Below are 55,762 nucleotides of genomic sequence, written 5' to 3'. Positions count from 1 at the left end.
CCTTGATCTTGTCGTCGAGTTCGGCGATATGCGTCAGTGCCAGCTGCTTGACCTTGCTGCTGGGGCGCGACTGGTCCAGCCAGAGGCCGATCAGCTCGGCGATCTGCTTCATCGAGAAGCCCAGCAGACGGCCCTGGCGGATAAAGCGCAGCAGGTGCACATCGCGCTCGGCATAGGTGCGGTAGCCGGCGTCGCTGCGGCTGGCGGCCGGGATCAGGCCGATCTCTTCGTAGTGGCGGATCATCTTGGCCGAGACGCCCGAAGCGCTGGCGGCGTCGCCGATATTCATGGCCTTAGTTGTCATGCGATGCCTCCTTGGCAGACAGATTGACAGGCAGATGCGCGGCGGGCCGCCAGCGGCGCAGCAGCAGGGCATTGCTGACCACGCTGACGCTGCTGAAAGCCATGGCGGCGCCGGCCAGCACCGGATTGAGGTAGCCCAGCGCTGCCAGCGGAATGCCGATCAGGTTGTAGATGAAAGCCCAGAACAGGTTCTGGCGAATCTTGCTGTAGGTGCGGCGCGAGATATCGATGGCGTCCACCACCAGGCGCGGATCGCCGCGCATCAGCGTGATGCCCGCTGCCTGCATGGCGACGTCGGTGCCGGTCGCCATGGCGATGCCGACATCGGCCGCCGCCAGCGCCGGCGCATCGTTGATGCCGTCGCCGACCATCGCCACCACGGCGGCGCCGGCCTTCAAGTCAATCACAGCCTTGGCTTTGTCGGCCGGCAGGATCTCGGCATGGATCTCGCTGATGCCCAGCTGGCGTCCGACTGCATTGGCGCTGCCGCGGTTGTCGCCGCTCAGCATGGCGACCCGGATAGCCTGCTGCTGCAGTTGCCGGATAGCGGTCTTGGCAGTGGGCTTGATTTCGTCGCCGAACGCCAGCAAGCCGTTCACCGTACGCTGGCCGTCCTGCTCGCTCGCCAGCCAGGAAATGGTGCGGCCTTCCGCTTCCAATCCGGCGGCTGCGGCGGCCAGCGTTGCGGTATCCATTCCCAGCTCCTGCATCCAGCGGCCGCTGCCCAGGAAGCATTGGATGTCGCCGATGTTGGCTTGCACGCCGCGTCCGGCGACGCTCTGCACCTTGCTGGCGGTCAGCGTCGGCGCGATGCCGGCCTGGCCGGCGGCGGCGATGACGGCGCGCGCCAGCGGATGTTCGCTATTGCGTTGCACTGCTGCTGCCAGCGCCAGCAGATCGCTGGCAGCGTTTGCACCGGTCGCCGCGGGCAAGTAGTTGAGCAGGGTAGGATGGCCGACAGTCAGGGTGCCGGTCTTGTCGAAAGCAACGACGCTGATGCGGTGCGCGATTTCCAGCGCCTCCGCATCCTTGATCAGGATGCCGAAGCGCGCCGCGATGCCGGTGCCGGCCATGATCGCGGTCGGCGTCGCCAGTCCCAGCGCGCAAGGGCAGGCAATCACCAGCACCGCCACCGCATTCAGCAAGGCTTGCTGCCAGTCGCCGCTGCTGAGGCCCCAGCCCAGCAAGGTCAGCAAGGCGATCGCCAGCACCACCGGCACGAACACCGCGCTGACCTGGTCCACCAGGCGCTGGATCGGCGCCTTGGCGGCCTGCGCATGCTCGACCATGCGGATGATGCGCGCCAGCGTGGTTTCGGCGCCGATGGCGGTCGTCGTGACCAGCAGCAGGCCGCTGCCGTTGATGGCGCCGGCGGTAACCCGGTCGCCGGCTTGTTTTTCCACCGGCAGGCTTTCGCCGGTCAGCAGGGATTCGTCGACCTGGCTTTGGCCCTCCAGCACCAGGCCGTCCACCGCGATGCGTTCGCCGGCGCGCACCACCACCACGTCCTTCAGCTGCAGGGCGGCGACGGCGATGTCATGGTCGGCGCCGTTGCGCCGTACTGTCGCGCGTTCCGGGCGCAGCGCATGCAAGGCCCGGATCGCATCGGCGGTTTGGCGCTTGGCGCGGGTTTCCAGCCATTTTCCCAGCAGAACCAGCGTGATCACCGCCGCCGATGCTTCGAAATACAGATGCCCCATGGCGGGCATCGTCAACAACAGATATAGCGACAAGCCATAGGCGGCGCTGGTGCCGAGCGCGACCAGCAAATCCATATTGCCGCTGCCGGCCTTCAGCGCGCGCCAGCCGGCCCGGTAGAAGCGGGCGCCGAGCCAGAACTGCACCGGCGTCGCCAGCGCCAGCTGCCACCAGCCGGGCAGGGCGCCGTCGCCGCCGAACGGCATCAGCAGCATCGGCAGGATCAGGGGCAATGTCAGCACGCCGGCGGCGGCCACCGGCCACCAGCTCGGCAATGCAGGTTTGCCGGCGCCGGGCGCCGGAGCATCTGCCGCGGATGACGGCAGCGCGGCTTCGTAGCCCGCTGCCTGCACCGCTGCAATCAGACTTTCCAGCGGCACGACGCCGGCGGTGCTCAGGGTGGCTTTTTCGCTGGCCAGATTGACCGCCGCGCTTTGCACGCCCGGCACCTTGTACAAGGCTTTCTCGACCCGGCCGACACAGGATGCGCAGCTCATGCCTTCAATGGCGAGCGTGATTTCCTGTTGCTTGACCACATAGCCGGCTTTTTCCACCGCCGCCACCAGCGGACCGATGGCGGTGGCGCTGTCGCCTTGCACGGTGGCCAGTTCGGTCGCCAGGTTGACGCTGACATCCTGCACGCCGGCGACCTTGCGCAAGGCCTTTTCGACATGGGAAACGCAGGAGGCGCAGCTCATGCCTTCTATCGCCAACTGGAATTCGGTCAATGCCTGGGTGCTGCTCATGGTGGACTCGGTTCAGGGAGTGAGGATAGCTTGATGATGGACCTTCCAACGATGGGAAGGTCAAGCACAATTTTAGCAGCCTGCGCTTTTTGCCGTTTTTTGCGCTGGAAAGCTCTACCGGCTATACGCGTTGCGCTATATGGCGGAGGGTGCCGGCAAGTTAGGATTCCTGTCCAAAGCTCCATCCACCAGTTAACTTGTCGGGAACGCATCATGTCCAAGCCAGCCAATTTCGAGAATTATCATATCCGCAAGTGGTACACCCAGATCGACGACACGCTGGCCAATGAAAACGGCATGCTGGCCGACGGCAAGCCTTTGCGCAAGATCGTCATCGCCGCCGCCATCCACAATCCCTATGCCGGCCGCTTCAGCGACAATCTCGACCTGATCCTGGCGAATTCTCCCGCGCTGGGCCGCGAATTCGGCCGCCGCATCGTCGCCGCATTGGCAGGGGAAGAGCTGGAAAGCTACGGCAAGGCTTGCATCGTCGGCATCGCCGGCGAATACGAACACGGCAACGCGTTCCTGACGCCAGCCATGGTGATGCCTATCCGCGAAGCGATCGGCGGCGGCAAGGCGTGGATTCCGTCAGCCGGCAAGCGCGGCGTGCCCGGCGCCGAACTGGATATTCCGCTGGCGCACAAGCATGCCTTGTATGTGCCGTCGCACTACGACACCGTCACCAGCCAGTTCTTCGACGCGCCGAACGCCGATGAAGTGGTGGTGGCGTTTGCCGTGGCTACCCGCGGCCGCCTGCATGCGCGCCTGGGCGGTTTGAAAGCCAATGAAATCGAAGGCAAGAACGGCCTCAACTGATGCTTGAGCTGATCTTGGCAGCGCGAATCCGGGCTTGACCTTGCTACCGTGGGAAGGTTTATAGTGGGTGTAACGATCAACTCGCCCACGGAGCAAAACATGATTCAATTCACTGTGCAGGACATGACTTGCGGCCATTGCGCCGGCCGCATCACCAAGGCCATCAACGGCGTCGATGCAGGCGCCAAGGTGGATATCAAGATCGACAGCCACACCGTGGCCATCCAAAGCCAGGCCAGCGCTGCTGAACTGGCCGAGGCCATCAAGGATGCCGGCTACACGCCGCAGCTGCAGGCCTGAGCCGATGCAGCGACGACGGCAGGATTGCCTGCCGTCGTCGCTGATACTCAGGCGCTGACCTTGACGCCGGCAATGTAGCGATCGATCACCGTCGGCAATACCGTCAGCGGCACGCCGCCGCTTTTCACCAGCGCATCGTTGAAGCCAGCCAGGTCGAAATGGGCGCCCAGCACCTGTTTCGCGCGGTCGCGCTGGCGCAGGATCTCGTTGTGTCCCATCTTGTAGCCGCAAGCCTGCCCCGGCGACACGCAGTAGCGGTCGACTTCGCTGGTCATGGCGGCGACGCCGCGGCCGCAGTTTTCGACCATGAAGCGGATCGCTTGCTGGCGCGTCCAGTTCATCGCGTGCAGGCCGGTATCGACCACCAGGCGGCAGGCGCGGAACTGCTGCGCCTGCAGATAACCGATCTGGCTGAACGGATCGTGCGCATAGATGCCGAACTCGTCCACCAGCTGCTCGGCATACAGAGCCCAGCCCTCGATAAAGGCGTTGAAACCCATCATGGAAGTGATCAGCGGCAGTTCCACATGGCGTTCCGCCAGATACGCGCCCTGCCAGGTATGGCCGGGAATGCCTTCGTGCGCGGTGAGCGTGGCGATTTCCGATTTCGGCCAGAGCGTGGTCGATTTCAGGTTGATGTAATAAATCGCCGGCCGCGAGCCGTCCAGCGCCGCGAAATTCATGTAACCGAGCGCGGCGCCGGCTTCGATATCGGGCGGCACGCGCTTGATGATCAGCGGCGCCTTCAGGTCCAGGTGCGAGATCTTCGGCATCAGCAGGCGCACCGCGGCGACCCGCTCGTTGCAATAGGCGATCAGCTGTTCGCGGCCCTGGTCGTCGTCGGCATAGAAACGCTTGGGATCCTTGGATAGCGCCAGCAGGCGTTCGCCCACCGTGCCCTGGCTGATGCCCTGGGCCTTGAGGATGGTGTCGATGCGCGCCTGCAGCGCCTTGTTCTGCTCCAGGCCGATGGCGTGGATTTCCGCGGCGCTGCGGGTCGTGGTGGTGCCCAGTTTCAGCGCCCATTCGTAATACGCGGCGCCGTCCGGCAAGCGCTGCACGCCGGCCACGTCGCTGGCCTTGGCGGTGGCTTTGGAAAAACTGGCGATCTGCCGTTCCAGCGTCGGATACACCTTGCCGTTCACCAGCGCCGTCGCGCGCGCTTCCCAGTCGCCCTCGATGCCGAGCTCACGGGTGCGGCGGGTGATCGACGTCACCAGCTTTTGCTTTGCTACCGGCGTGTTGCGATAGTTCTGCAGCTGGGTCAGCGCGGTGCGGGCAATGAAATCGGGCGGCATGACGCCTTTGCCGGCCTGTTCCTCGATGCGCGCGCTTTCCTGGTCGAGCAGGCGCGCCATCGCCGTCACCCGTTCGAGATAGGCTTCCGCGTCGGCGGCGTTGGCGATGTGGTGTTGCGAGTCGAGAAATTCAGGCACGGCGATCAGCGCACCATCCTGCTGGGTCACCGGGAAAGGATTGGTGCCGCCGTAGAAGCCGCTGGCGGCGCCGCCATAGGAAAAGCGCAGGCCGTCCACGCCTTCGTTGGCGGCGTAGCGCACGCTGTCGTAGCGGATTTGCGCATCGGCGCTGAGCTTGGCGCGGTCCACCGCATGCATGCGCGCCAGCATCGATTTCACCTGGCTAGCCCATAGCGCGTCGCCGGCCGGGGAGGCATCCTGCAAGCGCGACTTGAGCGCGGCGCGGGCGCCGGAATCGAGTCCCAGCGCAGTCGCCGAAGTCGGCGACAGGCGCAGGATTTCCTCGGCAAAGTCGGCCAGCATGCCGTTGAATTTGTGGTCGGCAGGGCTGGCGTCATTGCCCTGGGCACGGGCGATGCCGGGCAGGGCGGTGACTGCAGCCGCGGAAAGCGCGCCCAGCAGCACATCGCGGCGGCCGCGGGAGAAGGTCGGAAGTGTCTTGTTCATGGAATCCTTTGTATTCTGCGAAAAAGAATGGCTATGAGAGTCTATCTCAAGATTGCTCGGCCATTTTTAAAATGCAATTCTCAAAAAAATACCCCGCCGTTGGGCGGGGTAGTCGTGCGGCCGGCGGTATCAGCTGGCTGCTCTGCTTAAGCCAGCACGCGGCGCAGCCAGTTGCCTATATCGGTGACTTCCTCGGCGCAGACCGAGTGCTGCATCATGTATTCATGCCATTCGACGCTGTAACCCAGTTGCTGCAGCAAGTCGCGCGACATTTCCGCGCGGTTGACCAGCACCACCGGATCGGCGCGGCCATGGGCCATGAAGATCGGCGTGTGCTGGTTGGCGGCGTGGCGTTCGGCGGCGATCTTGTCGTTCAGCGGCAGGTAGCCGGACAGGCACATCAGGCCGGCCAGCTTTTGCGGGTAGCGCAAACCGGTCTGCAGCGTCATCGCGCAGCCTTGCGAAAAGCCGGCGAGGACGATCTTGTCGGCCGCGATGCCGAGCGCGATCTGTTGCGCGATCAAGGCTTCGATGTCGGCTTGCGACTTGCGCAGGCCGCCTTCGTCTTCGCGCCGCACCAGGTCGGTGGTGAGGATGTCGTACCAGGCCGGCATCACGTAGCCGTTGTTGATGGTCACCGGGATCGCCGGCGCGCTCGGGAAGACGAAGCGGATGCCGGGGCAGCCGCCCAGGTCCAGTTCCTTGACGATGGGGACGAAATCGGAGCCGTCGGCGCCGAGGCCGTGCATCCAGATGACGGCGGCAGTTGGCTTTTCGGAAGTGGAAATTTCCAGGGTTTCGAGTGTGCTTGACATGAGTTGGTCCGGATCCTGATTGAAAAATTAAGGGGTAATGAAAACGGTGGCAGCGGCTCAGATCACCATCAAGTCCTTGCCGACGATGATTTCGCCGCTGAATTGCTTGCGCGCTTCAGCCGACCACATTTCATCGGTGATGCTCGGGTCGCCGCCGGGCACGAAGTGGCTTAGCACCAGCGTCTTGACGCCGGCGCGCGCCGCCACCAGGCCGACTTGCGCGGTGCTGGTGTGGCTCTTCACCAGGTGGTCGAGCAGGGCCGGCGCATTGTCGACGGTGCGCATCAGTTTTTCCAGCGCCGGCAGGTACATCACTTCGTGCACCAGCACGTCGGCGCCCTTGGCCAGCTGGATCAGGTTGTCGTTGTAGGCGGTATCGCCGGAGAACACGACCGAGCGGTCCTTGCTGTCGAAGCGGTAGGCGAAGGCCGGCTTGAGCGTGTAATGGTCGACCAGGGCGGCGGTCACCTTGACCTGGTCGTTTTCCAGCACCACGCGCGGCGCGCTGAATTCATGGGTCTTGATGAGGGGCCGCAGCGGCGGCCGGCCTTCTTCCTTGATGCGGACGGCGATATCGATGGCGTTCATGCGGACGAAGTCGTCCATCATGCGGCGCATGCCCGGCGGGCCATACATCTGCACCGGCGTCGCCAGGCCGGTGGCCCAGGCCAGCAGCATCAGGTTGCCGAGATCGGCATTGTGGTCGGAGTGCTGGTGGGTCAGGAAAATGTCGCGGATCTGCGGCAGCTTGACGCCGGCCTTGACCAGCTGCAGGGCGACGCCGTTGCCGCAATCCACCACATACGGCTGACCGTCGATCAGCAAGGCATTGGCCGGCGCCGCGCGCAGGGCGGACGGCGTCGGGCCGCCCTTGGTGCCGAGCAGGATCAGGCGCGTGCCCTTGTCGCCGGCGGCCGCCAGCGGCGCGCTAGTCTGCGCCCGTGCTTGCGCCAGCCATGGCAGCGCCGCAGCGCTTCCTGCGCCAAGCGCCAGTTGCATGAATTTCCTGCGCGTGCCTTGCTGTTGCGGCTTGTCGATCATCGGTTTCTCCAGTGCCGGCCAGGCGGCGTTTATTGCGCAACGCCCTTGAGGCACTGTGCGACGATGCCGGCGGCGCCGGCTTTTTGCTGCCAGGCCGCGACCTGGCTGGCTGCCGCCCTGCGTAAGCTGTCTTGCAGCTCTTGCGCCGGCGCCAGGTTGAGCGTCATCTTGTGTTCGCGCATGCGGCTGTAATTTGCCTCGATGCGGTCCTTGACCTTGCTCCAGGAAGCGTCCGCGGTGCGTTTGGCCGCCTCGCTCAGCAGGGCTTGCTGCTCCGGCTTCAGCTGCTGCCAGACATCCTGGTTGATCACGGTGTAGCTGAGCGGGATGGCGTAGCTGATGGCGCTGAAGTTGCCCAGCTGATCCCACAGGCGGTTGCCGGCGCCGCCGTCGCCGGAGGACAGCACGGCATTCAGTTCGCCGGCAGCCAGCTTGGCAGGGACCGCCGAAAAAGGCAGGTTCTCGCTGTGGGCGCCGACTTGCTCGAACACGGCGCGGCTGTTGTCGTCATAGGTGCGGATGCGCAGCGCCTGCAGCGCCGCCAGGTCGGTCACGGGCTTGGCAGACCAGATGCCGGACGGCGGCCATGGCGTGACATACAGCAGGTGGGCGTTCAGTTTGCGCAGATGCTGTTCAACCGCCGGCTGGGCGCAGTTGGCGAGCGCCCTGGCGTCGTCAAAACCGCCGACCGTGAACGGCAGCGAAGACAACAGGAAGAGCGGATCGCTGGCGCCGGCGATGCCGGCAAACAGCGTCGCCATTTCAACCTTGCCGTCGCTCAGCGCGCCGACCTGGGCGCTGCCTTTAAAGGAATTTTGTGCTTCCTGCTCGGTGACGATTTCCAGCGTCTCTGCCGGCAGCGCCGCGGCCAGCTGCCTGACAGTGTCGGCAAACTGCAGGTCGGCGGCTGCGGTGACCGAGGTCGCCGGATACTCGTTGATCAGATGCAGGGTTTGCGCCCGCAGTGGCGTGTTCAGGCTTATTGCCAGTAGCGGCAGGAGCAGGGTGTGGCTGGAACGGGGTTTGCTGTGCTTGCTGAATTTGCTGAAAACCGCTGGCAACATGGATGCTGTCCGCCGAAAAAAGTTGGGTGAGGAAGTTGCGCCTAGGCAGGCTTGATCGCCGATTTCGGCCGGAACGCCTTGCACACCGCTTCATCGGTTTCGATATACGGGCCGCCGATCAGGTCGATGCAGTAAGGCACGGCGGCGAAGATGCCGGACACCTTCTGCTTGCCGTCGGCATCCTTCAAGCCTTCGAGGGTTTCCTTGATGGCTTTCGGCTGTCCCGGCAGGTTCAGGATCAGAGCGGCGTGGTCGGCTGTCTCGCGTATCACGGCGACTTGCCGCGACAGGATAGCGGTCGGGACGAACTGCAGGCTGATCTGGCGCATCTGTTCGCCAAAGCCCGGCATTTCCTTGGTCGCCACCGCCAGCGTCGCTTCCGGCGTGACGTCGCGCCGCGCCGGGCCGGTGCCGCCGGTGGTCAGCACCAGGTCGCAATGATGCTGGTCTGTCAACTCGATCAGGGTTTGCTCGATCAGCGCGCGCTCGTCGGCAATCAGGCGGGTTTCCACCTGCCACGGACTGACCAGCGCAGCGGCCAGCCAATCCTGCAGGGCAGGGATGCCCTGGTCCTGGTATACCCCGCTGCTGGCGCGGTCGGAAATCGATACCAGGCCGATTTTCAAGCCCGGCGCTGGAGTCTGCTCAGGATTAATTGTGCTCATCTTGCTCGTCGTCGTCTTCGGCCTCGATATCGTCCTGGTTGCCCGAGGATTTTTGCAGCTCTTTGAGCAGCTGGAAAATTTCGCGATACGCTTTCGGCGGCTTGTTCTCGGCCTGCTCCTTGCGGGCATTGCGGATCATGGTGCGCACATGCTGCACGTCCAGTTCCGGATGGTGCGCCAGCAGCTCGGTGAGCGCGCCGTCGTCTTTCAGCAGGCGGTCGCGGTGGCGCTCCAGCGCATGCATGGCGGCGGTGTCGGCTTTCGACAGGCCGCGCCAGCTATCCAGGGTTTTCTGGATTTCGGCGATTTCGTACGGCTCCAGAGTGCGCATTTTCTTGCCGACGTACTGGGTCTGGCGGCGGCGTCCTTCGTGGTCCTTGATCTGCTGGCACTCGAGGATGGCGTCGCGCACATCTTCCGGCATCGGCACGCGCTTGACGCGGTCGCGCGATTCGGCGATCAGTTCTTCGCCGAGCTTCTGCAGGGCAGTCATCTCGCGCTTGAGCTGGGACTTGGAGGGACGGTCGTATTCTTGTTCGAACTCGCTGGACTGAAAGCCGCAGGAGCCCCGATTGGGATTTGGCATGATGTAAAGGGTGCTTCCATACTGTAAACGACTGCTATGATAACCGTTTTATACCTAATTCGAAGAAAACCGACCCATGAGCGACTCCGTATTTATCCATAGTCAAGACCAATTACAACAGCTGGCGCAGGATGTTTTGCGTTATGCAAGGGAAAAAGGCGCTTCCGGCGCCGCCGTTGAAATCAGCGAAGGCAGTGGTTTGTCGGTGGGCGTACGCAAGGGCAGCGTCGAAACGATCGAGCAAAACAAGGACAAGGGCATGGGCGTCACCGTCTACCTGGGCGAGGAAGGCCATACCCGGCGCGGCAATGCCAGCACCTCGGACTTTTCCGCCAAAGCCTTGCAGGACACGGTCGAAGCGGCCTATAACATCGCCCGTTTCACCGCCGAAGACGACTGCGCCGGCTTGCCGGATGTTGATACTTTGGAAATGAATCCCCGGGATTTGCAACTTTGCTCGCCGTGGCTGATTTCGGCCGAAGAGGCGGTGGAGCTGGCAAAGCGTTGCGAGGCAGCGGCATTTGCCGTCGACAAGCGCATCACCAACAGCGAAGGCGCCGGCGTCTATGCCCAGCAATCGCACTTCGTCAGCGCCAATTCGCGCGGCTTCATGGGCGGCTACCCGTTCTCGCGCCACACCATTTCGGTGGCGCCCATCGCCGGCAAGGGCGGCAACATGCAGCGCGACGACTGGTATTCCTCGATGCGCGACCCCAGGCAGCTGGCCAAGCCGGAAGCCATCGGCCGCTATGCCGCCGAGCGCGCCCTGGCGCGCCTGAATGCGCGCCAGCTGGATACGCGCAAGTGCGCGGTGCTGTTCGAGGCGCCGCTGGCGGCCGGTTTGCTGGGCGCTTTCGTGCAGGCGGTGTCGGGCGGCGCGCTGTACCGCAAGTCCTCGTTCCTGCTGGACAGCCTGGGCCAGCAGGCATTTGCGCCGCATATCCAGATCGTCGAAGATCCGCACGTGATCGGCGCGGTCGGTTCCGCGCCTTTCGACGAGGAGGGCGTCAAGACCCAGCGCCGCGATGTGGTCAAGGATGGCGTGGTGCAGGGCTACTTCCTGTCGACCTATTCGGCGCGCAAGCTGGGGATGAAAACCACCGGCAATTCGGGTGGCTCGCATAACCTCAGCATGACCTCCTCGCTGACCAAGGCCGGCGACGATTTCAAGGCGATGCTGAAGAAGCTCGATACCGGCCTGCTGGTCACTGAGCTGATGGGGCAGGGCACCAATTACGTCACCGGCGATTACTCGCGCGGCGCTTCGGGTTACTGGGTGGAGAAGGGCGTCATCCAGTATCCGGTCGAGGAAATCACGATCGCCGGCAACATGAAGGACATGCTGGCGCAGATCGTCGCCATCGGCGCCGATACCCTGATCCGCGGCACCAAGCAGACTGGTTCGGTGCTGATTGAGAGCATGACGGTCGCCGGCAATTAAGCGGCACAACGCAGGGCAGTCCGGAGCAAGGGTCGTAGGGTGGGCACCTGTGCCCACGCTGAATGCATGCTCCGATTGAGCGACGTCCGCGTGGGCACAGGTGCCCACCCTACGATCTGGGCTGCCTGGGCAGGGCTGCCAATGAGGTCGCGGGATGCGTTATTCGCCGCGCTAACGCACCGAGCGATACAGCCCCTTGCGGCCGCGCTTGCTCAGCACCAGCTGCCACAGCTGTCCCTGGCCGGAGCGGAAAAAGCCGGCCGAGGACAGGATGAAGTATTTCCACATGCGGTAGAAGCGCTCGCCGTACTTGTCTTGCAGGGTCGGCCAGGCCTTCTCGAAATTGTCCCACCACGCCATCAGCGTGCGGTCGTAGTCCTGGCCGAAATTGTGCCAGTCCTGTATCAGGAATTTCCCTTCCAGCGCATACGTGATTTCCTTGGCCGAGGGCAGGTGGCCGTTCGGGAAAATGTACTTGTCGAGCCAGACGTCGCGCTTTTTTTCAGTCTCATAATTGCCGATGGTATGCAGCAGGAACAGGCCGTCCGGCTTCAGCAGCCGGGCGACGACATCGAAGTACTCGTCGTAATTTTTTGCGCCCACTGCCTCGAACATGCCGACTGAAACGATCTTGTCGAATTGCCCTGTGAGCTCGCGGTAATCGATCAGTTCGATGCTGACCGGCAGCCCGGCGCAGCGCTCCTGGGCCAGTTTCTGCTGCTCCTTTGAAACCGTGATGCCGACCACTTCCGCCTGATAGTGTTGCGCCGCATGGCGCGCCAGGCCGCCCCAGCCGCAGCCGATATCCAGCAGGCGCTCGCCCGGCTTCAGTTCCAGCTTGCGGAAGATCAGGTCGAGCTTGTGCAGCTGCGCCTGCTCCAGGTTCTCGGCCTTAGGCCAGTAGCCGCAGGTATAGGTCATGCTGGAATCCAGCATCTTTTCAAACAGATCGTTGCCAATGTCGTAGTGCTGTTCGCCGACCTGGAAGGCGCGCTTGCGGCTTTGCACGTTGAAGAGTTTCTGCCGCAGGATTTCCAGGAAGAAGCCGATTTTTGCCGGGCCGACCACCGTTTGCTCCAGGTCGTGGCTGGTGACCCTGAAGAAGAATTCATCCAGCCGCTCGCAATCCCAGTCGCCATCCATATACGATTCGCCGATGCCAAGCTCCCAGGTCGCAAACATCTTTTGAAAGAACGCCGGATCATGGATCTGCATGTCCCAGGGCTGGTCGCCGTTGAGGCGGATGCCGGCGTGTTCAAACAATTGGCTGATGATTTTCGCGCTTTTCGTATCCGGGATCCTTGGCGTTGGCTGGCCGGCTTTCACATTATTCATGCAGTGTCCCTTTTTTAATTGGAGTTATTCGTACATGGATGGAATCTTTGCGCAGAGCAGCTTTCATGAGTGGAATTCTTGTCATGGAAGCTTGGGGGTAAAGGGTAGCACCGCTTTGCCAGGTTTAGGTTAAGAAAGCGTTAAGTTCGATTGGGATGGCTTTGACGGCAAAAAAGCAAGCGCTTGCGCAAGCGCTTGCTTTGCACTAATATTGGTCTCAAATCAGGCCGCCGGCTGCATTTTCCGGTCGCGGCGGCCTAGGTAAAAAAACATGAGCGTCAGGAGATAAATGAAAATCCCGCACCGCTACGAGGTGATTCGACCTCGTTGTCCCTTGTCAAAAAATACCAATATTGAGCATTCGCTCACGTCAGAGCTTTGCCGTCCATTGGCGATTGCTTGAGAGCATGCCGATGCCGTATCCAGCTATCCGTGTTTTTATTTGAAACTGAGCATTCAGTCCGATTGAGGGGCAGCCTATGAAACCAGCAACCACACCCATCCTGGAAATGCGCGGCATCTCCAAGACCTTCAGCGGTTTGCGGGTATTGAAAGAAGTCGACCTCACGGTCTACGCCGGCGAGGTGCATGCCCTGATGGGCGAGAACGGCGCCGGCAAGTCGACCTTGATGAAAGTCCTGTCCGGCGCCCATGCCGCGGATGCCGGCGGCGAAATCCGCATCGACGGCAAGGCGGTCGCCAATTACGGCCCGCGCGCGGCCAAGGAACTGGGCGTGGCGGTGATCTACCAGGAGCTGAGCCTGTGTCCGAACCTGAGCGTGGCGGAAAACATCTATCTTGGCCGCGAGCTGAAGCGCGGCTGGACGGTCGACCGCAAGGCGATGGAAGCTGGCTGCGTCGATGTGCTGACGCGCCTGGGCGCCGACTTCGGGCCGCAGACCAAGGTCAGCAGCCTGTCGATCGCCGAGCGTCAGCTGGTGGAGATTGCGCGCGCCATCCACGCCCATGCGCGCATCCTGGTGATGGATGAGCCTACCACGCCCTTGTCTTCGCGCGAGACCGACCGCTTGTTCGCCTTGATCCGCCAGCTGCGCCAGGAGGGGCTGGCGATCGTGTACATCAGCCATCGCATGGCCGAGATCTATGAACTGTCGGACCGCGTCTCGGTGCTGCGCGACGGCAAGCATGTCGGCATGCTGGAGCGCGCTGATCTTTCGGCCGAGGCGCTGGTGAAGATGATGGTCGGTCGCGATCTTTCCGGTTTCTACAAGAAGGAACATGCACCCTACGATCCTGGCAATGTGGTGATGCGGGTGCGCGACATGGCCGACGGCCGCCGCGTGCGCGGCTGCAGCTTTGATCTGCACGCAGGCGAGGTGCTGGGCATCGCCGGCCTGGTCGGCGCCGGCCGCACCGAGCTGGCGCGCCTGATCTTTGGCGCCGACCCGCGCATCTCCGGCACGCTGGAAGTGGCGGGCCAGGCGCTTGCCAGCCTGCGCAGCCCGACCGACGCCATCCGCGCCGGCGTGGTCTACCTGACTGAAGACCGCAAGGCGCAAGGCTTGTTCCTCGACATGAGCGTGCGCGACAACATCAATGTCTGCGCCTGCGTGCCGGATTCCCGCTACGGCGGCGTGCTGGACCGCGGCCGCGGCGGCCGCCGCTCGGCGGAAGCGATCAAGTCGCTCTCGATCCGGGTGGCGTCCGGCAATGTCAACGTCGGCGCGCTGTCGGGCGGCAACCAGCAGAAGGTGCTGCTGGCGCGCCTGCTGGAAATCAAGCCGCATGTGCTGATCCTGGATGAGCCTACGCGCGGCGTCGACATCGGTTCCAAATCGGAGATCTATCGCATCATCAATGAACTGGCCAAGGCCGGCGTCGGCGTGGTGGTGATTTCCAGCGAACTGCCGGAAATCGTCGGCACCTCGGACCGCGTGCTGGTGATGCGCGAAGGCGAACTGGTGGCGGAACTGGGCGGCCATTCGGGACGCGAAATCAGCCAGGAAAACATTATCGAACTGGCCACCGGCGCGCAGCAGGTAGAGCCGCAGGCGGCGTGATCGGCAGGCGCATAAGCGAAGGACGGCATTCATGAACCAGAACAGCAAGGAGACAAATATGATGCAAGCAAGCAGCAATATCACGGCCGAGACCATCGGCAAACGCGAGCAATTGCGCGGTGTGCTGCGCACGGTCGGCATGCTGCCGGTGCTGCTGTTGCTGGTGCTCGGTTTTGCCCTGATGAGCGAAAACTTCTTTACCATGCAGAACTTGTCGATCATTACCCAGCAAGCCTCGGTGAATATCGTGCTGGCCGCCGGCATGACTTTCGTGATCCTGACTGCCGGCATCGATCTCTCGGTAGGCGCAATCCTGGCGGCCTCGGCGGTGGTGGCGATGCTGGCTTCGCTGTCGCCGCAGTTCGGCATGCTGGGGATCGCCGCCGGCGTCGGCTTCGGCCTGCTGCTGGGCCTGGCCAACGGCGTCCTGATCGCCTTCATGCGGCTGCCGCCGTTCATCGTCACGCTCGGCGCCCTGACCGCCATGCGCGGCTTGGCGCGCCTGCTGGCGGACGACAAGACGGTGTTCAATCCGGACCTGCCGTTTGCCTTCATCGGCAACGATTCAGTGCTGGGCGTGCCCTGGCTGGTGATCATCGCGCTGGTGGTGGTGGCGCTGTCCTGGTTCATCCTGCGCCGCACCGTGATCGGCGTGCAGATCTATGCGGTCGGCGGCAACCATGAAGCGGCGCGGCTGTCCGGCATCAAGGTATGGAAGGTGCTGCTGTTCGTGTATGCGGTGTCCGGCTTGCTGGCCGGCCTCGGCGCCGTCATGACGGCTTCGCGCCTGTCTGCCGCCAACGGCTTGCAGCTGGGACAGTCTTACGAACTGGATGCGATTGCGGCGGTGATCCTCGGCGGCACCAGCTTTACCGGCGGCGTCGGTTCCATCGGCGGCACCCTGATCGGCGCCCTGATCATCGCCGTGCTGACCAACGGCCTGGTGCTGCTGGGCGTGTCCGATATCTGGCAATACATCATCAAGGGCATCGTGATCATCGGCGCGGTGGCGCTGGACCGCTACCGGCAGTCGGGCGCGCGCACTTAACTGATTTGACAGACCACCGGGGGCGGCAAGCTGGTCGCTGCCCCTGGATTTCCCTATGACCGGCAACAGGAGATCAAGCATGATGAAAAAATTCGCTTTAGCCGCAATACTGCCGTTGACGCTGGCGTTGACTGTCTCTGGCGTAGTGCAGGCGCGTGAACTGAAAGCGGTGGGCATCACCGTCGGTTCGCTCGGCAATCCGTATTTTGTGACGCTGGCCAATGGCGCCAAGGCCAAGGCGCAGCAGATCAACCCGAACGTCAAGGTCACCGCAGTGTCGGCCGACTACGACCTGAGCAAGCAGTTTACGCAAATCGACAACTTCATTTCAGCCGGCGTCGACCTGATCCTGCTCAACGCGACCGATCCGGTCGCCATCGAGCCAGCCATCAAGAAAGCACAGAAGGCCGGCATCGTGGTGGTAGCGGTGGACGTCGGCGCCAAGGGCGTCGATGCGACGGTGCAGACCGATAATGAACAGGCCGGCCGGCTGGCTTGCAAGTACCTGGTCGACAAGCTGGGCGGCAAGGGCAACGTGATCATCCAGAACGGGCCGCAGGTGACGGCAGTGACCGACCGCGTCAAAGGCTGCAAAGCCGTATTCGCCGCCGCCCCCGGCATCAAGATATTGTCCGACGACCAGGATGGCAAGGGCTCGCGCGAAGGCGGCCTGAACGCCATGCAGGGCTACCTGACGCGCTTCCCGAAAATCGACGGCCTGTTCACCATCAACGATCCGCAAGCGATCGGCAGCGATCTCGCCGCCAAGCAGCTCAAGCGTAGCGGCATCGTCATCACTTCGGTCGACGGCGCACCGGATATCGAAGCCGCGCTGAAGTCGGGCCCCTCGATCCAGGCCTCCGCCAGCCAGGACCCGTGGGCCCAGGCGCAGGATGCCGTGGCCATCGGCTACGACATCCTGAACGGCAAGCGTCCCGCCAAGCCGGTGGTTTTGCTGGCGCCGGTGCTGATTACTCATGATAATGTTGCTAGCTACAAAGGCTGGTCCAGCCCGCGTTGATGTAAAAAGGCGGTTGCCGCAGCAGGATTGCCGGCAGCCGCCGGTCTGAAGAGGGGGAGAATAATTGGCTACGATGGATGATGTCGCAAGAATCGCGAAGGTGTCGACTTCGACGGTTTCGCACGTCTTGAACGGCACGCGCAAGGTGCGGCCGGCGACGGTGCGCGCGGTGGAAGCGGCGATCCAGGCGCTGGGTTACATACCCAACACGCTGGCGCGCTCGCTGGCGCGCTCCACTTCGAACACCATCGGCGTCGCCATTTCGGCTCTCTCCAATCACTATTTCAGCGAAACCGTGCACGCCATCGAAACCGAATGCGCCAAGCACGGCATCATGATGCTGTATGTCGATACCCGCGACGATCCGGAACAGGAACTGCGCGCGGTCAAGGCGCTGCATCACCGGCGCGTGGACGGCATCCTGCTGGCGCCGTCCGCCGATCCGCAGCACCTGGCGCTGGAGTACCTGCGCGCCAACGATATTCCGGCGGTGCTGGTCGACCGCCTGATGGCGCAGGGATTCGACCAGGTCGGCGTGGAAAACAAGAAATCCTCGCAGCAGCTGGTCAGCCACCTGATCGAGCACGGTCATCGCCGCATCGCCCTGATCGCCGGCCGCGCCGGCCTGACCACCACCGACGAACGGATCGACGGCTACCGCGCCGCGCTGGCTGCCGCCGGCCTGCCGTTTGACGCAGCGTTGCTGGTCAATGGCGAATCCGCCAGCGAACCGGCGCGCAGCGCCACCCGCCATTTGCTGACGCTGGCGGAACCGCCGACCGCCATCATGGCCGCCAACAACCTGATGACCATCGGCGCCATGCACGCGCTGCGCGACGCCAGGGTCGATGTGCCGGAGCAGATCGCGCTGGTCGGTTTCGACGATTTCGACTGGGCCGATTTCTTCGTGCCGCGCCTGACCGTGATGGCGCAGCCGGTCAAGGAGCTGGGCATGCGCGCCGTCAAACTGCTGATGAAGCGCATCGAAGAGCCGGACGGCAAGAAGCAGACGGTGCGGCTGGCGCCGACGCTGCGGGTCCGCAATTCATGCGGCTGTCTTTGAACACTATTTAACCGGAAAGCAACATCTATGGGTAGTTCCATCTCACTCGGGATTGATCTCGGCACGTCGGAACTGAAAGCCGTGCTGCTGGACGAAGGCGGCACGGTGCTGGCGCATGCCGGCGCCAGGCTGAGCGTCTCGCGGCCGCAGGCCGGCTGGTCCGAACAGGATCCGGAAAGCTGGTGGCAAGCCTGCCTCTCGGCCTTGCAGCAATTGCGGCAATCTCAGCCTCAGGCCTATGCCCGGGTCTGCTGCATCGGCCTGTCCGGCCAGATGCATGGCGCGGTATTGCTGGACCAGGCGGACCGGGTGCTGCGCCCGGCCATCCTGTGGGACGATTCGCGCGCCATCGTGCAGGCGCAATGGCTGCAGCAGCGGCATCCTGAGTTTTCCGCGGTCACCGGCAGCCTGCCGATGGCTGGCCTGACAGCGCCCAAGCTGCTGTGGCTGCGGCAGCATGAGCCGCAGATTTTCAGCGAAATTTCCTGCGTCCTCTCCCCCAAGGATTACCTGCGACTGCGCCTCACCGGCGAACGCATCAGCGATGTCTCCGACGCCGCCGGCACGCTCTGGCTGGATGTGGAAAAACGCGACTGGTATGAACCGATGGTGCAGGCTTGCGGCTTGCAGCTGAAGCAGCTGCCGCGGCTGGTGGAAGGTTCCGCGCTCTCGGCCGGCCTCAGCGCCGCCGCGGCAGGGCAGCTTGGACTGCGCGAACAATTGCCGGTGGCCGGCGGTGGCGGCGACAATCCGGTATCCGCCGTCGGCATCGGCGCCATCGCCGCCGGCCATGGTTTCATCACGCTCGGCACCAGCGCCGCCATCGTCGCCATTACCGATCATGCCGCCGGCAACCCGGCCAGCGCGGTCCACAGTTTCTGCCATGCGCTGCCGCAGCGCTGGTACACCATGGGGGCGATGCTGGCCGGCGCCAGCTGTCTGCGCTGGGTTACTCAGCTGCTGGGACAGCCGAACGAACAAGCTTTGCTGCAACTGGTGCAGCACAGCTTGCCGCAAACGCAGCCGGTGGCCGCCGGCTTTCCCTTGTTCCTGCCGTATCTGGCGGGCGAGCGTACGCCGCATAACGATCCCTTGCTGCGCGGCGGCTTCATGAACCTGGGCTACGACAGCTCGCCGGCGATGCTCGGCTATGCGGTGCTGGAGGGCGTCGGCTTCGGCTTGCTGGATGCGCTGCATGCGGTGCAGTCGGCTGGAGCGGCGGTCGGCGCCTGTGCGCTGGTCGGCGGCGGCGCCCGCAGCAACTATTGGGCGCAATTGCTATCGAATATCCTCGACCGCGAAATCCATACCCTGGCGGGCAGCGAGCTGAGCGCTTGCATAGGCGCCGCCAAGCTGGGTTTCCTGGCGTCCGGGCGCGGCGCCGATTTGCTGCAAAACGGCATGCCGGTGAAAGAACGCTTCTTTCCAGCCGCCGCACAACAGCCGATGTTGCAAGGGCGCTATCAGAAATTCCGCGGACTGTTGGCAGCGGCGCAAGCCCTGCACGATTGATTTTTAAATATTTACAAGGAAAAGGCTTAGCCATGAATCAGCTGGAACAATTGAAGCAATACACGACGGTGGTCGCCGACACGGGCAATTTCAAGCAGCTGGCGCAATTCAAGCCGCGCGACGCCACCACCAATCCTTCGCTGATCCTGAAGGCAGTCCAGCAAGCCGACTATGCACCCTTGCTGGCCGAGACCGTCACGGCCCACGCCGACAGCAAGCTGGACCAGATCGTCGACCAGGTGCTGGTGCGCTTCGGCCTGGAAATCCTGAAAGTGGTGCCGGGCCGGGTCTCTACCGAAGTCGATGCCCGCCTCAGTTTCGACACCGTCGCCACGGTGGCGCGCGCGCGCCGCATCATGGCCCTGTATGAAGCGGCCGGCATCGGCCGCGAGCGCGTGCTGATCAAGATCGCCTCGACCTGGGAAGGGATCCAGGCGGCGCGCATCCTGGAGCTGGACGGCATCCGCTGCAACCTGACTCTGCTGTTTTCCTTCTGCCAGGCGGTGGCCTGCGGCGATGCCAAGGTGCGTCTGATTTCGCCGTTCGTCGGCCGCATCTACGACTGGTACAAGAAATCGGCCGGCGCTGCCTGGGACGAGTCGGCCAACACGCTCGCCAACGATCCCGGCGTCAAGTCGGTGGCGCAGATCTACAGCTACTACAAGCGTTTTTGCATAGAGACTGAAGTGATGGGCGCCAGCTTCCGCAACGTCGGCCAGATTGCGGCGCTGGCCGGCTGCGACCTGCTGACCATCAGCCCGGAACTGCTGGCGCAGCTGCAAGCCAGCGAAGCCGCCTTGCCGCGTGCGCTGGACAAGGATGGCGCTGCCGGCGCCGGTCTGCAGGCGGTCAGCTACAACGAAGCGGAATTCCGCTACGCCCTGAATGAGGATGCGATGGCGACGGAAAAACTGGCGGAGGGGATACGCGGCTTTGCGGCCGATGCAATCAAGCTCGATAAGATCATCGAGGGTTTGATCGCATCAGCACACAAGTAAGCACTCAAGTAAGCGCACAAGCAAATGAGGCGGCGGGCGCTCAGGCCGCCGCGTCGTCTTTCAATACCCGCTGGCGCCAGCGCCAGTTGAGCAGCCCGAGGGCCAGCACGGCGTGCAGCAGGGCGACGCCGAGCATGGTCCAGGCGCTGCCGAGATGCAGCGGCATGAAAAATATCGCCAGTCCCTTCAATCCCAGCACGCGCGCCAGGAACGGCAGCAAGCCGTTGATCACCGCCAGGTACAGGATGGTGGTGGCGCCGGCGCGTTTGCCTTTGTTGGAAAAGGCAAAGAACAGATAGACGCAGCTATCGCGCAGCAGCATCAGGGCCAGCGTCACGGCCAGCAAGGGGCTGTAGGCGAAGCTCGGCGGCAGCTCGAACGGCGGCGTCTGGCCGTTGCTGACCAGGAGCAGCAGGGCAAAGCAACAGGTCAACAGCAGCGTGCTGGGCCAGATCGGCAGGCTGCGCAGGAAGCCCTGCCAGTTGCCGGCTTCAATGCGGGCAACGATCCTTTGCCAGAGCGCGATATCGTTTTCTTCCGTGAACAAGGCGGCGTAAGTCATCGCCATGGCCAGCAGCAGGCCTATCCACAGCAGGCCGACGCCGTCGGCAAAGCCGGCCAGATAAGCGGCCAGCAGGCAGCAGCCGAGCGGCCAGGCCCAGGGCATGGTGCTGATCTGCAGCGCGCTGTTCATGCTGCGCCACGCAGCGAAGACGGCCAGGGCGGCCAGGAACACCATGCTGCCCAGTAGGAAGGGGCCGTAGGAAAAGGCCGTGCTCCACCACTGGATGGTGGTGTCGAGACGGGAGCGGAACGGAGGCGCGAACAAGACCGCGATCACTACCACTGCCCAGGCGATGCCGCCGCGCTGCACGGCGCGTATGTCGCTGCGCATCAGGTGCAGGTTGAGGGCGATGGTGGCGGCATGCATCAGGATGCCGAGCGCCACCAGCGTCAGGCCGGCGCTCAAGGTCATGCTGCGTTCGCCGGCAATTGCCGTGACTGCAAACGCGGCCAGGCAGATGATCCCGCCATACCAGTTGAAGGCGGTGGCGCCAAACAATTTACCCCAGGTCATGGTCCATGGATCGAGCGCGCTCATGCGCTGCTGGTCCCAGGTCTTGTCGCGGATCTCATCGATCACGGCATTGCTGGCGCTGCGCGTGCCCCACAGGCAGACGATGCCGGCGAACAGGATCAGCGCCACGCTGTCGAGCGCAAGGCCGCCGGGAAGATTGGCGGCGGCGATGCTGAGCGTGAAGAAAATCAGCCCGAGGATGGCCGGCATGGCGATCAGGCGGTGCAGGGAAAACTGCAGCCACAGGTTGCGTTTGAATTCAGGATTGATCACGATGCGCTCCCGGCTTTGCTTTGGTGATTGGTTTGTCCGTTTTGTTCGTTCTGTCCATTCTCGTAAGTCGCCACCGAGCGCAGATAGGATTGCTGCAGGTTTTCCTTTTGATCGGCCAGGCTGCAGACCGGCAGCCCGGCGCTGATCAGGCGCGCCAGCAGGGCGGCCTGGGCGTGCTCGTCGCCGCTGAAGTTGAACTCGGCGCTGCGTTCGTCGCTGGCGCTGACTTGCAGCGCCGGTTCGGCCGCCAGTTGCGCTTGCAAGCGGGGGTCTGGCTGCGCCAGCGTCAACCGCAGCGAGCGTTGCGGGGATTGTCCCAACCCCGGCTGGCTGCCGTTATGGAGCAGGGCGCGGTACTCCAGCACCCGCCCTTCGCGCAGCGCCAGCATGTGGGTGGAGTATTCGTCCAGCTCGGCCAGGATGTGCGAGGACACCAGCAGCGTCATGCCGTTGGCTTGCAGCTGACGGAACAGGCTGGCCAGGCTGGCGCGCGCTTCCGGGTCGAGGCCGGAGGCCGGCTCGTCCAGCAGCAGGATCTTCGGCCCGTGGATGATGGCCTGGCCGATGGCGACCCGCTGGCGCAGGCCGCGCGACAGTTTGTCGCAGGTCTGCTGCAGGCGGTCGCTCAGGCCCAGCTGGCGCGCAGTGGTCTGGATCGCCTGCGGAATGTCCGGCGCCGGCAAGCCCTGCGCCGCCGCCGCATATTCAAAGCACTGGGCCACGGTGAGCGCCTGGTACAAGCCGTAGAAGTCGGACAGGTAGCCCATGATCCGATGCACTTCGCGCGGCTGTTCCAGCACGTCCATGCCGGCCACGCTGATGGAACCGGCGAGCGGGGTTTCGAGGCCGGCGATGCAGCGCATCAGCGTGGTTTTGCCGGCGCCGTTGGAGCCGACCAGCGCGGTCACGCTGCCGGCTTCCACTTCCAGGCTGACCTGGTGCAGCGCGCGGTGGCCGGGATAGTCGAAGGTAAGACCAGAGATTTTTATCATGGAGTCGATCTTATCGAGATATAGAGACAGTGTGGACATGATAGCAATGTAAGTTGGCAATAATAAAGCAATCCGTGCTTAAAGCTGCAAATTGCGCCCGGCAACACGCTGTATCAATAGGCTGCCAGCTGTTACCAAATGATTCACCTGCCGCATCGGCATGGCAACTCCGGTTAAATACGCGTTTTGATCGAAGGAGACTGCAATGCACGGAAAGCCGCTGGCATCAACCTTGAAGCTTGCTTCACTGGCCGTCATGGCGAGCCTGAGCCTGGGGCTGGCGAGACCTGCGCTGGCGTCGCCGGTGATGGATTTTCGTACTGAGGATCTATTGTCGGTAGCCGACGGCCTGAAGGACGATCTGCACCTGAACCCGAACCAGCAAACCTTGTGGCGCCAGCTGGAAGGCAAGTCGCGCACCATCATCAGCGAACGCCAAAAGCGGCAGCAGCTGATCCAGGCGAACATGGCGAACGGCTTGAATAATCCGGCGCTCGACCTGCGTCAGCTGTCGGCCGCGATCGATGCGGAAGCGGCCTTGTCAGAGCAGGACGGGCGTCAGTTGCGCGAGCTGTGGCTGACCATGAACGATGCGCTCGACGACCAGCAGCGGCAGACCACGAAGGCGTTCCTGGCGGACCGGCTGCAACGTGTCGATGTGGCGTCCTGCGACCGCAGTTCGGTGGCGCCCAAGGATAAGTCGTCCGGCAAGGGACGCGGCAAGGGCATGGGCGGAGGAGGCATGGGCGGCGGTTTGTAATGTCATGTGAAATTATTGAACGTCAATTTTTGTAAGGATTTTTTCAGCCGGCGGCATTTAACAAAAATTTGCAAATCGCTATGCTTTGATGCGTCTCGCATCCGTATTTTTTCCTCTAGAATGTTTGCAGCCGCTCTGGCTGATGTCTATCAATGCATCGTCGATCTGATCGATGGCTTATCTAGTGGATGGTGGAATGCGGTTAAAACGGATTAGTGGTTTGCTGGTGCTGTGCGCGGTAATGGGATTGAGTGCTTGCAGTTCGGTATTGACAGAAGGCAGTTCTGCCGCGGCCGGCGTCGCCGGCACCGCGCTGGCGGGCAAGGTGACCAATAACGCCGCGATGGCGACCGGCATCGGTCTCGGTGTGCAGGCGGCGGCGCGCGCAGGCTTGCAATATGAGCAGCGCAAGATACACGGCGAAGAGCAGGACAGCATCGCCAAGGCCGCCGGCGAACTGGCGGTCGGCGCCGTCGCCAAATGGCAGATCAAGCACTCCCTGCCGATCGAAGACAATCTGCGTGGCCGCGTCACGGTCAGTCGCGTCATCAGTACGGAAGGAATGAGTTGCAAGGAAGTCGTGTTTTCCGTCGACGGCGTGGTGGACCAGATCAACAAGCCGGACAGCGAATTTTATGTGGCAACCATCTGCCGCGCCGGCCAGGGCTGGAAATGGGCTTCGGCCGAACCCGCGACCGAACGCTGGGGAGCGTTGCAGTGATGCCGCTGCTGCGTTCGCCGCGCGGCGCGATGGCCGGCGCGGCAGTGCTGCTGGCAGCGCTGGCGCTCAGCGGCTGCAACAGCATCGGCGGCTTTGCCGGCGCTGCCGCCGGCGTCGCCAGCGGCGCCGTCACTTCCAATCCCGCGGTCGGCTACGCCGTCGGCATCGGCGTCCAGGCAGCCACCGACGCCACCACCAAATACATTTTCCGCAACTGGCAAAAGGGCGAGCAGGACGAGATCGCTGCCGTCGTCGGCAACCTCGATGTCGGCCACGCCAGCCGCTGGGCGATCGTGCACCAGATCCCCTATGCCAACGAGCATGGCGAAGTGCGCGTGGTGCGCCTGATCGATACGCCGCTGGCCTTGTGCAAGGAAGTCATCATGTCGGTCGACAGCGGCGAAGGCGACCAGCTCAAGCGCGCCTGGTACACCGGCAGCGCCTGCCGCAGCAACGATATCTGGCGCTGGGCGGTGGCTGAGCCGGCGGTGGAGCGCTGGGGCAGCTTGCAATAAACTGGCGCGGCGGCGCTGCCTGGAAAGAATGAGCGCCGCCTGCATGACAGCTGGCGAACGGGCGGATCCGAAATCTGGATGCCGGCAAAGCCATGCGCTCATCCGCCCAGATACGCCTCCAGCACCTTCGGATTATCCAGCAGCCTGCTGCCGCTGTCGGCCAGCACGATCTTGCCGTTTTCCAGCACGTAGCCGTGCTGGGCAATCCGCAGCGCCTGGCGGACGTTCTGTTCCACCAGCAGTATCGTCAGTCCGGTGCGGTTGATTTCCTCGACGATGCGGAAGATTTCCTGCACCAGCAGCGGCGCCAGCCCCATCGACGGTTCGTCCAGCAGCAGCACGCGCGGCTTGGCCATCAGGGCGCGGGCGATGGCCAGCATCTGCTGCTCGCCGCCCGACAGGTTGCCGGCCAGGCCGTCCTTGCGCCGCTGCAGCACCGGGAACAGGGAATACACCCACTCCAGGTCCTGGGCGATATTTTCCTTGTCCTTGCGGGTGTAGGCGCCCAGCGCCAGGTTTTCGGCGATGCTGAGCGTGGTGAGCGTGGCGCGGCCTTCGGCGACCTGCACCACGCCGCTCTGGACGATCTTGTGCGGCGACAGCCTGGTCAGGTCTTGCTGCCCGAGCAGCACCTGCCCGCGCTGCGGCTTGAGCAATCCCGAAATGGCCAGCAGGGCGGTGCTCTTGCCGGCGCCGTTGGCGCCCACCAGCGCGGTGATCTCGCCTTCGTTGAGGACCAGGTCTATGCCCTTGACCGCTTCGATATGGCCGTAGGAAACCGCCAGGTCCCGCACTTGCAGGATCGGCGCAGGGTGGTTGTTTGCGGTAGCCGTCATTCGCTGTCTTCCTTGCCCAGGTAGGCTTCGATCACTTCCTGGTTGTTCTTGATTTCGTCGGGGCTGCCTTCGGCGATGATGCGGCCGAAGTTGAGCACGGCGATGCGGTCGCACAGGCCCATCACGAAGCGCATGTCGTGTTCGATCATGAAGATGCTGAAGCCACGCTGCTTGATGTTGAGGATTTCCGTCATCAGCTCGGTTTTTTCGGCGGGATTCATGCCGGCCACCGGTTCGTCCAGCAGCAGCAGTTTCGGCTTGGTCGCCAGCGCCCGGGCGAACTCCAGCTTGCGCTGCTCGCCGTAGGACAGGCTGTCGGCCAGCATCTGCGCCTTGTGGTCCAGGTGCAGCCAGGACAGCAGTTCCAGCGCCCGTTCGCGCGCCTGCGCTTCGATCTTGCGGTAGCCGCCGAGATTCAGCAGCACGCTGCCGAAGCTGTAGTCCATATGGTCGTGCATGCCGACCACGACGTTTTCCAGCAGCGTCATTTCCTTGAACACGCGGATGTTCTGGAAGGTGCGGGCGATGCCGCGCTCGGTGATCTTGTGCGGCGCGACCTTGCCGATATCCTGTCCATCGAATTCGATGGCGCCGCCGGAAGCGCGCAGCAAGCCGGTGATCAGGTTGAAGACGGTGGTCTTGCCGGCGCCGTTGGGGCCGATCAGGCCGAAGATGCCGCCTTGCGGCACGTTGAAATTGACGTCCTGCAGCACTTGCAGGCCGCCGAAGTTCTTGCTGATGTTCTTGAGTTGCAGCATCAATTGGATCCTCCAGCTTGCGGCTTGCGCTGAGAGAAAGTGTTAACCCAATTCCGGATCCGGCGCGGATCCCAGATGCCCTTCGGCAGGTACAGGATCACCAGCACCAGGATCAGGCCGTTGACTACCGAGCGATAGCTGTTGAAGTCGCGCAGCGCTTCCGGCAGCAGGGTCAGCAGCATGCCGCCCAGGGTCGGGCCGACCAGGCTGCCGGTGCCGCCGAACACCGCCATCGTCAGGATCTCGACGGCGTTTTCGAAAGCATAGTTGCCGGGCCCGATGGTGAAGGTATAGTGGGCATTCAGGCCGCCGGCGACGCCGGCGATGGCGGCGCCGATGACGAACGCCAGCAGCTTGTAGCCGGCGACATTGACGCCCATCAGGCGCGCCGCCACTTCGTCTTCCTTGATGGCTTCGAAGGCGCGGCCGATCTTGGAGCGGCGCATGCGCGCCAGGATGTACAGCGTCAGCGCCAGCAGCAGCACGATATGCCACCACTCGGTCTTCAAGGGGATGCCGTTGAGGCCGAGCGGGCCGCCGGTGATATCCATGTTGAGCACCACCACCCGCACCACTTCGCCGAAGCCGAGGGTGGCCATTGCCAGGTAGACGCCGGACAGGCGCAGGGTGGGGATGCCGATGAGCAGCGCCACCAGCGCCGGCAGCGCGCCGCCGACCGCCAGCGCGACCGGAAACGGCAAGCCGGTCTGCATGCTGATCAGCGATGCGGCATAGGCGCCGATGCCCATGAAGGCGGCATTGGCCAGCGACAGCAGGCCGCAGGAGAGAGTGACGTAGATCGACAGCGCCAGCATGGCGTTGACGCCGAGGCTGAAAATCACGGTGTTATAGGTCGACCAGAAGCCGTCCCACCAGTCCATGAAGCCGGCCGCGCCGATCGTTGTAAGCAGTTCGGTCATCTCAGGCCTTCCTTTCCAGCACTTTGCCGAACATGCCGGACGGCTTGACCAGCAAGATCAGGAACAGCAGGCCGAAGCCGACGGCGTCGCGGAAATCGCTGGAGATATAGGCCACGGTCAGCACTTCGGCGAAGCCGAGGAACAGGCCGGCGATCATGGCGCCGCGGATATCGCCCATGCCGCCCAGGATGATCACGGCGATGCCCTTGTGCAGCATCGGCTGCCCCATGAAAGGGGTGATGGCGTTGAACGACAGGCCGACCAGCACGCCGGCGGCGCCGCCCAGGGCGGCCGCGGCGAACGAGGTCAGGTAGAACAGGCCTTCGACATTGATGCCGAGCAGATAGGCCGCCTTCGGCGATTCGGCGATGGCGCGCAGCGCGCGGCCGAGCTGGGTGCGGCGCATCACCGCCAGCAGCACCAGCATCAGGAGGAAGGAAATCACAACGATGCCGATCTGCACCGCGGTGACGTGCAGGTTGCCCCAGTTGTAGCTTTCTTCCGGAATGGTGCCGACCGGGAAGCGCTTGTTTTCGGCGCCGAACAAGCCTTGCGCCAGGCTGGTCAGGATGGTGGCGACGCCGATGGTCGCGATCATCGGCGCCAGGTGCGGCGCGTTGCGCGCGCGCAGCGGCCTCAGCACCAGATAGTCGACTGCCAGGCCGAGCAGTCCGGAGGCCAGCATGGCGGCCAGCATCGCCAGCCATAGCGGCAATGCGAAATGTTCGACCAGCAGCAGGGCGGCGTAGCTGCCCAGCATGAAGATGGCGCCGTGCGAAAGATTGATCACGCCCAGCACGCCGAAGACCAGCGTGAAGCCCAGCGCAAACAGCGCATAGACGCTGCCCAGCGAGAGGGCGTTGATGAGTTGTTGTTCAAGCATGGAAGGTTTTTTCTTTAAATCAGGAGTAGGGTGGGCAGGTCTTTTTGCCCACGCGGTAACGGCCGGCGCGCGGGCTATTACAGCGTGGGCACGCGTGCCCACCCTACCAAATTACTTGAGCAAAATGAACTTGCCCCCCTTGGCAATATTCACAATCGCTTCCTGCTGCGCATCGTAGCCGACTTCCTTGCCGGTGACGGCCGGGGCTTTGCGGAAGGCGAACTTGCCGGTGGCGCCTTCGATCGTCACCGCAGGCAAGGCTTGCTGCAGGGCGATGCGGTCCTTGTCGATGGCGCCGCTCAGCTTGATCTTCTTCAGCGCATCGGCGACCACGTGCAGGGCGTCATAGGCTTGCGCCGCGAACTGATCCGGATCGCTGCCGAACTTGGCCTTGTAGGCGGCCATGAATGCCTTGTTGGCTGGCGTCAGGTTTTCGGACGACCATGGGCTGCCCATGATGGTGTCGTCGCCGGCGCCTTTGGCGATGTCGAACAGCTTCGGCGAATTCAGGCCATTGCCGCCGATGAAGGGCTGCTTCATGCCCAGCGCGCGGGTTTGCAGGATGATGTTGGCGGCTTCTTCGGTCAGGCAGGAGCAGACGATGGCATCCGGATTGGAAGCCTTGATCTTGGTCAGCTGCGCCTTGAAGTCGACGTCGCCCTTGGCGTAGGCTTCGGTGGTGGTGACCGGGATTTTCTGGTCGGCCAGGGTGCCCTTGAAGACGTCGTAGCCGCTCTTGGTGAAAGCGTCGTCGTTGCCGTAGATGATGGCGACTTTCTTGATGCCGAAATGCTTGACCGCGGCGCGCGTGGTGACCGGCAGGACGTCGGCTTCCATGACGGAGTTGCGGAAAGTGAACGGGCCCATGGCGGTGATGCCGTCGGCAGTGTTGCTGGTGCCGAAGGCGACGACCTTGGCGGCATTGGCGATCGGGTCGGCGGCGAAGGCGGAGTTGGACAGGGTCGGGCCGAACACCAGCAGCGCCTTGTCCTTGAAGATCAGTTTCTTGAAGACGTTGATGGCTTCTTCTTTCTTGCCCTGTTCGTCTTCGATGATCAGTTGCAGCTTGTTGCCGTTGACGCCGCCGGCAGCGTTGACTTCGTCGGCGGCCAGCGTAAAGCCGTTCTTGATGGCGACGCCGTATTTGGCGGCCGGGCCGGTCAGGGCCGCGGCCAGGCCGAGCTTGACGTCGGCGGCGTGGGCGGCGCTGCTCAGGCCGGCGGCCAGCATCAGAAACGGCAGCGTTTTCAATATGGTTTTGAATTGCATGTAGGTGTCCTCCAGTAGACCGTTCTTTTTAAGCGATACGTGAGGCACGGCGCAAGGACGCTGTGCAGCGCGTAATCGGCAGCGTTTTTATTTCGGCGCGCGCAAAGGCGCACCGAAGGTGAACAAAGTATAAGGGATTTTCGGTCGGAAATTCCCTGTGGACTGTAATGGCCGAATCGAGAGTGAAGGGCGCGTATCCGGCACGCAGGGCAAGGCGCACAGCGGAGCAATAGCGCGGCTATTGCGAGCATGCGCAACGCCGCCATGCGGGTCGGATACGTGACAGGCGCTCTTGATTCGACCGTTACAGTCCACTAACGCAGCGTGGGGCTTCAGCGTGTGTGAAACACCACGCTTACTACTCACGAGCCAGGTAAAAAATGGGTGTTTTACGCGGGGGATGCAGCGACTTTTGGTCGCTTATGGAGAGATATTGCGTGATTTTGGGCAATTATACCCGGCGTTGAAAATTTGTGTCGGCCAGACTCATGCCAAATCGGCATGACGGGAAGCATTGCGCCTCCCGCCATGCCGGCTTTCGCATCAGCCCAATTGCTGGCGCAAATGCTGGATCGCCAAACGCACCTGGCGCGGCGCGGTGCCGCCGATATGGTCGCGCGCGGCGACCGAGCCTTCCAGCGTCAGCACCTGGAAGATGTCGTCTTCGATCAAAGGCGAGAACGCGCGCAGCTGATCCAGCGACAGGTCGCTCAGGTCGCAGCCCTGGTCGACGCAGCTGCGCACCGCATGCGCCACGGCTTCGTGGGCGTCGCGGAAAGGCAGGCCTTTCTTGACCAGGTAGTCGGCCAGGTCGGTGGCGGTGGCGTAGCCTTGCAGGGCGGCGGCGCGCATCGCTTCCGGCTTGACCGTGATGCCGCGCGCCATGTCGGCGAAGATGCGCAGGGTATCGGTGATCGTGTCGACGGTGTCGAACAGCGGTTCCTTGTCTTCCTGGTTGTCCTTGTTGTAGGCCAGCGGCTGGCCTTTCATCAGGGTCAGCAGGGCAATCAGATGGCCGTTGACGCGGCCGGTCTTGCCGCGCGCCAGTTCCGGCACGTCGGGATTTTTCTTTTGCGGCATGATCGAGGAGCCGGTGCAGAAGCGGTCGGCGATGTCGATGAAGCCGATGCGCGGACTCATCCAGATCACCAATTCTTCCGACATGCGCGAGACGTGGGTCATCACCAGCGCCGCGCTAGCGCAGAATTCGATGGCGAAATCACGGTCCGAGACGGCATCCAGCGAATTGCGGCAGACGTCGTCGAAACCGAGCGTTTTCGCGACGCGCTCGCGATCGATAGGGAAGGTGGTGCCGGCCAGCGCGGCGGCGCCCAGCGGCAGGCGGTTGACGCGTTTGCGGCAGTCCTGCATGCGCTCGGCGTCGCGGCCGAACATTTCGACATAGGCCAATACGTGATGGCCGAACGTGATCGGCTGCGCCACCTGCATGTGGGTAAAGCCGGGCAGGATGGTGTCGGCGTGCTGTTCCGCCAGGTCCAGCAAGGCCAGGCGCAGCTCGCGCAGCAGGCCGCTGATATCGTCGATGGCGCCGCGCAGGTAGAGGCGGATGTCGGTGGCCACCTGGTCGTTGCGCGAACGGCCGGTGTGCAGGCGCTTGCCGGCGTCGCCGACCAGTTCGGTCAGGCGCTTTTCGATGTTGAGGTGGACGTCTTCCAGGTCCAGCAGCCATTCAAACTTGCCGCCGGCGATTTCGCCCTGGATCTGGGCCATGCCCTTCTGGATCGCGGCGTAGTCGTCGGCGCTGATGATTTTTTGATATGCCAGCATCTCGGCATGCGCCAGCGAGCCCTGGATATCGACCTCGGCCAGGCGCTTGTCGAAAAATACCGACGCCGTGTAACGTTTGACCAGGTCAGAGACCGGTTCGGAGAAACGAGCCGACCAAGCTTCGCCTTTTTTGGAGAGTTGTGCTGTCATAATTGAGGTTTGAATCGCGCGTGAGAGTAAGAAGTGAAGTAAGCAATGAGCAGGCAAGGAATTATGCGATTATAAATCACTGCCCCCGAAAACCGGCTGTGCCTGCTTGATGCAGGCATTTTACCCTGCGCGATATGCCTTCGATATGCCTTATAACCAAGTCATGATTGTTTTTATGTCAACCAATGCCAGCGTCCATGCTTTCTGATCAGGCTGTCGATAGTTCGCCGGCGCTGCAACCCGGCGCAGTGGTGATTCCCGACGGCTGCAACCTGGGCGTGGTGTTCCGCGCGCTGATCGCGGTGAACCTGGCCGTCATGGCGGCGATCCTGCTGCGCAGCGACGGGCTGATTGCAGCGATCAACAGTTTTGTCGAATCGGCGATGCTGGTCGAGCCGGCCTGTTTCCTGTCGTTGTCGGTATTGTGCGGCTTGCATCGGATTGCCCGCCACTTTTCTTTTGTGATGCAGCGGATCTTGTGCGCGCTGGCGCCGGCGCTGGTGACGATGGCGGTGATCTGGCTGCTGTCGGGTTTCGACTGGTTCCTGAACGGTTTTTCCCATCTCAACGCCGCCGGCGGCGTCTTGCGCGCGGCGCTGGTGGCGGCCTTGTTCGGCATCGGCCTGCAGCATTATTTCGAATTGCGCGCGCGCGCTTTTTCGCCGGTGCTGGTGGAGGCGCGCCTGCAGGCCTTGCAGGCGCGGATTCGGCCGCATTTCCTGTTCAACAGCCTCAACGCGGTGTTGTCGCTGATCCGCAGCGAGCCGCGCCGGGCCGAGGCGGCGCTGGAAGACCTGGCCGACCTGATCCGCGTGCTGATGCGCGACGGCCGCGCCATGACCACGCTGGAAAAGGAAATCCGCCTGTGCCGCCAATATCTGTCGATAGAAAAAATACGCCTGGGCGATCGTTTGCGGGTGCAATGGGAGCGCGAGGGCATCAGCGATGAGGTGGTGTACCGGGCGCAGATCCCGACCCTGCTGTTGCAGCCGCTGATAGAAAATGCGGTGCACTACGGCGTCGAGCCGAGCACCGAACCGGCCCTGATCCACATCAAGCTCAGCCATTCGCTGGAGCGGATCGAGATCGTCATCACCAATCCCTACAATCCGTATAGCGGCAAGGGCGTCGCCGCGCTGCCGGAGGGCAACCAGATGGCGCTGGAAAATATCCGCGAGCGGCTGGCGTTGCTGTACGACGTCGAAGCGCAGCTGACCACCAGCACCACGCTGGGGCAGTTCCAGGTGCGCGCCAGCTTCCCCTATGTCAAGGCAGCGCTGGCGAAGCCGCCGGCCAGCAAGTAGAATCTGATCCGCCGACCATTCCTTAGCCATTCCGCCGAACCCATCCACATGATTCCTCGCATTTTCATTGTCGACGACGAAGCGCCTGCGCGCGCCAGGCTGAGCACGCTGCTGTCGGATATCGTCGCCGACTGTCCGCATTACCTGGTGGGCGAAGCCGCCCATGCGCAAGCCGCATTGGAAGGGATTGCCGCCACCGCGCCGGATCTGGTGCTGCTGGACGTGCAGATGCCCGGCATGAGCGGCCTGCAGCTGGCCGAGCAGCTGGCGAGCAACGCGGATGCGGCCAAGGCCGAGGCGCCCCTGATCATCTTCGTGACCGCCTATGACGATTACGCCTTGAATGCATTCGAGGTGCAAGCCTTCGACTATCTGGTCAAGCCGGTGCGCGCTGCACGGCTGGCGCAGGCCATCGCGCGCGCCAGTCGCCTGCGCCAGCCGCCGCCAGCCGCAGCGAGCGGCGCAGAAGCAGCAGCGGCATCGCCGCGCCAGCATTTCGCGGTGCAGGAGCGCGGCCGCATGTCGCTGGTGCCGATGGGCGAGGTGCTGTATCTGAAGGCGGAGCTGAAGTACGTCACGCTGCGCACCAAGAGCAAGGAATACCTGATCGAAGATTCGCTGGTGTCGATCGAAGAAGAACTGGCGGCGCACTTTGTGCGGGTGCATCGCAACGCGCTGGTGGCGCGCAACGCCATCATCGGCGTCGAACGCGGCATCTGCATTGCGGAAGGCGAAGGCGATGCCGACAAGCCGCAGGAAGTCTGGCAAGTCATCCTGCGCGGCATCGATCACCGCCTGCCGATTTCGCGGCGGCAGTGGGCGGTGATCAAGGCGCTGGTGCGCTGAATCCGGCGGCCGCTACACCAGCAAATTCAAGGCATGCGGATTGCCCGCGCCATATTGCGGAAACAGTTTCTGCATGGCCGGATCGCCGATACGCATGTGTTTTTCCGCCAGCGTCGCCAGCACGGCGCGGAAGTCGGTGGCGACGGCCAGGTCGCGTCCCTCATTCAAGGACTTGTCATCGATGCCGGGCCAGTGGCCGTGGATGGTGCGGCCGCGCACATTGCCGCCCAGCAGCCACATGGCGTTGCCATGGCCGTGATCGGTGCCGCCATTGCCGTTCTCGCGGAAGGTGCGGCCGAATTCCGACATCACCACAATCACCGTATCGTTGAAAGCCGGTCCCAGCTCGTTCGCCAGCGTCGCCAGGCCGTCGGCCAGCGGCCGCAGCCGTCCGGCCAGCTGGCCGCTGCCGTTGCCCTGGTTGGTGTGGGTATCCCAGCCGCCGACGGCGACGAAGCCGAGGCGGATCTCGGGATTGCCGCGCATCAGGCGGCCCAGGCGCGCGGTGTCGATTGACAGGCCGTTCGGCAGCGGCGCGCCGTTGTTCGCCATCTTCTGTTCCGAGCTGCTGGCGTCGGCCAGCAATTCCTTGCGCGCCGAGATGCCGTCGCGGTAGGACTTGCCAAGCGCCGCATCTTGCGCATACAGGGCGGCGTAAGCCTGGCTCACTTCCGGCTTGTCGATCAGGGTGGGGCGGGTGGCGTCGCGCCCGGTCGGCATGTTGGCCACCACGGCGCGCCCGGTCAGGATGCGCGGCACCGATTCGCCCAGGGTCAGCGCCTGCATCGGCGACGGCGACTGCGGCATAAGGCCAGGTATCAGCGCCAGCATCCGGTTCATCCAGCCGTCGCGGGTATTGTGTTCGCCCGGGGTGCCGGTTTCCATGTAGTCCTGCGCTTCAAAGTGCGAGCGCGACATGTCGGGCGAGCCGGAAGCGTGGATGAAAGCCAGCCGGCCATCTTCCCAGTAGGGCAGCAGCGGCTGCAGCGCCGGATGCAGGCCGAAGTAGCCGGTCAGATCGATGGCGCCGTTTTGCGTGCCCGGGCGCGATACCGCGATGGTCGGCCGCGCCTTGTAGTAATTGTGATCGCCATGCGGCACCACCACGTTCAAGCCGTCCACGGCGCCGCGCAGGAACACCACCACCATGCGCGGCGTGCCGTCGCCAGGCGTGTGCGGCCGCTGCAACGGATTGCCGTACGAAAGCGGGCTGTCAGCTGTTGTCGCAATGCTGACGGGCGGCGTCGGTTTGGCCTTGGCCAGCGGCTTGCTGGGCGGCGCCACCACGCAGCCGGACAGGCCTACCGGGATCAGGATGGCGCCGCTGCCGGCGAGGCCGAGTTGGCGGATGAAATCGCGACGGTTCATGGCTTGCTCCTGACTTTATCTTTTCATGAAATCCGGTCCGCCGAGTATCAGGCCGACCTGCAGATTGGGCGTCGCGGCAGTAATCGCGGCGAGGCTGTGCGGTTCCAGCGCCGGCGCCAGCGTCTGCATCAGCTGTTGCGGGTCAACCGGCATCGCGGCGTAGGTAATCGGCGCTGGAGTCGGTGAAGCCGCTGGCGCGCCAGGCACCGGCGGCGGCGTTTCGGCGCGGGCGATCGGCGATTTGCCGTTGCTCAGGCCGTTGACGAAATTGATCCGGCGCAGCAGGGCATCCGGATTGAGCCAGGCTTCCTCGGAGAATTTATAGCCTTCCGGCGTCAGCCAGCCGTACAGCGGCTGCCCGAGCTGATTCAGCACGCCGTCGATCGGCTTGACGTTCAGCACCGGCGTCGCGGTTGCGCGCAGCGACGACACCACATATTGATACGGCGTCTTGAACTGGGTCTGGTAATTGCTGCGGGCCCAGAATTCCTGACTGTCGAACAGCGTGCGCAGCACGGCCTTGATGTCGCCGTTGGTCGCCAGGAAGCGGCGCGCCAGCTTCTCGGTCAGGGCCGGTTCCGGCTTGTCGGAGACGAAATACTGCACCAGCTTGGCGGCGACGAAATGGGCGGTGGCGGGATGGCGCGCCAGGATATCGAGCGCCTGTTCGCCTTCCTGTTCGCCGCTGCCCTTGATGGTCTGGCCGAGGAAGATCTTGTCGCCGAAATCGTGGCGCTTGGGATTGAAGGCAAATCCGGGCTGGCCGTCCTTCATGGCTTTTTCATCGATGGTCCAGCCGGTCAGGATGCGCGCCAGCGCGATCACGTCGGCCTGGGTGTAGCCGCTGTCGACGCCCATGGTGTGCAGCTCCAGCAACTCGCGGCCGTAGTTTTCGTTGAGCCCCTTGAAGCGGCCCTTGGCTTCCGGCGTGTTGACGCCGCTGCTGAGCCAGTTGTCGAGGTAATACAGCATCGCCGGATGGTGGGCGACGCTGCCCAGCAGCTGACGGAAGTTGCCCAGCGCATTCGGCCGCAGCACGTCTTTCTCATACTCGCCGTTCCAGTAGCGCACCCAGTCCTTGCCTTCGAACACATTGAAATGGTTGAACCAGAATTCGGTCATCACTTCCTGCAGCTGGCGCGGGCTTTCAGTGGCCAGCCACAAGCGCGCAAAATGGGCTTGCGGCGTGATGTCCTTGTTGGCGCGTTGGCGCGCCATGTTCTTTTCTTCGGGAGTGGCGCTGTTGGGCGGGAAGGAGGGCGGGCCGTATTGCTGGTAAAGCTGGGTGGTGCTGAGTTGGTAAGTCGATAAGCCTGCCAGTTTTCCCGATAATTCTTCTGGCAGCGGCAGGCTGTCGGGCCGCAGCTGCTGGTCGATGTAGCGCTTGACGCCCATGTGCTTGACGGCGTCGACGTCGCCTGGGCGTGGTCCGTAGGCTAGCCGGTTCAGCACATGCAGCGCTTTTTCCGAATCGTTCAGCGGCGCCTGCGCGGTTTGCGCCTGCGCTGTGCTGAAGCTGCCCAGCAGCAGCGCCATGGACAGCAATCCGGGTAGTCTTGTGATCGAGGTCATGTCCAGCCTTTTGCAGGTTTGCTTACATCGTTGGTTAACGGCCGCCGGCAGGCAGGCGCTTACAGCGGCGGTGTAACAGATTGTAAGGCGGCAACTTTTGGCGCGGCTGGTTTTAAATGACTTTGCCTGGATTCATCAGGTTGAGGGGATCCAGCGCCTGCTTGATGGTTTTCATCAATGCGATTTCCACCGGCGATTTGTAGCGCAGGATTTCTTCGCGCTTGAGCGCGCCCAGGCCGTGCTCGGCTGAAATCGAACCGCCCATGCGGTGGACGTTGTCGTGCACGAGCAGGTTGATGGCGGCCTGCTGTTCGATGAAGCGCTCGGCCGGGACGCCTTCGGGCGGCGAGACGTTGTAGTGCAGGTTGCCGTCGCCCAGGTGGCCGAAGGTGACGTTGCGGCAACCCGGGAAGTGCTGCTGCAGCAGGGCGTCTGTGGCGGCGATGAACTCGGCGATGCGGGAGATCGGCAGCGAGATGTCGTGCTTGATGTTCTTGCCTTCCTTGGCCTGGGCCGAGGAGATGCTTTCGCGCAGTTGCCACAGGGCGCGCGACTGGGCGCCGGAGCTGGCCAGCACGGCGTCCTGGCAGATGTCCTGTTCCAGCGCTTCGCTCATCAGTGCTTCCAGCAGCACGCTGGCATGGGGGGCGGGTTCGCTATCGGACAGTTCCAGCAATGCGTAATGGGGATGGCGTTCGTTGAACGGGAATTGCAGTTGCGGGAAGTGCTTGGCCACCAGTTGCAGGCACAGGTCGGACATCAGTTCGAAGCCGGTCAGGGTGGCGCCGCAGCGCTCTTGCGCCAGCGTCAGCAGGCGCAGCGCATCGGCGGGGCTTTGCAGCGCGGCGAGGGCGGTCAGCTGGACTTTGGGCTGGGGGAAGAGTTTCAGGACGGCGGCGGTGATGATGCCTAAGGTGCCTTCGGCGCCGATGTAGAGGTCGCGCAGGTCGTAGCCGGTGTTGTCTTTTCTCAGGCTGCGCAGGCCGTGCATTATTTCGCCTTGGGCGGTGACGACTTCTAGTCCGAGGCAGAGTTCTCTGCTGTTTCCGTAGCGCAGGACGGCGGTGCCGCCGGCGTTGGTGGAGAGGTTGCCGCCGATGGTGCAGCTGCCTTCGGCGGCTAGCGAGAGGGGGAGCAGGCGGTTTGCTGTCGCGGCGGCTTCTTGCACCTGTTGCAGGATGCAGCCGGCTTCTGCGGTGATGGTGTGGTTTGCCGGGTCTATGGCGCGGATCTGGTTGAGGCGTTTTAGCGAGAGGACGATCGCTTGGCCGCTTTGGTCGGGGACGCTGCCTAGCACCAGGCCGGTGTTGCCGCCTTGGGGGACGATGGGGATGCGGAACTGGTTGCAGAGCTGGACCAGCTGGGCGACTTCTTCGGTGTTGGCGGGTTTGACGACAGCCAGTGCCTGGCCGGTGTAGCGCTGGCGTTGATCGGTCAGGTAGCCGGCCTTGTCGGCATGGCTGGTGAGCACATGGGAGTCGCCGATGGCATCGCGGCAAGCAGCAAGAAAAGCGTCATTGTTCATATCAAATTTTCGAAAAAGCAGTCAAATGGGGTCAGAGTTTTTTTACGACGGCTTCATCGTCGTAAATTGCTCTGACCCCATTTGACGGGCTACGGAGTGAGTGCGGTGGCATGCTATGAACGGTTAGTGCGTAGTTAAAACGTTTCCTACTCCGTGGATACAAGCCGGGAGCGGCCCGGCAGCCGCTCACTTTCTTTTGCTTCGCCAAAAGAAAGTAAGCAAAGAAAAGGCGACCGCAAAGCCGTTGCCCTCCCTCTGGTCGGGTCCCCAAATCCGGCGCGTATCAGCCGGGTGGGAGGACCAACTCGCCTTCGGCTCAAACATGTCCTCCCACAATTCCCGGCTGACACGCGCCGGATTTGGCAACGTCTCAATGCGGGGCACTTCAAAAGCAACGGCAACGGCAACGGCAACGGCAAAAGCACCCGCAACTTCAAAACCAACCCCAACGTCAAAATCCACAGCCTCTTTATTTCAGGCTGCATGGCTGCTTTATCGTGACGCTTTCTTTATTGCTTCTTGCGCTACTTCCTTGGCTGCCTTTTTATATGGGCGTAGATAAAGGATGGTGCACAGGAAAAATATGGTGCTGAGGGCTACTTCCAGCCAGCCCAGGCGGGTGCTGATCAGGTTGCTGTCGCTGGTGGCGCGGACGATGCCTTCTGTGAAATAGATCAGGATTAGCATCGAGGCCCATTGCATGGTGTAGACGTCGCGCTTGAGGACGCCGCGCAGGGGGAATAGGAGGGGCAGGACTTTCAGGACCATCCAGGAACCGCCGGGACGCAGCGGCGCCAGCACCAGTTCCCAGGCCAGGCCGAGAGCTATCAGGGCCAGCAGGCTGGTTACCGCGCCCAGGTAAAAGAAACGCGGCTGGCGGGCGGCGTGCGGCAGCGGGTGGGTTGCCGTGTCGGGTTTCAGTTTGGTAGTCATCTTGGCCCCGCTGGGTTGAGCTTCAATGCGGTTTCGGCCAGCCGCCGCCCTTGGGCGATGGCCAGGGTGCGGCTTTCGGCGGAGACTGCTTGCGTGCCGTTCATGCCGGACCAGTGGCTGGCGCCGTAGGGGGTGCCGCCGCTGGCGGTGGTCATCAGTTCGGGCAGGGTGTAGGGCAGGCCCATGATCAGCATGCCATGATGCAGCAAGGGCGTCATCATCGACATCAGCGTCGATTCCTGGCCGCCGTGCAGGCTGCCGGTGGAGGTGAACACACAGGCGGGCTTTCCAGCCAGGGTGCCGGCCAGCCATTCGGTGCTGGTGCCATCCCAGAAATACTTCATGGCGGAAGCCATGTTGCCGAAACGGGTGGGCGAGCCGAGCGCCAGGCCGGCGCATTGGTGCAGGTCGGCCAGTTCGACATAGGGCGCGCCTTCGGCCGGGATGTCGGGGGCGCTGGCTTCGGTCACGGTGGAGACCGCCGGCACCGTGCGCAGGCGGGCTTCGCAGCCGGCCACCGAGTCGATTCCCTGGCCGATCAGTTCGGCCAGTTTGCGGGTTGAGCCATGGCGCGAATAGTACAAAACCAGAATCGGTGTAATAACGTTAATGTTGGATGAGTTCATTTTGGTATTATAGGGCGCTTTAGCGCCAACTCATGGTGCAAAACGCCTGCCGCGCCCGGTTTCATGATGTGCCGCGGCGGGCAAAATGAGGTAAGGCATGACGTCAATAAAATTTTCCAGACTGCGCGGCCTGTCCTGGGTGGAATTGCGCGATCTGTTCCGCTTCGCGGCGCGCCGCCTGGACGAGGAACGCCTGCCGCAGGTGGCCGGCAGCCTGACCTTCACCACCATCCTGGCGCTGGTGCCGATGCTGACCATCGCGCTGGCGATCTTTACCGTGTTTCCGCTGTTCAGCACCTTCCGCGCCGCGCTGGAGCAGTATTTCGTGCGCAACCTGATGCCGCGCGGTTTCGCCAGCACGATTCTCGACTACCTGAACCAGTTTGCCACCAAGTCGGCGCGCCTGTCGGCAGTTGGCGGGGTCGCGCTGATCGTGACCTCGGTGCTGACCATGTCGACCGTCGACCACGTGTTCAACCGCATCTGGCGCGTCAAGACGCAGCGGCCATGGATCCACCGGGTGCTGGTGTACTGGGCCATCATCACGCTCGGGCCCTTGCTGATCGGCGTCTCGATCACCGTCACCTCGTATTTGTCGGCGGCGGCCGACGGCCTGGTGGTGAGCTGGATCGGGCGCTGGTTCTATACGCTGCTGTCGGTGGCGCTGACCACCGGCGCTTTTACCCTGCTGTACGTGGCGGTGCCGAACCAGCGCGTCGACTGGCGCGATGCGATCTGGGGCGGCTTGCTGGCCGGTATCGCCTTTGAAATCGCCAAACGCGTGTTTGCCGCCTACATCATCAAGTTTCCGACTTACACCATGGTCTACGGCACGCTGGCGGCCTTGCCGATATTCCTTTTGTGGATCTACATGCTGTGGATGATCACGCTGGTGGGAGCGCTGCTGGCAGCCGCGCTGCCGGTGGTGAAGTACGAGCGCTGGTGGCATGTGCCGTCGCCAGGCAGCGCTTTCGTCGACGCCATGGCGGTGCTGCAGGTCTTGCACCAGGCCCGCATGCGCGGCAGTTCGGCCGCGGTCGATGCGGGACAGATCCGGCGCGCTACGCGGCTAGGCTTCGATGAGTCGGAAAGCTTGCTGCAGCAGATGCTGGAAGCAGGCTGGGTCGGCACTGTGCAGACCGAGATGCCGACGCGCAGCCAGTGGGGCCGCAAGATGCGCATCAATGTCGACGGCTGGATCCTGCTGGCTAATCCGGAGGTGTTGAAGCTGGCCGATATCTACCGCATGTTCGTATGGAATCCGGCCGCCGGCAGAGCCATCGACAGCGGCCTCGACCGATGTGTGGAAAGCGCCATCGAACACGGCCTGGAGCAGACGCTGGCGGCGCATTTCACGCAGTCTGCGGGGCCTGTTGATGATCTAGCCAACCCGAACCTTGATCGTGCCGCCCTGCGGTAGTCTTGAAATCCAGAAATAGCTGATCGTCACCCTGCCGGGATAAGTCGGCTGGCTGTAGTTCATCAAGAACGAGGTCATCGGCCGGCGTGGCGCCACGGCAGCCGGGGCCGGTGTGGCGTCGGTCGCGTCTGGCTTCTTGAGCAGCGCCGGCAATGGATCGCTAGCTGGTGTTCCCATTAAAACTCCTGTCGCTATACGGCGCGCCATGGCATGGATGGCGATGCCAGAAAACAAAGAAACGAATTTTACGGGATAAACGGTTCACATTGCTGTGAAAAAGATTTCACATTGTTGACGAAAACATAGTTAGTAAAAAGATACCCGGCCGGTGAGCATCTGCCAGTACATCACCCAATCGCCCAGGAATGAATACAAGGGCTGCCTGAAGGTTGCCGGGCGGTTCTTTTCAAACGCGAAATGACCGACCCAGGCAAAACCGTAGCCGCACAGCAGCGCCGCCAGCAGCCAGTAAAAATTGCCGGTAAATACCAGCATGGCCACCGAAGCCAGCGCCAGCGTGGAGCCGACGAAATGCAGCTGGCGGCAGGTGCGGTTGCTGTGCTGGCTCAGGTAGCTGGGGTAGAACTCGGCGAAAGTCTCATACTTTTTTTCAAGCACGGTAGGCATTCTGTCTCCTGGCGGTGGCTGGATCTTGCTGCTTGGTCGTCTTTATCCTTGCTGTTCTTTAAGCTTAGTCTTCCGTGGCGGCCGCTGCAACCGTCGCCGCACTGGCAAATTTGAACAGGTGATCCAGCACCGCATCCGGCTGCTCCGCCATCAGCGCATGGCCGCAAGCTTCCACCTGCACAACCTTGGCCTGCTTGATGGCGCCGATCAGGCCGGCGGCCGCCTTGGCCGGCGTCATGACGTCGCGCTGGCCCAGCAGGAACAGGGTAGGGCAAGTGACCGCTTGCGCCGCCTGTTCGCCGTTGGCGTAGGCATTGCAGGCGGCAAAGTCGGTATAGAACACGGTCGGTTTGGCGGCCGACTGGCCGGCGATGCGCTGCATCAGGCGCTGGCTGGCGCCCTGCACGTAGAAACCCGGTCCTGGCGCCGATGGCTTGGGCGACATGGTGGAGTGCGACCAGATGTTCACCATGTCGATCGCGCTCTGCTGCGCATTGTTGGCGGCGTCCAGCAAGGCGTCCGCGACTTTCATCGGATAAGCGCTGCCGACCAGCGCAATACCGGCGATGCGGCCGGATTTCTCGGTGCGGCCGGCGCTTTCCAGCGCAATCAGCGAACCCATGCTGTGGCCGATCAGGACCGCCTTGCTGACGCCGGCGGCATCCAGCAGGCAGGACAGCCAGTCGGACAAATCTTCGATGGTGGCCAGCGCCGGGCCCTGGCTGCGGCCGTGTCCCGGCAAATCCACCGCCAGCACGCCGAAACCGTGATGGGCGAAATAACGGGTCTGCAGGATCCAGACGGAATGGTCGTTCTGGCCGCCGTGGATAAAGACCGCGGTCGGCAGCGCCGGGTCGAAGGCTTTGCCGCCGGTGTAGCAATAGGTTTCGTGTTCGGCGCCGCGGAAATGTGTTTTCAGTAACATCTCATTTATCCTTCCGTTCAGTGCGTTGCGACATCTTCAGGCCGAAGGCCAGGTCTTCGATCAGGTCCTCGACATTTTCCAGTCCGATCGACAGGCGCAAGGTGCCTTCGCTGATGCCGGCGGCGGCCAGCTGCTCGCTCGGCACCCGGAAATGGGTGGTCGAAGCCGGATGGATCACCAGCGATTTGGCGTCGCCGACATTGGCCAGGTGCGAAAATATTTTCAGCGACTCGACCATGCGGCGGCCGGCCGCGCGGTCGCCCTTGAGGTTGAACGAGAACACCGCGCCGCAGCCCTTGGGCAGCAGCGTCTTGCTGAGTTCGTGGCCGGGATGCGAAGGCAGTTCCGGATAGGCCACAGATTCCACCGCCGCATGCGCTGCCAGGAATTCCACCACCTTGCGTGTATTGGCGACGTGCTTTTCCATGCGCAGTCCCAGCGTTTCTATGCCTTGCAGGATGGCGAAGGCGTTGTGCGGACTCATGACCGCGCCGAAGTCGCGCAAGCCTTCGCGCCGCGCGCGCAGGGAAAACGGCGCCACTGTCGATTCTTCCGAAAACACCATGCCGTGGAAGCCTTCGTACGGTTCGCACAGCTCGCTGAAGCGGCCGGTCTTTTCATAGGCTTGCTGCCAGTCGAACGTGCCGCCGTCCACCAGCAGGCCGCCAACCGCGGTGCCGTGGCCGCACAGGAACTTGGTGGCCGAGTGGAATACCAGGTCGGCGCCATGGTCGAACGGCCGCAGCAGGTAAGGGGTGGTAAACGTCGCATCCACCATCAGCGGCAGGTAATGCTCATGCGCCAGCGCAGCGATGCGCGGGATGTCCAGCACATCCAGTCCCGGATTGCCCAGGGTTTCGCCGAACAGCACCTTGGTGTTGGGCCGGATCGCCGCGCGCCAGGCATCGATATCGCTGGGATCGACAAAGGTGGTCTCGATGCCGAAGCGCTTCATGGTGTAGGACAGCAGGTTGTGCGAGCCGCCATACAGCGCGCGCGAGGCCACCACATGCGAACCGGCGCCGGCGATGGTGGCCAGGCCCAGGTGCATGGCGGCCTGGCCGCTGGCCACGGCAATCCCGGCGACGCCGCCTTCCAGCGCCGCGATGCGCTCTTCCAGCACGGCGTTGGTGGGATTGGAAATGCGAGAATAAACGTGGCCGGCGCGTTCCATGTTGAACAGCGAGGCGGCGTGGTCGGAATCCTTGAAAACGAAGGCCGAAGTCAGGTAGATCGGCGTGGCGCGCGCGCCGGTGGCGGGGTCGGGCACGCTGCCGGCATGCAGCGACATGGTGTCGAAGCCGGGATAATGGGGGCTGCTCATGATGTGGGAGGTCTCCTTCTATTTTCGATATATAGGGGCGGATGCTGCGCTGCGCGGTAGATTTTTGCTCTGGCTTACGCTACATTCTGCATACAAGCATAAGGGTAACTCTAAAAACCTACTGCGCGTCGCAATCTCTGGCCTGCGATGCTCACTGTACTAAAGTACGGCTCCGCTTCTCGACCAGACCTTGCATCATGTCGGCGTCGCTGAGGCCACGGTTTTAAGAGCTGCCCACAACCAAAGTAAAGACTGGATGGCACCATGAAAGTATCTGAGATTCTCAAAGTCAAAGGCAATATCCTTTACACCGTGACGCCGGAAACGCCGCTGATCGAGGCAGTCAACACGATGGCGGAAAAGGATATCGGCTCGCTGGTGGTGATGGAGTTCGGCACGCTGATCGGCATGCTGACTTTCCGCGAGGTGCTCAATGCGATTCACCAGAACGGCGGCGCGGTAGGCAGCAACACGGTGCGCAAGCACATGGACGACAGCCCGATCACCGTAACGCCGGATACCGAAGTCAACGAGGTGCGCCGCATCATGCTGGAGCGCCATGCCCGCTATGTGCCGATCATGGATGCCCGCACCTTGCTGGGCGTGATGTCGTTCTATGACGTGGCGAAAGCCGTGCTGGACGCCCAGGGTTTTGAAAACAAGATGCTGAAAGCCTATATCCGCGACTGGCCGGCGGCTAGCGAAGAGTAGGATTTATCCGATGAATGAAGAGCCGTTTGCGGCAGCAAGATGCCGCAAACGGTTTTTTTTGTTGGTTCCTGGTGCAAAATAGCGGGTTGGCGGCCAGGCTGTAGCCGCGGCCGGTCGGCGCAATGCATTTTTATCGATTTGAAAGAGTTTATTCATGAATAATATCCGTCCGGACGGTTCCGTGATCGATACCCATAGCAAAGTGCTGGGCTATCTGCTGTGGATTTTCGGCTTTACCGGCGCTCACCGTTTTTATTACGGCAAGCCGGTCACCGGCACCATCTGGTTCTTTACGCTCGGCCTGCTGGGTATCGGCTGGCTGATCGACGTTTTCCTGATCCCGAGCATGAATCGCCAGGCCGACCTGCGCTTTACCGCCGGCGCCATTGATTACAGCGTGGCCTGGCTGCTGCTGACCTTCCTCGGTTTTTTCGGCGTGCACCGCATGTACCAGGGCAAGTGGCTCACCGGCATCCTCTATTTGTTTACCGGCGGACTGTTCCTGCTGGGCGTGCTGTACGATTTCTGGACTTTGAACGAGCAGATCTCGATGAAGAATGCGCAGCGCGGGTAGCGCCGCGCTTGGATCGTTACCAAGGGATTGACGCGAGGGCGTCAGGGCTGATGCCGCAAGCTGCCGTGGCCGCGGCTTCAGTCCTGTAAAACAATCAATTATTCACCACTGCCATACTGCGCAGCTTTCTCCCTAGCCTACCTATGTCCAAATCCAGTCAATTTTCCTTGTTGCGCCAGCGCCGGTTCGCGCCGTTCTTCTGGACCCAGTTCTTTGGCGCTTTCAACGATAACGTCTTCAAGACCGCCTTGCTGACGATCCTGACCTACGAGGCGATCAGCTGGACCAGCATGGACGTCAATGTGCTGAACAACCTGATTCCGGGTTTGTTCATCCTGCCCTTCGTGGTGTTTTCGGCGACTGCCGGCCAGCTGGCGGACAAGTTCGAAAAATCCGGCCTGGCGCGCTACGTCAAGGTGCTGGAAATCGTCATCATGTCGGTCGCCGCGGTCGGCTGGATGACGCATACCCTGTGGCTGCTGATCCTGGCGGTGGTGGGCATGGGCGTGCATTCCACCATTTTCGGGCCGGTCAAGTATGCTTACCTGCCGCAGCAGCTGCGTCCCAACGAGCTGGTGGGCGGCAATGGCATCATCGAAATGGGCACCTTCGTCGGCATCCTGCTGGGCGAGGTGCTGGGCGCGGTGCTGGTGGTCCACAAGCCTTGGGGCATCGAGCTGGTCGCCGGCGGCACGGTCGCCATCGCGATCCTCGGCTGGCTGTTCAGCCGCCGGATTCCGCTGACCCCGGCCGCCGAGCCGGGGCTGAAGATCAACTGGAACCCGATCACCGAAACCATGCGCAACCTGAGCTTCTCGCGCAAGAACCGTCCGGTGTTCCTGGCCATGCTGGCCAACTCCTGGTTCTGGTTCTACGGCGCCATCATCCTGGCGCAATTTCCCCTATATGCGAAAAACTACCTGCATGGCGACCATAGCGTCTTCGTGCTGCTGCTGACCGTGTTCTCGCTCGGCGTCGGCGCCGGCTCCCTGCTGTGCGAACGCCTGTCCGGCCACAAGGTGGAAATCGGCCTGGTGCCGTTCGGCGCGATCGGCCTGTCGGTGTTCGGCCTCGACCTGTTCCTGGCCAGCCTGAGCTACACCAACACCGCCGCCGTGGACATGGCCAGCTTCGTGCAGCAGCACGGCAGCTGGCGCATCTTGTTTGATTGCGTGATGATCGGCCTGTTCGGCGGCTTGTACATCGTGCCGCTGTTCGCCGTGATCCAGACCCGCTGCGACCGCCAGCACCTGTCGCGCACGATCGCCGGCATGAACATCATGAACGCCTTGTTCATGGTAGTGGCGGCGCTGGTGGCGCTGACCTTGCTGAGCATGGGCTTCACCATTCCGCAGATTTTCCTGGTGACGGCGATCCTCAATGCGCTGGTGGCAGCTTACATTTTCACCGTGGTGCCGGAATACCTGGTGCGCTTCGTCGCCTGGATCCTGATCCACACCATCCACCGCGTCACCACCTTCAACCGCGACCGCATCCCGGAGGAGGGTGCGGCGGTGCTGGTGTGCAACCACGTCAGCTACGTCGATGCGATCGTGATCATGGCGGCCAGCCCGCGGCCGATCCGCTTTGTCATGGACCACCGCATCTTCAAGGTGCCGGTGCTGGCCTGGCTGTTCAAGACCGCCAAGGCGATCCCGATTGCGCCGGCCAAGGAAAATCCGGCATTGATGGAACGCGCTTTCGACCAGATCGCGGCGGCGTTGGCGGATGGCGACCTGGTCTGCATTTTCCCGGAAGGCAAACTGACCAGCACCGGTGAAATGAACGAATTCCGCGGCGGCATCAAGAAAATCGTCGACCGCAGCCCGGTGCCGGTGATCCCGATGGCGCTGCGCGGCCTGTGGGGCAGCATGTGGACCCGCAGCGGCGGCAATCCCTTCCAGCGTTCCTTCAAGCGCGGTCCGCTGTCGGCGCTGCAGCTGGCGGTGGGCGAGGCGGTGGCGGCGGCCCAGGCAACGCCGGAATACCTGCAGCAGCAGGTGCAGGCTTTACGCGGTGAATGGAAATGACCGCGCAGACAAAAAAGGAATGAGAGTAATGGCGAAACTGAAACATACCCTGTTGGACGATGCCGTAGCGGTGCATGCGGCACGCCGTCGTTTCCTGAGCAGCGGCGGCAAGCTGCTGGCCGCAAGCCTTTTACTGAGTACCCTGCCTATGCAAACCACGCTAGCCGCCGGCGCTACAGCCGGCCCGGTGCCCTTGATCATCGACACCGATCCCGGCGCCGACGATGTCATCGCCATACTGCTGGCCTTGTCCGCGCGCGACCGCCTGGATGTCAAGGCGCTCACCACGGTGGCCGGCAATGTCCAGCTGCGCTACACCGCGCGCAATGCACGCATGGTGCGCGAATGGGCCAACCGCCCGGACGTGCCGGTGTATGCCGGCTGCTCGCGGCCGATGCTGCGCGCGCCGATCTATGCCGCCGAGGTGCACGGCGCCGAAGGCGTCACCGGCGTCAAGATCTTTGAACCGAAGCAGCCGCTGGCCAAAGGCTCGGCGGTGCAATACCTGGTCGAGACGCTGCTGGCGGCGGCGCCGGCGAGCCTTACGATCGTGACCCTGGGCCCGCAAACCAACCTGGCCATGGCGCTGATCGAGCATCCCGAGATTCGCCAGGGCATCAAGGAAATCATCATGATGGGCGGCGCCCATTTCAACGGCGGCAATATCACGCCGGCAGCGGAATTCAATGTGTTCGCCGATCCGCATGCAGCCGACGTGGTGTTCAAGAGCGGCTTGCCGCTTACTGTCATTCCGCTCGACGTTACGCACAAGATGCTGACCAGTCCGGAGCGCATAGACCGGCTGCGCAAGATCGGCAACAACGCCGGCAAGATCGCCGCCGACATCCTCGACGCCTATGTCGAACATGACATCAAGCAATACGGCTTGCCGGGCGGCCCGGTGCATGACGCCACCACCATCGGTTACCTGCTCAAGCCCGACATGTTCAAGGGCCGCATGGTGAATGTCGACGTCGATACCCGCGAAGGGCCGACCTTCGGCGCCACCGTGGTCGATTACTACCACGCGACCAAGAAGCCCGAGAATGCGCGCTGGATCACCGAAGGCGATACCCAGGGCTTCTTTGACCTGCTGACGGCGCAGCTGGCGAAATTGCCGTAGGGTGGGCACATCGTGCCCACGCGTGAATTCAATCCACGCACGTGCTAGTTTTCGTGCCACGCACGTGCTAGTTTTCGTGCCACGCACGTGCTAGTTTTCGTGCCGCCCGGTTCCGCACTCCGGCTATCACGGTCACGCGTGGGCACGATGTGCCCACCCTACGATATCGAAAAGGCAATAATTTTGCCGGCCGGGTAGCCCCTGAGGGGTGGCGCTGGTAAAATCATGCTTTTCAGCCCCTTTTTCTCTGGATTATCATGCCCGGCAATACCTTCGGCAGTCTGTTTAGCGTCACCAACTTCGGCGAATCCCACGGACCGGCCATCGGCTGCGTGGTGGACGGCTGTCCGCCGGGCATGGAATTGTCGGAAGCCGATATCCAGCCCGATCTGGACCGCCGCAAGCCGGGCACCTCGCGCCATGTTACCCAGCGCCAGGAGCCGGACACCGTCGAGATCCTGTCCGGCGTCTACGAAGGCAAGACCACCGGCACGCCGATCATGCTGCTGATCCGCAACCAGGACCAGCGCAGCAAGGATTACGGCAATATCATCGATACCTTCCGGCCCGGCCATGCCGACTTCACCTACTGGCAGAAATACGGCATCCGCGATCCGCGCGGCGGCGGCCGTTCCTCGGCGCGCCTGACGGCGCCGGCCGTGGCGGCGGCGGCGATCGCCAAGAAGTGGCTCAAGCAGCAGTACGGCACTACGTTCAAGGGCTGCATGAGCCAGCTGGGCGAGCTGCCGATCGCTTTCGAATCCTGGGAGCATGTGCCGAACAATCCGTTTTTTGCCGCCAACGCCAGCCAGATCGCGCAGCTCGAAGCGTATATGGATGCTCTGCGTAAAGACGGCGATTCCTGCGGCGCCCGTATCGATGTCGTGGCGTCCAATGTGCCGGTCGGCCTGGGCGAGCCGCTGTACGACAAGCTGGACGCCGAGATCGGCTATGCCATGATGGGCATCAACGCTGTCAAAGGGGTGGAAATCGGCGCCGGCTTTGCCTGCGTGGCGCAAAAAGGTTCGCAGCACGGCGATGAAATCACCCGCCACGGCTTCCTCACCAACAACGCCGGCGGCACCCTGGGCGGCATTTCCAGCGGCCAGGACATCACCGTGTCGATCGCCATCAAGCCGACTTCCAGCATCCGCACGCCCAAGCAATCGATCGACAAGCAGGGCAATCCGGCCACGGTCGAGACTTTCGGCCGCCACGATCCTTGCGTCGGCATCCGCGCCACGCCGATTGCCGAAGCCATGCTGGCGCTGGTCTTGATGGACCACGCCTTGCGCCACCGCGCCCAGTGCGGCGATGTGCAGGTCGAGCGGCTGGTCGATCCGCAGTAATTTCCTCAGTAATTGCTTCCTGCGCCACCGTGATCCGGTGGCATTTTTCCTTTCGCTCCCTCTGTTGATAATCGCCTGCCGGCGGCTGCCGAGCGCCGTTTGCCGCAGGCGTCAGTGGCGTCCGGACCTCATCCCGTCATCGATTTTGCAATCCCGCTGGCTAATCTTCGGCGGCTGGCGTAGGTTTACGTTACGCTTGTTTAAATTGTGCTTCGTATAGAATGAAGATGCACGTCAGGCGTGTCTGAAACCGACCCATCCGGAGAGAGAAGGGGACATCATGATCGATACACTTTCCAGTGCCGCCCTTGCTGGCGGCCTGTCCTGGGCCAGCGGCATCCGCCTCTACATGGCGCTCTTCATCGCCGGCTGGTTCGGCCGCGCCGGCTGGATCGACCTGCCGCAGGCGCTGCAGGTGCTGGAATCGCCCTGGGTGATCGGCGTGACCGGCCTGCTGACCGCGATCGAGTTTCTGGTGGACAAAATTCCCGGCCTGGATTCGGTGTGGGACGCCATCCATACCTTCATCCGGATTCCGGCCGGCGCCATCCTGGCGGTAGCCGCCATGGGCCACATGGACCCGGCCTGGACCACGGTGGCGGCGCTGGTCGGCGGTACTTTCGCCCTGGGCGCGCATGCCACCAAGGCCGGCAGCCGCGCCATGATCAATACTTCGCCGGAACCGCTGAGCAACTGGACCGCTTCGTTTTCCGAGGATGCGACGGTGCTGGGCGGCCTGTGGGCAGCGTTTTTCCATCCCTGGCTGCTGTTTGCCTTCCTGTTCCTGTTTTTTCTGTTTGCGATCTGGCTGGTGCCTAAACTTTGGCGCGGTATCCGCTGGGTCTTCCAAAGGCTTGCTACTTGATCCTGGATCCGGCAGTTGACCGCTTCTCGGTGTCTGGGAAAATTTATGTACTATGATGTTCTTTCTTTTAATTGCGCCCTGCGTGTTTGCAAGAGCGCTACGGGTGCGATTGCACGTTTTCCCGGCCCTCTGACGTCGTTGCTCCTGCTAGCGGACTAGCAGTCCGCGTCGTCGTCGCGCCTAGCCAGAGAACCGGAAAAACGCACACTCGCACCCGTTCAACTACCGGATCCAGGATGATCTTTCTGCAGTCTCTACGCATGACCCAGCGCGACTGGCGCGCCGGCGAATTACGCTTCTTGTTGATAGCCCTGATTGTCGCAGTTGCCTCATTGTCCGCGGTCGGCTTCTTTGTCGACCGCATGCGCGCCGGCCTCAGCCGCGATGCGCACCAGCTGCTGGGAGCGGACCTGCTGATTTCCGCCGACCAGCGCATCAATCCCGCCTGGCGCAGCGAAGCCGAGCGCCGTCACCTGACCCTGGCCGATACCGTGGTTTTCCCTAGCATGGCGTTGGCCGGCGAGGGCGACCGCGCGCGCTCGCAGCTGGCTTCGCTCAAGGCTGTCAGCGCCGGCTATCCCTTGCGCGGCAGCCTGGTGGTGGCCGATGCCGGCGCCGCCGCCGGTCAGGCCACGCGCCAGACGCCGGCCGCCGGCACGGTCTGGCTGGACGCCAACATGCTGACGGCCTTGAACCTGAAGGTCGGCGATCCGCTCAAGCTGGGCGAGCGCAGCTTCACCATCGCCAAGGTGCTGGTGGTCGAACCCGACCGCGGCAGCGGCTTCATCAATTTTGCGCCGCGCGTGATGCTGTCCATGGCCGACCTGGCCTCAACCAATCTGGTCCAGGACGGCTCGCGCGTCACCTATCGTTTGCTGCTGGCTGGAACCGGACCGCAGGTGCAGGATTTCCAGAAGTGGGTGGAAAGCGATATCAGCCGCGAGAACGTCAAGGGCGTGCGCATCGAGGGCCTGGAAAACGGCCGCCCGGAAATGCGCGCCACCCTCGACCGCGGCGAACAGTTCCTGTCGCTGGTGGGCTTGCTGTCGGCGCTGCTGGCAGCGGTGGCGGTAGCGATGGCGGCGCGCCGTTTCATGCTGCGCCATCTGGATGCCTGCGCCATGCTGCGTTGTCTCGGCATGACGCAGAACCAGGTGACCCAGCTGTATCTGCTGGAATTCCTGCTGATCGGCCTGGCCGGCAGCGTGATCGGCGTGCTGCTGGGCTTCGGCGCCCATTTCATGCTGCTCGAACTGCTCGGTAAATTCATCTCCAGCGACTTGCCGAACGCCAGCGCGATCCCGGCTGTGCAAGGCCTGGTCACCGGCCTGTTGCTGCTGATCGGCTTTGCCTTGCCGCCGATCCTGCAACTGCGCAATGTGCCGCACAACCGCGTGATCCGGCGCGAGCAGGATGCGCCGCAGGCGCTGGTGCTGGCCACTTATGGGCTCGGGACGCTGACCTTCATCGGGCTGCTGCTATGGCAGGCTGGCGACCTCAAGCTGGGCTTGTTGACCGCGCTTGGCTTCCTTGGCGGCTTCGGCCTGTTCGCCTTGCTCGGCTGGCTGGCGCTCAAGGGCTCGCGCCATATCCGCGGCTTGTCGTCTCATCCCAGCTGGCGCTTTGCTCTGACAGCATTGCAGCGGCGGCCGGCGGCGACCGTGGTGCAGATCGTCGCCTTGTCGCTGGGCTTGATGGCGCTGCTGCTGCTGACCGTGATCCGCGGCGACCTGATCGGCGCCTGGCAGCAGGCCACGCCGGCTGATGCGCCGAACCGCTTTGTGATCAACATCCAGGACGATCAGCGCGCCGAGATCAGCCAGCGCCTGCAGGGAATCGGTATCGCGCGGCCGGAACTGTTTCCGATGATCCGCGGCCGCCTGACCCAGGTCAACGGCAAGCCGATCACCGCCGATACTTATCCTGACGACAAAGCCAAGCGCCTGGTCGACCGCGAATTCAACCTGTCCACCATGCTGCAAGTGCCGCCGCAGAACACGGTCACGGCCGGCCGATGGTTCGACGACGGCCAGCCCGCCGCCTCGGTCGAGGAAGGGTTGGCCAAGACTCTCAAGCTGAAGCTGGGCGACCGGCTGCAGTTCGATATCGCCGGCCAGCTGGTGAGCGCGCCGGTGACCAGCATCCGCAAGCTGGAATGGGGTTCGATGCGAGTCAATTTCTTCGTCATCCTCAATCCCAGGCTGATGCACGACATGCCGCAAACCTGGATCACCGCCTTCAACCTGCCGGACGCGCATGCCGGCTTCGGCAACCAGCTGACGCGCGATTTCCCGAACCTGACGGTGGTCGATATCGGCAGCGTCATCAGGCAGATCCAGGGCGTGATCAACCAGGTGGTGGCGGCGGTCGAATTCCTGTTCCTGTTCACGCTGGCGTCCGGCGCGCTGGTGCTGTACGCGGCGCTGGTCGGCTCGCAGGATGAGCGCACCCGAGAGGCGGGGCTGTTGCGCGCGCTGGGAGCGACCCGTAAACAGTTATCGCAATCGCAATGGATCGAATTCGCGCTGATCGGCAGCCTGGCCGGCTTCCTGGCGGCCAGCGGCGCCGCCGCCATCGGCTGGGCGCTGGCGCAGTATGTATTCAGCTTCACCTGGACTTTCAGCCCGCTGGTATGGCTGGCGGGAATGGCGATCGGCGCCGGCTGCACCTTCGCCGGCGGCTGGGTCGGCTTGCGCCATGTGCTGCGTCAGCCGCCGCTGCAAACGTTGCGTGAGGCCTGAAGCAGTACTGCATCCTGGCATTTCGGGGATAATGGCGGCTTACGCTATCATTATCCGCCATGACTACAGACACCACTGCCACCACCCAAGCGCCTGAGGAGCAATCCCAGGCCAGCATCTACGACCTGATCGGCGGCGCCGGCAAGCTGCGCGAGCTGGTAGACCGCTTTTACGACCTGATGGACCTGGAGCCGCAATTCGCCGTGATCCGGGCCCTGCATCCGAGCACCCTCGACGGCTCGCGCGACAAGTTCTACTGGTTCCTGTCCGGCTGGAGCGGCGGCCCCGATTTGTATATAGAACAATTCGGCCATCCGCGCCTGCGCGCCCGCCACCTGCCTTACGCCATCGCCTCGCCCGAGCGCGACCAGTGGCTGCGCTGCATGGCGCTGGCGATGCAGGATGTCGGCATGGATGAATGGCTGCGGGAACGCCTGCTGACGTCCTTCTTCCAGACCGCTGACTGGATGCGTAATAAACCAGATACTCCCCAATAACTGTTCGTTTCAGATTACATTAATTAGTTAGCCCACATGCCCTCATCAGAATTACTCGTCTTGCTTGCTGTCGCCGCCGTCATCATCGTGCTGCAGATCGTCGCCATCTTGCGCAGCGCGCGCGGCGCCGATCCGGCGCAGCAGCTGGCGCAGCTGCAGAACGATCTGCAACGCCATCAGCAAGATCAGCAAGATCGTGGCGAACGCCAGCAGCGCGAGCTGCGCGGCGAAGTGCAGACCAGCGCGCAAAACATGCGGCAGGAAATCGGCGGCAACTTCGGCCAGCTGCAGCAAACGCTGGCGGCGCAGATGACCAGCGTCGCCACCTTGCAGAATAACCAGATCGACACCTTCGCCCAGCAGCTGGTCAAGCTCACCGAGACCAACGCCCAGCAGCTCGATGGCATGCGGCTGGCGATGAACCAGCAGGCCCAGACCAGCCGCGAGGAGCAGGCGCAGTCGCTCCAGCGTTTCGGCGATACCCTCAACCAGACATTGGCGGCGCTGACTGAATCGAACGCGCAGCGCATGGCCGAAGTGCGCGCCACGCTGGAAGCCAGGATCAAGGACCTGCAAACCGACAACGGCTTGCGGCTGGAAGAAATGCGCAAGACCGTCGATGAGAAATTGCATGCGACGCTGGAACAGCGCCTCGGCGAATCGTTCAAGATCGTCTCCGACCGCCTGGAAAAAGTCCATCAGGGACTGGGTGAAATGCAGCAGCTGGCGATCGGCGTCGGCGATCTCAAGCGTGTGCTGACCAACGTCAAGACGCGCGGCACCTGGGGCGAAGTGCAGCTGGAAATGCTGCTGGAACAGGTGCTGACGCCGGAGCAGTACGCCAAGAACGTGGAAACCGTTCCCGGCAGCGGCGAGCGGGTCGAGTTCGCCATCAAGCTGCCGGGCAATGACGACGGCGGCACGCCGGTATGGATGCCGATCGACGCCAAATTCCCGAAAGAGCAATACGAACGGCTGGCGGATGCGGCCGACCGCGCCGATGCCGAAGGCGTGGCGCTGGCTTCGCGGGAACTGGAGCGCGCCGTGCGCCTTGAGGCCAAGACCATCGCCGAGAAATACCTGTCGCCGCCGCTGACCACCGATTTCGCCATCCTGTTCCTGCCGACCGAAGGCCTGTACGCCGAAGTCATGCGCCGCCCCGGCCTGGCCGATGAATTGCAGCGCCTGCACCGCATCAGCATCGCCGGACCGTCGACCTTGTCGGCGCTGCTGAACAGCCTGCAGATGGGCTTCCGCACGCTGGCGCTGGAAAAGCGCTCGTCCGAAGTGTGGCAGGTGCTGGGCGCAGTCAAGACCGAATTCGGCAAGTTCGGCGACGTGCTGGCCGCCACCAAGCTGACGCTGGAGCGCGCCGCCAAGAACATCGACCAGGCCGAAGTGCGCAGCCGCCAGATGGCGCGCAAGCTGAAATCGGTGGAAGCCTTGCCGAGCGAGGCGGCGCAGCGCTTGCTGGGGAAAGAGCCGGACCTGCTGGCCGACGACGAAAACTAAGATCGACATTTCACGTCGCTGATGTCGTGCAAGCGCTTGATATCGGACAGTGCGCTGCCGGAATGGAGTCATCTGGGGTCAGATACCGTCTTGAATAGCAAGCCCGCTGGTCAAATAATTTGGATCGAAGGGTTTGCCGGTATGGATCACTCCGTAAATTAGGTGAGTCATTTTGTGCATGACAGCCCCGATCACCGCTTTTTTCGCCATACCAGTGGCCGATAACCGCTGAGCAAAGCGACGTAGTATCGGGTTGTGCCGGCATGCCACCAAGCTAGGCATGTAAAGTGCCGCCCGCATAGACATGCTTCCTGCCCGACTCATCATGGTTCGACCTTTGATTGAAGTGCCAGAACTGCGTTGTTTAGGGGTTACGCCGAGAAATGCGGCGAATGCCTTAGCGTTGTCAAATCGCCGGATGTCGCCCAACTGGCCCAGGATTCGCGCCACTGTAGTGGCTCCAATGCCTGGGATGCTCGTGATGAGCTCGGCATCACGTTTGAGGCCGGGATGTCGATCAATGTGATCATCAATGTCGCCCTCCAA

52 protein-coding genes and 1 pseudogene (1 of these 53 cut by a window edge) are annotated in these 55,762 nt (G+C 62.9%); 24 read left to right on the top strand and 29 right to left on the bottom strand.

The window, feature by feature from the left end:
• Window positions 1–289 carry the 5' portion of a Cu(I)-responsive transcriptional regulator gene (cueR, locus tag AC07V8_RS03430; protein ID WP_494677755.1) on the bottom strand. The gene continues 101 nt to the left of window position 1, outside the view, so the window shows 289 of its 390 coding nt (coding positions 1–289); it begins with the start codon at window positions 287–289; its stop codon lies off the left edge, out of view.
• A 4-nt stretch (window positions 290–293) separates the two neighbouring features.
• Window positions 294–2,747: a heavy metal translocating P-type ATPase gene (locus AC07V8_RS03425; protein WP_494677280.1), complete on the bottom strand. Its 2,454-nt coding sequence runs from the start codon at window positions 2,745–2,747 to the stop codon at window positions 294–296.
• A gap of 213 nt (window positions 2,748–2,960) precedes the next feature.
• Between AC07V8_RS03425 and AC07V8_RS03420 the strand changes: the two genes are divergently transcribed.
• Together AC07V8_RS03420 and AC07V8_RS03415 are read left to right on the top strand one after the other, a co-directional pair.
• Window positions 2,961–3,566, top strand: a complete 606-nt coding sequence (locus AC07V8_RS03420; RefSeq protein WP_211442113.1) for an amino acid synthesis family protein — start codon at window positions 2,961–2,963, stop codon at window positions 3,564–3,566.
• A gap of 99 nt (window positions 3,567–3,665) precedes the next feature.
• Complete coding sequence (locus tag AC07V8_RS03415; RefSeq protein WP_098496151.1) at window positions 3,666–3,866, top strand: heavy-metal-associated domain-containing protein; 201 nt, start codon at window positions 3,666–3,668, stop codon at window positions 3,864–3,866.
• A 47-nt stretch (window positions 3,867–3,913) separates the two neighbouring features.
• Here the strand turns inward: AC07V8_RS03415 and AC07V8_RS03410 are convergent, their stop codons facing one another.
• From AC07V8_RS03410 to yjgA, 6 genes are all read right to left on the bottom strand, one after another.
• Window positions 3,914–5,791: a DUF885 domain-containing protein gene (locus AC07V8_RS03410; RefSeq protein ID WP_494677279.1), complete on the bottom strand. Its 1,878-nt coding sequence runs from the start codon at window positions 5,789–5,791 to the stop codon at window positions 3,914–3,916.
• A gap of 146 nt (window positions 5,792–5,937) precedes the next feature.
• Complete coding sequence (locus tag AC07V8_RS03405; protein WP_494677278.1) at window positions 5,938–6,606, bottom strand: alpha/beta hydrolase; 669 nt, start codon at window positions 6,604–6,606, stop codon at window positions 5,938–5,940.
• 57 nt (window positions 6,607–6,663) lie between these two features.
• Entirely contained in the window at window positions 6,664–7,647 is a 984-nt protein-coding gene (locus AC07V8_RS03400; RefSeq protein ID WP_494677277.1) for an MBL fold metallo-hydrolase, read from the bottom strand.
• 29 nt (window positions 7,648–7,676) lie between these two features.
• The gene (locus AC07V8_RS03395; RefSeq protein ID WP_494677276.1) at window positions 7,677–8,711 is read right to left on the bottom strand and encodes a TRAP transporter substrate-binding protein; all 1,035 of its coding nucleotides are present in this window, start codon (window positions 8,709–8,711) and stop codon (window positions 7,677–7,679) included.
• A gap of 41 nt (window positions 8,712–8,752) precedes the next feature.
• A complete protein-coding gene (gene mog / locus AC07V8_RS03390) occupies window positions 8,753–9,376 on the bottom strand; it encodes a molybdopterin adenylyltransferase (RefSeq protein ID WP_494677275.1) in 624 nt (207 codons plus the stop codon).
• Window positions 9,363–9,962 (bottom strand): ribosome biogenesis factor YjgA, encoded by a 600-nt coding sequence (yjgA, locus tag AC07V8_RS03385; RefSeq protein ID WP_494677274.1) that lies wholly within the window; start codon window positions 9,960–9,962, stop codon window positions 9,363–9,365. The genes mog and yjgA overlap by 14 nt, the downstream gene beginning before the upstream one ends.
• Window positions 9,963–10,038: 76 nt before the next feature.
• On the opposite strand from yjgA, the gene pmbA reads away from it, so the two are divergent.
• Entirely contained in the window at window positions 10,039–11,403 is a 1,365-nt protein-coding gene (pmbA, locus tag AC07V8_RS03380; RefSeq protein ID WP_494677273.1) for a metalloprotease PmbA, read from the top strand.
• A gap of 171 nt (window positions 11,404–11,574) precedes the next feature.
• On the opposite strand, the gene cfa is transcribed toward pmbA, so the two are convergent.
• Complete coding sequence (gene cfa / locus AC07V8_RS03375) at window positions 11,575–12,738, bottom strand: cyclopropane fatty acyl phospholipid synthase (protein ID WP_494677272.1); 1,164 nt, start codon at window positions 12,736–12,738, stop codon at window positions 11,575–11,577.
• A 479-nt stretch (window positions 12,739–13,217) separates the two neighbouring features.
• On the opposite strand from cfa, the gene AC07V8_RS03370 reads away from it, so the two are divergent.
• The 6 genes and pseudogenes from AC07V8_RS03370 (at window position 13,218) to tal (ending at window position 20,401) form a co-directional block, all read left to right on the top strand.
• Window positions 13,218–14,759 (top strand): sugar ABC transporter ATP-binding protein, encoded by a 1,542-nt coding sequence (locus AC07V8_RS03370; protein WP_494677271.1) that lies wholly within the window; start codon window positions 13,218–13,220, stop codon window positions 14,757–14,759.
• Window positions 14,760–14,886: 127 nt separating this feature from the next.
• Window positions 14,887–15,807: pseudogene (locus AC07V8_RS03365) on the top strand (ABC transporter permease subunit); the annotation flags it as partial.
• A gap of 79 nt (window positions 15,808–15,886) precedes the next feature.
• Window positions 15,887–16,828 (top strand): ABC transporter substrate-binding protein, encoded by a 942-nt coding sequence (locus tag AC07V8_RS03360; protein ID WP_494677270.1) that lies wholly within the window; start codon window positions 15,887–15,889, stop codon window positions 16,826–16,828.
• Between the two features lie 73 nt (window positions 16,829–16,901).
• The gene (locus AC07V8_RS03355) at window positions 16,902–17,891 is read left to right on the top strand and encodes a LacI family DNA-binding transcriptional regulator (protein WP_494677754.1); all 990 of its coding nucleotides are present in this window, start codon (window positions 16,902–16,904) and stop codon (window positions 17,889–17,891) included.
• A 39-nt stretch (window positions 17,892–17,930) separates the two neighbouring features.
• On the top strand, window positions 17,931–19,403 hold the full coding sequence (xylB, locus tag AC07V8_RS03350) for a xylulokinase (RefSeq protein WP_494677753.1): 1,473 nt from the start codon (window positions 17,931–17,933) through the stop codon (window positions 19,401–19,403).
• Between the two features lie 32 nt (window positions 19,404–19,435).
• Window positions 19,436–20,401 (top strand): transaldolase, encoded by a 966-nt coding sequence (tal, locus tag AC07V8_RS03345; protein ID WP_494677269.1) that lies wholly within the window; start codon window positions 19,436–19,438, stop codon window positions 20,399–20,401.
• A gap of 40 nt (window positions 20,402–20,441) precedes the next feature.
• Here tal and AC07V8_RS03340 read toward each other — a convergent pair whose 3' ends face one another.
• Both AC07V8_RS03340 and AC07V8_RS03335 read right to left on the bottom strand, forming a co-directional pair.
• On the bottom strand, window positions 20,442–21,752 hold the full coding sequence (locus AC07V8_RS03340; RefSeq protein ID WP_494677268.1) for a hypothetical protein: 1,311 nt from the start codon (window positions 21,750–21,752) through the stop codon (window positions 20,442–20,444).
• Window positions 21,749–22,744 carry an ABC transporter ATP-binding protein gene (locus tag AC07V8_RS03335; RefSeq protein WP_494677267.1) on the bottom strand — a complete coding sequence of 332 codons (996 nt, stop codon included), beginning with the start codon at window positions 22,742–22,744 and terminating at the stop codon, window positions 21,749–21,751. The genes AC07V8_RS03340 and AC07V8_RS03335 overlap by 4 nt, the downstream gene beginning before the upstream one ends.
• Before the next feature lie 205 nt (window positions 22,745–22,949).
• Between AC07V8_RS03335 and AC07V8_RS03330 the strand changes: the two genes are divergently transcribed.
• From AC07V8_RS03330 to AC07V8_RS03320, 3 genes are all read left to right on the top strand, one after another.
• Window positions 22,950–23,504 carry a hypothetical protein gene (locus tag AC07V8_RS03330; RefSeq protein WP_494677266.1) on the top strand — a complete coding sequence of 185 codons (555 nt, stop codon included), beginning with the start codon at window positions 22,950–22,952 and terminating at the stop codon, window positions 23,502–23,504.
• Window positions 23,505–23,700: 196 nt separating this feature from the next.
• Window positions 23,701–24,225, top strand: coding sequence for a hypothetical protein (locus tag AC07V8_RS03325; protein WP_494677265.1), 525 nt, complete (start codon window positions 23,701–23,703; stop codon window positions 24,223–24,225).
• Entirely contained in the window at window positions 24,225–24,740 is a 516-nt protein-coding gene (locus AC07V8_RS03320) for a hypothetical protein (RefSeq protein ID WP_494677752.1), read from the top strand. The genes AC07V8_RS03325 and AC07V8_RS03320 overlap by 1 nt, the downstream gene beginning before the upstream one ends.
• Before the next feature lie 98 nt (window positions 24,741–24,838).
• On the opposite strand, the gene AC07V8_RS03315 is transcribed toward AC07V8_RS03320, so the two are convergent.
• From AC07V8_RS03315 to argH, 6 genes are all read right to left on the bottom strand, one after another.
• Window positions 24,839–25,576, bottom strand: coding sequence for an ABC transporter ATP-binding protein (locus tag AC07V8_RS03315; RefSeq protein ID WP_494677264.1), 738 nt, complete (start codon window positions 25,574–25,576; stop codon window positions 24,839–24,841).
• Complete coding sequence (locus AC07V8_RS03310; protein WP_494677263.1) at window positions 25,573–26,334, bottom strand: ABC transporter ATP-binding protein; 762 nt, start codon at window positions 26,332–26,334, stop codon at window positions 25,573–25,575. Before AC07V8_RS03310 ends, AC07V8_RS03315 begins: the two co-directional genes overlap by 4 nt.
• The gene (locus AC07V8_RS03305; protein WP_494677751.1) at window positions 26,334–27,215 is read right to left on the bottom strand and encodes a branched-chain amino acid ABC transporter permease; all 882 of its coding nucleotides are present in this window, start codon (window positions 27,213–27,215) and stop codon (window positions 26,334–26,336) included. The genes AC07V8_RS03310 and AC07V8_RS03305 overlap by 1 nt, the downstream gene beginning before the upstream one ends.
• A gap of 40 nt (window positions 27,216–27,255) precedes the next feature.
• On the bottom strand, window positions 27,256–28,137 hold the full coding sequence (locus AC07V8_RS03300) for a branched-chain amino acid ABC transporter permease (RefSeq protein WP_494677262.1): 882 nt from the start codon (window positions 28,135–28,137) through the stop codon (window positions 27,256–27,258).
• 111 nt (window positions 28,138–28,248) lie between these two features.
• On the bottom strand, window positions 28,249–29,406 hold the full coding sequence (locus AC07V8_RS03295; protein ID WP_211442088.1) for an ABC transporter substrate-binding protein: 1,158 nt from the start codon (window positions 29,404–29,406) through the stop codon (window positions 28,249–28,251).
• 543 nt (window positions 29,407–29,949) lie between these two features.
• Window positions 29,950–31,344 (bottom strand): argininosuccinate lyase, encoded by a 1,395-nt coding sequence (gene argH, locus AC07V8_RS03290; protein ID WP_494677261.1) that lies wholly within the window; start codon window positions 31,342–31,344, stop codon window positions 29,950–29,952.
• Between the two features lie 197 nt (window positions 31,345–31,541).
• Here argH and AC07V8_RS03285 point away from each other — a divergent pair, with 197 nt between their 5' ends.
• Window positions 31,542–32,648, top strand: coding sequence for a sensor histidine kinase (locus AC07V8_RS03285; RefSeq protein WP_494677260.1), 1,107 nt, complete (start codon window positions 31,542–31,544; stop codon window positions 32,646–32,648).
• A gap of 48 nt (window positions 32,649–32,696) precedes the next feature.
• Window positions 32,697–33,494, top strand: a complete 798-nt coding sequence (locus tag AC07V8_RS03280) for a LytR/AlgR family response regulator transcription factor (protein ID WP_494677259.1) — start codon at window positions 32,697–32,699, stop codon at window positions 33,492–33,494.
• 12 nt (window positions 33,495–33,506) lie between these two features.
• On the opposite strand, the gene AC07V8_RS03275 is transcribed toward AC07V8_RS03280, so the two are convergent.
• From AC07V8_RS03275 to wrbA, 6 genes are all read right to left on the bottom strand, one after another.
• Window positions 33,507–34,862 (bottom strand): DUF1501 domain-containing protein, encoded by a 1,356-nt coding sequence (locus AC07V8_RS03275; protein WP_494677258.1) that lies wholly within the window; start codon window positions 34,860–34,862, stop codon window positions 33,507–33,509.
• A gap of 15 nt (window positions 34,863–34,877) precedes the next feature.
• On the bottom strand, window positions 34,878–36,434 hold the full coding sequence (locus tag AC07V8_RS03270) for a DUF1800 domain-containing protein (RefSeq protein WP_494677257.1): 1,557 nt from the start codon (window positions 36,432–36,434) through the stop codon (window positions 34,878–34,880).
• A gap of 112 nt (window positions 36,435–36,546) precedes the next feature.
• The gene (locus tag AC07V8_RS03265) at window positions 36,547–37,959 is read right to left on the bottom strand and encodes an FAD-binding oxidoreductase (protein ID WP_494677256.1); all 1,413 of its coding nucleotides are present in this window, start codon (window positions 37,957–37,959) and stop codon (window positions 36,547–36,549) included.
• Window positions 37,960–38,145: 186 nt separating this feature from the next.
• The gene (locus tag AC07V8_RS03260; RefSeq protein ID WP_494677255.1) at window positions 38,146–38,421 is read right to left on the bottom strand and encodes a hypothetical protein; all 276 of its coding nucleotides are present in this window, start codon (window positions 38,419–38,421) and stop codon (window positions 38,146–38,148) included.
• A 30-nt stretch (window positions 38,422–38,451) separates the two neighbouring features.
• Complete coding sequence (locus AC07V8_RS03255; RefSeq protein ID WP_494677254.1) at window positions 38,452–38,892, bottom strand: DUF2069 domain-containing protein; 441 nt, start codon at window positions 38,890–38,892, stop codon at window positions 38,452–38,454.
• Window positions 38,889–39,518, bottom strand: a complete 630-nt coding sequence (gene wrbA / locus AC07V8_RS03250) for an NAD(P)H:quinone oxidoreductase (protein ID WP_494677253.1) — start codon at window positions 39,516–39,518, stop codon at window positions 38,889–38,891. The genes AC07V8_RS03255 and wrbA overlap by 4 nt, the downstream gene beginning before the upstream one ends.
• Before the next feature lie 97 nt (window positions 39,519–39,615).
• On the opposite strand from wrbA, the gene AC07V8_RS03245 reads away from it, so the two are divergent.
• Window positions 39,616–40,938 (top strand): YihY family inner membrane protein, encoded by a 1,323-nt coding sequence (locus tag AC07V8_RS03245; RefSeq protein ID WP_494677252.1) that lies wholly within the window; start codon window positions 39,616–39,618, stop codon window positions 40,936–40,938.
• Here the strand turns inward: AC07V8_RS03245 and AC07V8_RS03240 are convergent.
• The 4 genes from AC07V8_RS03240 to AC07V8_RS03225 all read right to left on the bottom strand — a co-directional run bounded on the left by AC07V8_RS03240 (window position 40,900) and on the right by AC07V8_RS03225 (window position 43,814).
• Window positions 40,900–41,115, bottom strand: coding sequence for a hypothetical protein (locus tag AC07V8_RS03240; RefSeq protein WP_494677251.1), 216 nt, complete (start codon window positions 41,113–41,115; stop codon window positions 40,900–40,902). The two genes, AC07V8_RS03245 and AC07V8_RS03240, sit on opposite strands and share 39 nt — an antisense overlap.
• 129 nt (window positions 41,116–41,244) lie before the next feature.
• Window positions 41,245–41,565, bottom strand: a complete 321-nt coding sequence (locus AC07V8_RS03235; RefSeq protein WP_494677250.1) for an Mpo1-like protein — start codon at window positions 41,563–41,565, stop codon at window positions 41,245–41,247.
• 64 nt (window positions 41,566–41,629) lie between these two features.
• Window positions 41,630–42,490 (bottom strand): alpha/beta fold hydrolase, encoded by an 861-nt coding sequence (locus AC07V8_RS03230; protein WP_494677249.1) that lies wholly within the window; start codon window positions 42,488–42,490, stop codon window positions 41,630–41,632.
• A gap of 1 nt (window position 42,491) precedes the next feature.
• A complete protein-coding gene (locus tag AC07V8_RS03225) occupies window positions 42,492–43,814 on the bottom strand; it encodes an O-acetylhomoserine aminocarboxypropyltransferase (protein WP_494677248.1) in 1,323 nt (440 codons plus the stop codon).
• Window positions 43,815–44,078: 264 nt separating this feature from the next.
• On the opposite strand from AC07V8_RS03225, the gene AC07V8_RS03220 reads away from it, so the two are divergent.
• Entirely contained in the window at window positions 44,079–44,525 is a 447-nt protein-coding gene (locus tag AC07V8_RS03220; RefSeq protein ID WP_211442074.1) for a CBS domain-containing protein, read from the top strand.
• A 3-nt stretch (window positions 44,526–44,528) separates the two neighbouring features.
• Here AC07V8_RS03220 and AC07V8_RS03215 read toward each other — a convergent pair whose 3' ends face one another.
• Complete coding sequence (locus AC07V8_RS03215) at window positions 44,529–44,681, bottom strand: hypothetical protein (protein ID WP_494677247.1); 153 nt, start codon at window positions 44,679–44,681, stop codon at window positions 44,529–44,531.
• On the opposite strand from AC07V8_RS03215, the gene AC07V8_RS03210 reads away from it, so the two are divergent.
• From AC07V8_RS03210 to AC07V8_RS03175, 8 genes are all read left to right on the top strand, one after another.
• Window positions 44,680–45,099 (top strand): NINE protein, encoded by a 420-nt coding sequence (locus AC07V8_RS03210; protein WP_098496203.1) that lies wholly within the window; start codon window positions 44,680–44,682, stop codon window positions 45,097–45,099. The two genes, AC07V8_RS03215 and AC07V8_RS03210, sit on opposite strands and share 2 nt — an antisense overlap.
• A gap of 143 nt (window positions 45,100–45,242) precedes the next feature.
• Window positions 45,243–47,129: an MFS transporter gene (locus tag AC07V8_RS03205; protein ID WP_494677246.1), complete on the top strand. Its 1,887-nt coding sequence runs from the start codon at window positions 45,243–45,245 to the stop codon at window positions 47,127–47,129.
• A gap of 28 nt (window positions 47,130–47,157) precedes the next feature.
• Window positions 47,158–48,252 carry a nucleoside hydrolase gene (locus tag AC07V8_RS03200; protein WP_494677245.1) on the top strand — a complete coding sequence of 365 codons (1,095 nt, stop codon included), beginning with the start codon at window positions 47,158–47,160 and terminating at the stop codon, window positions 48,250–48,252.
• Window positions 48,253–48,509: 257 nt separating this feature from the next.
• Window positions 48,510–49,601 carry a chorismate synthase gene (aroC, locus tag AC07V8_RS03195; RefSeq protein WP_494677244.1) on the top strand — a complete coding sequence of 364 codons (1,092 nt, stop codon included), beginning with the start codon at window positions 48,510–48,512 and terminating at the stop codon, window positions 49,599–49,601.
• 280 nt (window positions 49,602–49,881) lie between these two features.
• Entirely contained in the window at window positions 49,882–50,466 is a 585-nt protein-coding gene (locus tag AC07V8_RS03190) for a DUF4126 domain-containing protein (protein WP_211442068.1), read from the top strand.
• 239 nt (window positions 50,467–50,705) lie between these two features.
• Window positions 50,706–53,207, top strand: coding sequence for an ABC transporter permease (locus AC07V8_RS03185; RefSeq protein WP_494677750.1), 2,502 nt, complete (start codon window positions 50,706–50,708; stop codon window positions 53,205–53,207).
• Between the two features lie 59 nt (window positions 53,208–53,266).
• Window positions 53,267–53,704, top strand: coding sequence for a group II truncated hemoglobin (locus tag AC07V8_RS03180; protein ID WP_494677243.1), 438 nt, complete (start codon window positions 53,267–53,269; stop codon window positions 53,702–53,704).
• Between the two features lie 36 nt (window positions 53,705–53,740).
• Window positions 53,741–55,216, top strand: coding sequence for a DNA recombination protein RmuC (locus AC07V8_RS03175; RefSeq protein WP_494677242.1), 1,476 nt, complete (start codon window positions 53,741–53,743; stop codon window positions 55,214–55,216).
• Between the two features lie 78 nt (window positions 55,217–55,294).
• On the opposite strand, the gene AC07V8_RS03170 is transcribed toward AC07V8_RS03175, so the two are convergent.
• Window positions 55,295–55,762, bottom strand: a 468-nt coding sequence (locus AC07V8_RS03170) for a transposase (protein WP_494677241.1), incomplete at its 5' end; no start/stop codon positions are given.

The sequence above is a fragment of the Collimonas sp. GW821-FHT02H07 genome (assembly GCF_059421505.1).
The sequence above is the reverse complement of the archived record's forward strand: the minus strand, read 5'-3'. Positions and strand labels throughout refer to the sequence as shown.

What these genes read in the sequence shown, in the direction of transcription:
- AC07V8_RS03425 (WP_494677280.1), bottom strand. Translation starts at nt 2,747, where the DNA reads ATGAGCAGCACCCAGGCATTGACCGAATTCCAGTTGGCGATAGAAGGC.
- AC07V8_RS03420 (WP_211442113.1), top strand. Translation starts at nt 2,961, where the DNA reads ATGTCCAAGCCAGCCAATTTCGAGAATTATCATATCCGCAAGTGGTAC.
- AC07V8_RS03415 (WP_098496151.1), top strand. Translation starts at nt 3,666, where the DNA reads ATGATTCAATTCACTGTGCAGGACATGACTTGCGGCCATTGCGCCGGC.
- AC07V8_RS03410 (WP_494677279.1), bottom strand. Translation starts at nt 5,791, where the DNA reads ATGAACAAGACACTTCCGACCTTCTCCCGCGGCCGCCGCGATGTGCTG.
- AC07V8_RS03405 (WP_494677278.1), bottom strand. Translation starts at nt 6,606, where the DNA reads ATGTCAAGCACACTCGAAACCCTGGAAATTTCCACTTCCGAAAAGCCA.
- AC07V8_RS03400 (WP_494677277.1), bottom strand. Translation starts at nt 7,647, where the DNA reads ATGATCGACAAGCCGCAACAGCAAGGCACGCGCAGGAAATTCATGCAA.
- AC07V8_RS03395 (WP_494677276.1), bottom strand. Translation starts at nt 8,711, where the DNA reads ATGTTGCCAGCGGTTTTCAGCAAATTCAGCAAGCACAGCAAACCCCGT.
- mog (WP_494677275.1), bottom strand. Translation starts at nt 9,376, where the DNA reads ATGAGCACAATTAATCCTGAGCAGACTCCAGCGCCGGGCTTGAAAATC.
- yjgA (WP_494677274.1), bottom strand. Translation starts at nt 9,962, where the DNA reads ATGCCAAATCCCAATCGGGGCTCCTGCGGCTTTCAGTCCAGCGAGTTC.
- pmbA (WP_494677273.1), top strand. Translation starts at nt 10,039, where the DNA reads ATGAGCGACTCCGTATTTATCCATAGTCAAGACCAATTACAACAGCTG.
- cfa (WP_494677272.1), bottom strand. Translation starts at nt 12,738, where the DNA reads ATGAATAATGTGAAAGCCGGCCAGCCAACGCCAAGGATCCCGGATACG.
- AC07V8_RS03370 (WP_494677271.1), top strand. Translation starts at nt 13,218, where the DNA reads ATGAAACCAGCAACCACACCCATCCTGGAAATGCGCGGCATCTCCAAG.
- AC07V8_RS03360 (WP_494677270.1), top strand. Translation starts at nt 15,887, where the DNA reads ATGATGAAAAAATTCGCTTTAGCCGCAATACTGCCGTTGACGCTGGCG.
- AC07V8_RS03355 (WP_494677754.1), top strand. Translation starts at nt 16,902, where the DNA reads ATGGATGATGTCGCAAGAATCGCGAAGGTGTCGACTTCGACGGTTTCG.
- tal (WP_494677269.1), top strand. Translation starts at nt 19,436, where the DNA reads ATGAATCAGCTGGAACAATTGAAGCAATACACGACGGTGGTCGCCGAC.
- AC07V8_RS03335 (WP_494677267.1), bottom strand. Translation starts at nt 22,744, where the DNA reads ATGATAAAAATCTCTGGTCTTACCTTCGACTATCCCGGCCACCGCGCG.
- AC07V8_RS03330 (WP_494677266.1), top strand. Translation starts at nt 22,950, where the DNA reads ATGCACGGAAAGCCGCTGGCATCAACCTTGAAGCTTGCTTCACTGGCC.
- AC07V8_RS03325 (WP_494677265.1), top strand. Translation starts at nt 23,701, where the DNA reads ATGCGGTTAAAACGGATTAGTGGTTTGCTGGTGCTGTGCGCGGTAATG.
- AC07V8_RS03320 (WP_494677752.1), top strand. Translation starts at nt 24,225, where the DNA reads ATGCCGCTGCTGCGTTCGCCGCGCGGCGCGATGGCCGGCGCGGCAGTG.
- AC07V8_RS03315 (WP_494677264.1), bottom strand. Translation starts at nt 25,576, where the DNA reads ATGACGGCTACCGCAAACAACCACCCTGCGCCGATCCTGCAAGTGCGG.
- AC07V8_RS03310 (WP_494677263.1), bottom strand. Translation starts at nt 26,334, where the DNA reads ATGCTGCAACTCAAGAACATCAGCAAGAACTTCGGCGGCCTGCAAGTG.
- AC07V8_RS03305 (WP_494677751.1), bottom strand. Translation starts at nt 27,215, where the DNA reads ATGGACTGGTGGGACGGCTTCTGGTCGACCTATAACACCGTGATTTTC.
- AC07V8_RS03300 (WP_494677262.1), bottom strand. Translation starts at nt 28,137, where the DNA reads ATGCTTGAACAACAACTCATCAACGCCCTCTCGCTGGGCAGCGTCTAT.
- AC07V8_RS03295 (WP_211442088.1), bottom strand. Translation starts at nt 29,406, where the DNA reads ATGCAATTCAAAACCATATTGAAAACGCTGCCGTTTCTGATGCTGGCC.
- argH (WP_494677261.1), bottom strand. Translation starts at nt 31,344, where the DNA reads ATGACAGCACAACTCTCCAAAAAAGGCGAAGCTTGGTCGGCTCGTTTC.
- AC07V8_RS03285 (WP_494677260.1), top strand. Translation starts at nt 31,542, where the DNA reads ATGCTTTCTGATCAGGCTGTCGATAGTTCGCCGGCGCTGCAACCCGGC.
- AC07V8_RS03280 (WP_494677259.1), top strand. Translation starts at nt 32,697, where the DNA reads ATGATTCCTCGCATTTTCATTGTCGACGACGAAGCGCCTGCGCGCGCC.
- AC07V8_RS03275 (WP_494677258.1), bottom strand. Translation starts at nt 34,862, where the DNA reads ATGAACCGTCGCGATTTCATCCGCCAACTCGGCCTCGCCGGCAGCGGC.
- AC07V8_RS03270 (WP_494677257.1), bottom strand. Translation starts at nt 36,434, where the DNA reads ATGACCTCGATCACAAGACTACCCGGATTGCTGTCCATGGCGCTGCTG.
- AC07V8_RS03265 (WP_494677256.1), bottom strand. Translation starts at nt 37,959, where the DNA reads ATGAACAATGACGCTTTTCTTGCTGCTTGCCGCGATGCCATCGGCGAC.
- AC07V8_RS03255 (WP_494677254.1), bottom strand. Translation starts at nt 38,892, where the DNA reads ATGACTACCAAACTGAAACCCGACACGGCAACCCACCCGCTGCCGCAC.
- wrbA (WP_494677253.1), bottom strand. Translation starts at nt 39,518, where the DNA reads ATGAACTCATCCAACATTAACGTTATTACACCGATTCTGGTTTTGTAC.
- AC07V8_RS03245 (WP_494677252.1), top strand. Translation starts at nt 39,616, where the DNA reads ATGACGTCAATAAAATTTTCCAGACTGCGCGGCCTGTCCTGGGTGGAA.
- AC07V8_RS03240 (WP_494677251.1), bottom strand. Translation starts at nt 41,115, where the DNA reads ATGGGAACACCAGCTAGCGATCCATTGCCGGCGCTGCTCAAGAAGCCA.
- AC07V8_RS03235 (WP_494677250.1), bottom strand. Translation starts at nt 41,565, where the DNA reads ATGCCTACCGTGCTTGAAAAAAAGTATGAGACTTTCGCCGAGTTCTAC.
- AC07V8_RS03230 (WP_494677249.1), bottom strand. Translation starts at nt 42,490, where the DNA reads ATGTTACTGAAAACACATTTCCGCGGCGCCGAACACGAAACCTATTGC.
- AC07V8_RS03225 (WP_494677248.1), bottom strand. Translation starts at nt 43,814, where the DNA reads ATGAGCAGCCCCCATTATCCCGGCTTCGACACCATGTCGCTGCATGCC.
- AC07V8_RS03220 (WP_211442074.1), top strand. Translation starts at nt 44,079, where the DNA reads ATGAAAGTATCTGAGATTCTCAAAGTCAAAGGCAATATCCTTTACACC.
- AC07V8_RS03210 (WP_098496203.1), top strand. Translation starts at nt 44,680, where the DNA reads ATGAATAATATCCGTCCGGACGGTTCCGTGATCGATACCCATAGCAAA.
- AC07V8_RS03215 (WP_494677247.1), bottom strand. Translation starts at nt 44,681, where the DNA reads ATGAATAAACTCTTTCAAATCGATAAAAATGCATTGCGCCGACCGGCC.
- AC07V8_RS03205 (WP_494677246.1), top strand. Translation starts at nt 45,243, where the DNA reads ATGTCCAAATCCAGTCAATTTTCCTTGTTGCGCCAGCGCCGGTTCGCG.
- AC07V8_RS03200 (WP_494677245.1), top strand. Translation starts at nt 47,158, where the DNA reads ATGGCGAAACTGAAACATACCCTGTTGGACGATGCCGTAGCGGTGCAT.
- aroC (WP_494677244.1), top strand. Translation starts at nt 48,510, where the DNA reads ATGCCCGGCAATACCTTCGGCAGTCTGTTTAGCGTCACCAACTTCGGC.
- AC07V8_RS03190 (WP_211442068.1), top strand. Translation starts at nt 49,882, where the DNA reads ATGATCGATACACTTTCCAGTGCCGCCCTTGCTGGCGGCCTGTCCTGG.
- AC07V8_RS03180 (WP_494677243.1), top strand. Translation starts at nt 53,267, where the DNA reads ATGACTACAGACACCACTGCCACCACCCAAGCGCCTGAGGAGCAATCC.
- AC07V8_RS03175 (WP_494677242.1), top strand. Translation starts at nt 53,741, where the DNA reads ATGCCCTCATCAGAATTACTCGTCTTGCTTGCTGTCGCCGCCGTCATC.